Below are 57,671 nucleotides of genomic sequence, written 5' to 3'. Positions count from 1 at the left end.
TTTTTTCATGGCAACGGCAGCAATCGAATCTCGTCAAAATCAGTGAATGTAAATTCCCTCAAGCTCTTGTAGCGCGGTCGTAGCCCTGGGGGATGGAAAGTTCCATCGCGAGAAATGTATAGCGGAACGGAGTTAGAATTCGGCTCATCCGAGGGGATCGAATATCGAATGGTGGGATCGATGATAGACCCCGCGAATGATAACCACGCATGATATCCCAAACCTTCGGTGGCCGCGAGGTACGGCAGATCAGCAGCGAGATTCTCGATGGTGCGATCTTTCCAAAGCCAACCGTCGTCCTCCCCATCCTCCGCACCAACGCAGTCCTCTTTGCCCAGATTTCCGATGTGAATTATAATCCTTTGGTCGGCATAGTGGTCGAACGCAACATGGATAGCGAACTCGAGTTGCTCCGCCAATCCGACTGAGACGGCTAAACAGTTGAACGCAACTGTTCTCGGTGGATTTTGGCGCTTGAGCCGGAACCCCAAACGCTTGATGTCCTCTTTTATTTCTTCGTCTAGCTGGAGCAGTTCCTGGAGCTGCATGAAAAAGTCCTCGTTGAACACGAGGGAACTTAGTTTGCGAATGTAAAGGCAAACTGAATGGCCGTGCATCCTTTCGCTAATCGTGGATCGCACAGAAAATTTGCAGCGTATATTGATATCTCGCTCGGCGCGGCCATCAAGATAATCGAATGTGAGAAAGGACGTCCGCAGGAGCAGCGAATGTGACGACGAAGTTCGACCGTGCTGACGCCAGGCCGACGAACTGCCAATGTTTTCAAGGGCGCAAAAATCGGCGAATGTGACTAGCTACAACTGTTGTCGCGCTTCGACTTCAGTTAATCCGAAAACATCTTTTACGGCTAAGTGGATTGCCGCGACGGAAATCGCGGCCGATACGCTAAGCTATGTCTTACTTTTCTGCTCACTTCTCAATACGGCGAGGGACGCACAGAGGTGGTTCGGTTTGTTTGAACAGTTTGGGGCGTTTCGTTAAGTGGATTTCCGCCTCGATTATGCCGCCACCATCATTGGTGCCAGCGCGTTGAAGTAGGCTTGATCCGGCGTCCGCCGGTCAAGGGATGAATGTGGGCGTCGGCTATTATAAAAGGTCAGATATCGGCCTATGCCGACGCGGGCCTCGGACACAGGGAGGAGGTTTACGAGCAACTTGAGCATGAACAGGACGATCGCATTCATAAAAAGAATGTTGTTCCCGAGGGCGAGGTTGCGGAGTTCATCCCAAACCAACTTGGCGAAAGGAAAAAGCAACGTACTCGCCAATGAAAATACGACCAACGCGACAGGTGACCCGGTTTGAGCCTCAACGCTCAGCATGCTCATCATCAGGGCAAAAACGACGGCACCCATCAGATAGGATCGAATGAGGTAGGACGGCTGCACTCCGCCAAAAATGCGACGCAAGAAATTCATCTTCGGTAACTGCCTCTCCAATTGATAGAAAACGTTGCCTCCAGCACCTTTCTGGTAGCCGAAAGGATTCGGTCGGCGTCGCCCCCTGTTTTGCGACGCCGACATTTCGCGCTTTAGCAGAAATGAAATCTGTCGCCACACCCTGTGGTTATATTTTTGGTGATTTACTGAAACAACGTTAACGCATTCTGCGGCTGCGACGCGTCGAGCCTGGTGCACGCCTCATCCATGTCTGCGTCGATAAGACGTCCGATGCTTCTGTCGATTGAATCCGACAGTCGGGATACAAAACCTTTTCGCAAGTCGATGCGGGTTCGTACAGTTCTGGGTTATCCCGTGCGGGTTACAGGCGGAATGATCACTATCACCGATGGTGCGGAAATATCCGAAAAACGAAGAATAGTGATATTTTTCAACTTCCGGGCGTTAATTTTTGATTCACACCTTGGAAAAACGCTGATCTTTTGATACGGCAAAGGTGCATTCCATAGAGCATTGAAGAAGCGATCCGAATGACATTTGCGCAGCCTGTACATTTTTTTAGTCGGAATTTTTGCGCAGAGTCGGTGTTTAGCAACAGTCTGTTACGGGTCTATTCGTTAGCGTCGAAAAGGCGAAGTCTGGCTGCTTCGGCTACTGCCGTTTTGCTCTCGCTGTCGACTGTCCATGCCCAGGAACCCGCTGCGCAATCGGATACAGCAAAACGGCCGTCCACGGAGGTTCATACGGAACGCTTCGATGACTGGACATTGCGTTGTGTCGTTGCTGCTGGAGCTGACCACAAGGTGCCACAAAAAGCGTCTTGCGAAATCGCCCAGCCACTGATGGTCGATCAGGGCGGCAAGCCTGTAGAGGTGTTGAACCTCGCCATTTCCCGCGCCAACGACAAGGCAGGCAAGGCGAACTGGGCGCTCGTGGCGCTGACGCCGCTTGATGTTCATCTCGCATCCGATTTCGGCTTTGGCGCAGGCAGCGCAAAGCCCTCACTGGTGCGTTATCGTAACTGCAATCATGCTGGCTGCTTCGTCATCATTCCGCTCGACAACAGCCTCATCAGCCAGATGAAACAGGCGTCGAACGGAGCGACCTTCTTCCGGTTACTGGGCGGTCAGGCTGTAAAGGTCTCGTTCTCGCTCAAGGGCTTCACCAAGGCGTTCGACGCACTGTCGGCAGGAACCGTACCTGCGGCGGGACAGGCCAGCGGAGAGACGCCGGCTGTTTCCGGTGCCGAGGGCGCTGGCAATTGAAGGCATCCGTTTTACGACATAAGACGTGTAGCACCCTCAGCGCTGTTTTCGCAGGCGTCCTGTTCTCCGTTGCACTTGCTGACGCCGCTCTGGCACAAAACATCCGTGATGATGCTGCACGCCAGGCAGGCCAGATCGACCGCTTGCAGGCTGAGCAGGAGCGTCTTCGCGAAGCGCAGACACTCCGCAAGACGACGCGAGCGCCAGGCGGGCAAGCAGTCAGGCCGCCGGAGGTAACAACCTCTGGTCCCGGCGAAACCTGCGTGGCGATCAATAGCATTTCGGTGATCGGTGCAACGCTCGTTCCAGCGGATGTAGTACGGCGCACGGCAGCACGTTTTGAAGGAAAATGCCTCGGCCTCGCCGAACTCAACAATGTGCTCGAAGCGGTGACATATCTTTATGTCGAACGTGGCTATGTCGCATCACGTGCCTATCTGCCTGCACAGGACCTCTCCGATGGGACGCTTGATATTCCCGTCATCGAAGGGCGTCTCGAAGGGATTACGCTGGACGGCAATGCGTCTGCCAGTGGCAGGATCGCGACGGCGTTTCCGGGCATGACCGGACAGCCGGTCAACCTGCGCGATATCGAACAGGGCCTCGACCAGATCAACCGTCTGCGCTCGAGCAAGGCGACCATAGCGCTCCAGTCCGGCAAGGAACAGGGCGGTTCAGTGCTGGACGTCAAGGTCGAGCAGGGTCGCCCGTGGCATGCAAGCCTGTCCTCGGACAATCTTGGCGGCATCGCCACAGGCATCTATCAGTCGCGCGCCGATTTTGGTCTCGACAATCTGTTCGGCATCAATGACGAGTGGCAATTCGGCTACCAGCGCTCGATGGATCATCATCCATTGTTCTTCAGCAATGAGCGCCCCAACAGCAACACGCTGACCGGCTCGCTATCCATTCCCTACGGCTACTGGACTGTTGGTGTAAACGGCTCCTGGAACGATTACCATTCGTCCTTGGCAGGACCGCTTTCCGCCATCGATACGTCTGGTGGGTCAAAATCGCTCTCGCCATACATCTCGCGAATTCTTTACAGGGATCAGACCTCGAAGACATGGGCGACGGGCCGCCTGACATGGAAGGAAACGGAAAACTTCCTGCTCGGCAGCCGCATCGACGTTTCCAGCCGTGTGCTGTCAATCGCCAGCTTCGAGCTCGGCCAGTCCCGCCAGTTGTTTGGCGGACAGGCGAGCGCCAGCATCGGCTATCATCGTGGTCTCGACATTCTCGGAGCCTTTGACGATACGACCGCGCCGGATGGCTCGCCCCAAGGCCAGTTCGACAAGGTGACGGCCTCGCTCGGTTATTTCCGGACGCAGGATGTCGGCTCATCCACCATGATCCTCAGCACCAATGTTTCCGGGCAATGGTCCCCTGACCCTCTGTTCGGTTCCGAGCAAATGTCGCTCGGTGGTTATTCGACCGTTCGCGGCGTGCGCGAGGCGGTTCTCTATGCCGACAAGGTTGTCCTCATGCGCAACGAGTTGTCATTTCTGCTGCCGCAAATGAATGATGCCGCAGCCGTCGAGGCAATCGGAAGGCTTGAACCCTATGTCGCGCTTGATCTTGGACACAGCGTTTCGGACAGGCGCGGCAACAGCCTCGGCGGCAATATCGTCGGCGCTGCCATTGGTATTCGCAATAGAGGCGGCCGGATCAATTTCGATCTGTCCTATGCCGATATTCTCTCCATGCCCGACCTGCCCGGCGACGTCAAACCGTCCTCGGGTCTCGTTCAGGCGCGGGTGTCGGTTTCATTCTAAGAATGCGGGGAACACCCGTCAGTCGTGGTCTGCAGTGTACAGGTGATGACATGGCAAGAAACAGAAAACGCGTGAAGCAGAATGGCGATCTGCGGCCGTCCCGGCACGGCTCTCGTCTTGTCCTGTTTGCGCGAAAATCTCTCGCCTTCATCCTCAGCATCCTTGTTGCAACGCAGCCGCTCATGGTGCAGGCGCAGGAAATCCGGGCCGATCAGGCAGCCAATGCCGCCAATCAACCGGGTGTCGGCGCAAGCGGTAATGGCGTACCGCTCATAAATATCGTCACGCCGAACGCGGCGGGCCTCTCCCACAACAAATACAGCGACTTCAATGTCGGCCCAAACGGCGCGATCCTGAACAATTCCAATCAGGACCTGCTGCGATCACAGCTTGGCGGCCTCGTTCAGGGCAATGGCAATCTGCGCGATTCCGGTCCGGCCAGCGTTATCCTCAATGAAGTGAGCGGCTCCGGCCGTTCGCTCCTGCAAGGGGCCGTTGAGGTTCACGGCGGAGCTGCCAACGTCGTGATCGCCAATCCGAATGGGCTCACCTGTGATGGCTGCGGGTTTATCAATACACCACGCGTGACGTTGTCGACCGGCACGCCGGAGTTGGGACCTGACGGCTCTCTCTCCGGATTGCGAGTGAATGGCGGTGACGTCCGCATCGGTGCTGATGGTGCCGACCTCGGCTCGGTCAATATCTTCGACATCGTTTCACGTAAGATTGCCATCGACGGTCCGGTCAGAGCCGGCGGTGAACTCAATCTGGTCGCCGGTCGTAACTCCTACGCCTATCAGTCGGGTCTCGTCACGCCGCTTGCCTCGGATGGCGACGAACCGGCAATCGCTATCGATTCCTCTCTGCTCGGCGGCATGTATGCGGGCAGTATCAAGATCATCTCCACCGATAAAGGCGCGGGCGTCCGGATGGCAGGCCAGATGGCCGCCAATGCCGGGGCAATGACACTCACTGCCGATGGCAGGCTGGTGCTCGGCAAGGCGCAGGCGAAACAGGCGATCACGGCACGTTCGCAGAAAGACACCGTGCGGATCGAAAGCACGCTGTTCTCCGATGAGGCGATTACGCTGGAAGGCCTGAGCGCCGTCGAGCTTGCGGACCATGCTCTTGTCATTGCCAGGGGCGACGTAGCACTGAAAGGTGGAGCGATCTCGCTTGGAACCGATGCGCTTGCCGCATCGGGAACCGACAGCACCGGACAGCAGGCAACCACTGGCACGCTCAGCGTGGAGGCTTCGACGCTGGAGGCCGGAAAGGGGCAGCTTGCTGCCGGCGGGCTGCTCACGATCAGGGCCGGCGCGCTCGATCTGACGCGGGCGGACGATATGGGGCGGGATACGCTCCGGTCCCGTTCGGATATCGTGATCGAGGCGTCCAGCATCGATGCGCGCAACGGGCAGATCACGGCCGGGAACGACCTGACCGTGAAATCCACCCAAAACCTCAGCCTGAATGATGGACACTATGTCTCGGGCGGTATGTTGCTCGCACAGGCGGCACAGCTCACCTCCAGCGCCAGCCTTGCCGCAAGGTCGGTGGCGAAACTGGAGACGCTGGACGGAAACCTGAACCATTCCGGGGAGATCGCGGGCAATGGCGGCACGGTCCTGTCATCGGCACAGGACATTGCAAACTCGGGTCGCGTCGTTTCGACGGACAAGGTGACGCTTACCGCTGCTGGCACCTTGCGCAACAGTTCGGCTGGCCTCGTCGCAGCCGACGGTGGTGTCAGCGCCTCGGCAGGCACGATTGTCAATGACGGCTCGATTGCCGCACAGGGCGGCACGCTCGATGTTACCACGGAGAACGGTCTTTCCAACGCCGGTACGTTGCTAAGCATGAAGGATGCGAGCGTTACCGCTGGCGGCGTTATCGGCAATTCCGGCGATATGCTGGTCGAGGATGCGCTTTCTTTGCGTACGACCAGCGGCACCATCTCCAACAGCGGCACGATCAATGCCGGAACCATCGGCCTCGAAGCCACGACCCTCGTCAACCAGGGACACCTGACGGCGCATGACCAGTCCGTGAGCGTTGCGCTCTCCGGCAACCTGCAGAACGCGGGAGACATCTCGGCCCGCGATGCCATCGGCCTTGCAGTCGATGGCGACACCACATTGTCCGGCAAGCTCAGATCGAACGGCGCACTCAGTCTTACGGGTCGCAACAACGGCAGCGCCGGAAGTGTGTCGGTTCTGGCGGGCGGTGTCGTCAATGGCGGCAGTCAGCTTTCCCTGCGCGCAGCCTCACTCGACAATGCGGGCAGCATCGGTTCTGCGGGCGGCTTCCTGCTTGCTGAACTTGCAGGCAGTCTTACCAATACTGGGCTTCTCTATTCAGGCACGTCCTCGACCTACCGGCTTGACGGCAGCTTCACCAATGTCAATGCCGATGTGCTCGCTGAAACAGACCTGACGATCAAGGGATTGAGCAGTGGTCGCGCTGGTGCGCTCGACAACAGGTCCGGTACGATTGAAGCCGTGGCCGGCGATATGGTGCTCAACGTCGCCTCGCTGACCAACCGTCGCGATGGTCTGACCGCGACCGTCGATACCTCGACCGAAACCACCCAATCCGGCGACACGACCACCACCGTCGTGACCAAACGCGAGACGGCGACCGCCAATGGTCCAGCCTCACAGCTACTGGCCGGTGGTGATATCACCATCGACACGGGAGCGCTGACCAACAGTTACAGCCAGATTGCCGCCAATGGCGATATCTCAATTACAGCCGCTTCGATCATGAACGAAGGTCGTGATCTTATCGAAACCATTGAGACCACGGCCGTTACGCAGCATTCCCAGCGCTATTGTGCACGACGAATTCTTGGTGTCTGCGTTGATCGCAAAACGCGGTATTGGACGACAACAGAGTCTGACACATCCTCGCGCACTTACGACGCCGTTTTTGGAACCATCGAGGCAGGCGGCACTCTCAGCGCCAACGTGAGCGGCTATCTCAATAACAATGCCGTGCGTGGCCAGGCAAACCAGATCGGGCTTTCATCGGGCAACCGAGCGCTGTCGTCCGCCGACATCGCGTCCACATCGGAAGCACGCAATCTTGCAAGCATTTCGGCTCTGGATGTAAGCGTCAACTCCCTACTCGGGCGACAGGCGACGTTCCAGACCGCTGCTGCCCCCAACATGCCCTTCCTAATAGAAACCCGTTCCGAATTCATCGATCCGTCCAAATTCCTCGGTTCGGACTACTTCCTCAAGACAATCGGCAGCTACGATCCCAACCAGCCCCTGAAACGGCTGGGCGATGCCTATGTCGAATATCGCCTCATCCGTGACCAGATATTCAATCTGACCGGAAGTCGCGCGCTTGGCTCCGGCCTCGATCCCTACAAGCTAATGCAGGCGCTCTATGACAATGCCGCCGATGCCCGGCAGGAACTGGGCTTGACTTTCGGTGTTTCACTGACCCCATCGCAGCGGGCAGCCCTGACGAAAGATATCGTCTGGATGGAAAAGCAGGTCGTTGACGGACAGGAGGTCCTGGTTCCGCGCCTGTATCTCTCCGCCTCGACTGCCGCCAATACAAGTCTCGCCAGCGCACAGATCAGGGCGGGAGAGGCCAGCATCGAAACGGCAGCGCTGACCAATTCCGGAGCAATCTCCACGGTCGGCAATCTCGCGATCGATACTACGGCCACCCTCTTCAACAATGGTGGCAGCCTGTTTGCGGGTGCCGATATCGTTATCGACGCAGGCAGTATCTTCTCCAACCGCTCCGGCACGGTCTCCGGTCGCAACGTCACGGTTGAGGCAGACACTATCGTCAACGACACGGTGAAGGTCCGTGACGTTTACGCCAATGGTTTTGCCGACCGTGCTCAGCAGGCAGCGCGTATTGAAGCGCGCGAGGACCTTCTCCTGAAGGCGTCCGGCTCCATTGTCTCAGAAGGCGGGCAGTTCGTCGCGGGCGATGACATGACGCTGGATGCGGGCGGCGCTATCGATATATCTGCGCTCGAACTGGAACGGTCCCGCGACGACAAGATCAAGGGCGGATATGATCGCGCCTACAGCCTGACCAATACGCTGGCGGAACTGCAGGCGGGCGGCAATCTGCTCATCGATGCCGGTGACGATCTGGCCCTTCGTGGTGCCAGGGCTTCGGCGGGCGAGAATGTCACCTTGCAAGCCGATGGCGACGTCAGCATCACCTCGGTTCAGAACCGTGAAAACCGCGACCTGAAGCTTGACATCAAAACCAGCGGCTTCCTCGGAACGGAAACCAATATCCGCCGCCAGTCCTCTTCCGTGGAGACGGAAGCCACGACGATCACCGCTGGTAAGGATGTGTCCGTCATCTCCGAAAGCGGCGATGTGACACTCCAGGCTCCGCATGTCAAAAGCGGCGGCGAAACGCGTCTTGAAGCGGAAGAAGGCAAGGTCGCGCTTCTCACCAACACCGACCAGAGTTTCAAGCAGGACTTCAAGCGCGAGGAAGACCTGTTCTGGTGGAACGAGCGTGATCAGGGGAAGGCGGAAGAAACGATCCGCCATGTCGAGATCGAGGCCGGCGGCGGTCTCAAGATCGATGCTGGCAACGGTATCGTCATCGAATACCACAAGACCGGCAATCTCGAAGCCTCGCTCGATCAGCTTGCGCAGTCCCCCGGACTGGCATGGGTTGGAGAAATCCGCAATGATCCCGCCCTCGCCGGACAGGTCGACTGGAAGGCTGTCGATGCTCAGTTCCAGCAATGGGATTACAAGTCGCAGGGACTGACGGAAGCTGGAGCCGCGCTGGTGACGTTGGTCACGGCTGCTCTCACCGGACCGATGACAGGCTTCACGGCAAGTCTTACCAGTTCTGTCGCAGGCTCACTTGGTCTGGCAGGCAATGCGGTTGCGGAAGCGGCAATTCAGGCAGGGCTTCAATCGCTCATCAACAAGAGTGCGGTGGCGCTTGTCAACAATCAGGGCGACATCGGTGCGGCCCTCAAGGAGCTTGGCTCTTCAGCAAATATTCGGTCGTTGCTGACCTCCATGGTAGCCGCCGGACTGACGGTCCAGTTGGCCGATGTAGCTGGTGTTGGGTACGAGTTGCCAGCAGATGCTCCTCTGGCCGACCGGATCGTCCAGGATATTCAGCAGGGACTCATCCGCGCCACCGTGAAGGCAGGTGTTTCGACCGCGATCGAAGGCGGGAAACTTGACGATAACCTCCTCGGTGCATTGAGGCTTGAGGCTGCGGCGGTTCTCAGTGAAAACGTCGCTCAGGAGATTGGCAAGGCTTATCATACAGGGGAAATCGATAAGGTTTCCCAGATGATCGCACACGCGGCGCTAGGCTGCGCCGCTGGTGCGATCGCTGCTGGCGACTGCAAGTCTGGGGCGATTGGCGGCGTTGTCGGTGAAGTTACCGCAGAACTGTTTGAAAAGAGCATCCACGATACACTGACAGAAGGCGATCTGACGCGTGACGAAGCAATAGTGCTCGTCAACAACTGGCGTGCAAGCGGCGTAGATGTCGCACGCGTCGCTGCTGGTCTCGCCGCCGCGCTTGCGGGAGGTGATGTTGACACCGGAGCCGACGCGGGCGGAAATGCCGCTGAAAACAACGCGTTCTGGATTCCGGTCATCATCGTCATCGGGGTGATCCTCGAAGCGACCGACAAGGTTCTGCTTGCCTCCGATGCCGTTGATATCACCGTCGCGACCTATGAATGCAACGCTGGTAGCCAGTCCGCATGCGATCAAGCCGTCTCCATGGCACAGCAGGCGGCCAAGGATGCCATGATCGAGCTAACAATCGGCAGCGTTGTTCCCGGCTCCAAAGCCGGGGCCGATTTGCTCCGATGGGTGCGAAAGAACGCTGACGCAGATACCGTCCAAGCGATCGAGAAAGCTGTCTCAGCCGGCGGTGCTGCAAACGTCAACAGTGGGTTAAAACTAAAAAATCAGCTTGCTGCGCAAGAAATTGCTGGTGGTCACGGGTTCCAGAAACATGTCCTCGAACAAGGCGAATTCGCCGGAATAGGTATACGGACTCGGCAGCAGTATGCTGAACACATCGAGAATGTTTTGAATAATCCAAGTAGCATCCGCTATACGTCAGATGGACGAAGCTTCTATCTTCAAGAATCAACGGGAACAGTTGTCGTTCGAAACAGCAAGGCTGTCGATGGTGGAACTGCATTTCAACCCACAAACTGGGGCGAGTACATTTCCCAACTGCCAACAAGAACGGAGCCATATCCATGAGCGGTGGCGAAAAATCTCAATCGACGTCGACCCTTCGGAGCATAATAAGAAATGCATTAGAAGAGCTGGAGCGCGACGGCGAAATCGTTATTTGTTCCAGTAGCCCCAACCACATCACAGACTTTTTGAACGATCGCCTTCAGGTCTTAACTCCAACCGATACGATAACATCTGTTGAGTTGGCGGGCCTCCGTTCCTTGGTATATCACGCAATAAATGACAAACGGTTTTTCGACTGGGAGATGCCAACGCTAACCGGACTGACAGCCGAAGAATTTGCCAATCTCGCGGCCAAATTGCCAACGGGATAAAGGCTAGGAGGTTTTCTCACGCTGGTTGCACTACGGGTATCCGTGCCATTCTCCAGAAGATGCGTGGCGAAGGAATGTCGCACTCGAAAACCAAGAACCAGACCAAATATGAACAAGCACTTGTTCGGGGTAAGGAACTTCTCGACGACGCTGACTACCAGTGGACAAAACAACGATGTTGCAGCGAAAGACGGTAAAAATTGGCGATGTATTCCAGATTTTGACATCGGAGGGTGTTTGCTATGGACAAGTTACGCACACCCACCCGAAATGGAAGTTCGTTATCGCCATCTTCAGAGATTTTTTCTCCAAAGAACCTGGGGATTTTTCATCCGTTGTTTCTCAAGAGCCGCAGATTATAACGACGTTTCTTATCCAGCACGCGGTTCGACAAGGATTGTTTACCTTGATGGCGAATGTTCCCGTATCTGAACATTTACGGAAATTTCCAATTTTTCGCGGAACTAATAACCTCAAAGGCGAAGACACGCTGTGGTTTTTCTGGGATGGTGAAAAAGAATGGAGGATCAAACGTCCTCTTACGGGCGAAGAAAAGAAATATCCACAAGGCCCATCCCTCCCAAGCGCCCCTCTACTTATCGGGATGATTGAGAAAAACTATCGAGTTGAAACGGACTATATTTGACCGTGGCCCGCAGTGTGTCTTCATCGCACTCCAGGCGCGAGATTTAAGCTGAGTCGTTCAAATATGGCTACGCGACAAGCATTAACAATTGCGATTCACAATGACCCAACCCTGTTTTGCCGCGTCTGCGGACTGGAGCAACCTTGCCCTCAATACGGTGATGATGGGGTTTCTCCTACCTATGAGATATGTGCTTGCTGTGGTGTTGAATTTGGCTATGAGGATTCGACCGTCCAAAGTGCTAAAAAATTCCGTGCAATTGGATTGGGAGCGGTTTGAAGTGGTTTTCGCCGTCAGAAAAGCCCGCAAATTGGTCTTGGGAGGAGCAAAAAGCGTACATCCCGGAATCTCTCAGATGAATTCGCGAAATGGTAGCGATAGGGACAATTAAAGCGTCAAGACATCAAACTGCCGATGATCAAGATTATCCTAATGGCCCACCCTTGAAATCAGGACGTTTCCGGGAGCAGGTCAATGAGGACGAAAGAGGTTACACAGGTACTAAAGAGTCAGGGATGGACGGTCTTTCCCCGTCCCGTTCTGCAGAAGGAGACGACTATGGACAGGAACCCTGTCGCTGAACTGGTGGACAAACTGATCGAGGTCGGTTGTGACATTCGTGCAATCGGCGCTGTCGGCTAGTTGGTCCGCTGGATGACGAAGAAGTGGCGGCCCGTGTCCATGCCATTCTGGAGGATTTCGGACCCCGTGATCATCTCTTCGGCGATATCATTGCATACCTGAATGCGCTCGGACGCGTCGTTCCTCTGGAAACTCATGACGCCATTCCATTGCCACCCTCTTCGTTACATTAGCCTGCAACGTCCCGGGTACGGAATTGTAGGCTTCCCAAGTTGAGCGACCTACGAAGCCGAGTCTAGGTCTGTCGCGCTGCATCTGCTTGCGAGCGAGTTTTCGCTGGCGGCTGCACTCCTTGTCCGAATACACGGGGTAGCGCGGCAATTGGATTTCTGAATCACAATTACTTACGGTTGACCAAACGACCTCTGCAATCAAGACTTCCCAAATCATTCCACATTGTCCCGACGGAGACCCGGGCATGTTTCTTTTAGACACGAGTGTTCTGAGCCAAGCTCAATATAAAAAAGCGCATCCTTCTGTCGCTGAATGGCTAGCCGACCAAGAAGATTTGGCGATACCGTTTCCAGTGCTTTTAGAAATTCAACAGGGAATCGTTGAAATTGGCGAGAGACAGCCGGCACTCGCTGCGGAGATTATGGCCTGGTTCGATGAGCTACTCGAATGGGATTTTTTGTACCCAGAAATCAACCACCAAGTGGCCAAAACGCTCGCTAAACTACATTGTTGCGAGCCACTAAGACATCTTTGGTATACAAATCCAGAAAACGCGAGGAGGCGAAAACCCGGACAGGACCTGTTTATCGCAGCCGTCTCCATCGCACACAATCTGCCGATAGCAACGCTCAACGGAAAAGATTTTGCGCTGATAGCCCACTACTTCCCACTGCCTGGCGTATACAATCCGGCGTTCTCAATGTGGGTCGTCGAGGAATCCGACAGACCAGATATCGCCACCCAAGCGACAGCTAAATATGCTTAGCGATCTTTCGGTCCACCACGAGAAAGCAGAGGGCCAACTGGACCCTTCATCCGTGGCTTGAATATAATTTCAAAGAGCCCGTTCTCGTCACGCACGCTTTGAGGGCTATCGTTACGGGCAGCCTCGAAGACTTCGGATATCCGACGTTCGGCGTCTTTCCGCTCCCAAATAGCTATCGGTTCTCGCACGTGATCCTCACTTCACTGACGTCTAACAATAACCGATTCCTTCCAGACTGTGAACGTGAACGGACCCACACCAAGAAGCGTGTCCTTGAAATACCAATTCGGCTGGTTAGTTTTCATTAGCAAATTCAGGTTAGCAAAAGAGCCTTTGCCGGAACTACGCTCATGCTCGAGGATGGCCTGAATGGAACCCACTCGCCGAGGTCTGCAAACAGAAAAGCCCCGGAGCATTAGTTCCAGGGTCTGAATTTAGTGACGATAGAACGCTACGAGAAAAGCGTTCTTCCGTTCGCTATCTCCACCCTTCGGACGGAGACGCAATCAGCGGGCCACCGCCTGGGCGCTCAACGACGCCTACTCACTTACAACCTGAACAGATGTTTGATCCTCATCGGGGGCGAGTTCGCGTGCGGCCCGTACCTGTGCCCATCGTTGCGCCCGAAGGACGATTGACGGTCCCAAAGGTGCGAGCTTTTGTAGACTTCGCCGTTCCGCTTCTCAGGAAAGAGTTTGGGGAGCGCTCTCACATTTGTGCTGCTCGGTAAACCTGTGTGAGTGCGGGTGCCTGCTTGGGATTGGGGTAATTCACTACTGAGAAAAATATTCCAAGACGCACAAAAATTTTGCATTTCTTTATCGTGCGAACGCATGGACCCCATCCTATATGCTTGGGCAATCGAAATCCGCTAAAGGAACCCGGACATGGGCTGGATCAAAATCATCGCGACTGCGGCCGCACTTCAGGCAATAGCGTTCTCTCCATCAATGGCGGGCGAGAACCTCGATCAAATCAAGTCGTCTGGCGTCATTAAGATCGGGACTGAAGGCACCTACGCTCCGTTTACGTTCCATGACTCCGCGAACAAGCTTGTTGGGTTCGACGTTGAAATCGGCGAAGCCGTAGCGAAGAAGCTCGGAGTGAAGGCCGAATTTGTCGAGGGCAAATGGGACGGTCTGATCGCCGGACTTGATGCGAAGAGGTACGACGCCGTAATCAACCAGGTTGGCATCACGGAAGCGCGGAAGCAAAAGTATGCGTTCTCTGAACCGTATATTGCTTCGAAAGCCGTGCTGATTGTTCGAGAAGGAAACACGGACATCAAAGGGTTTGAGGACCTGAAGGGCAAGAAGTCCGCGCAGTCTCTCACGAGCAACTTCGGCAAGCTAGCCGAGGCAGCAGGAGCCGAGCTGGTCGGGACCGATGGTTTTGACCAGTCCATCCAACTGGTTTTGACGCGCCGCGCGGATGCAACCGTCAATGACAGCCTGTCTTTCCTCGACTTCAAGAAGCATCAGCCTGATGCCCCCGTGAAGATCGTCGCTGAAAAATCGGATGCAGACTTCTCTGGTATTATCGTCCGCAAGGGAGATGACGATCTGGTCGCGTCCATCAATAAAGCCCTCGCCGACATCAAGGCAGACGGAACCTACAAGACCATTTCCGACAAATACTTCGGACAGGACGTCTCCAAGTAAACCTGTCATTCTACAGCAAGCTACGCAGTAACGTTCAATCGGTCGTCCGGCGTTTCCGTCGGGCGGCTTTGTTTTAGAGGTGAGCTTTGCCCCACTGGCTCCAATTGATGTTGGATTCGTTTCCCACCCTGTTATGGGCAGGCATCCGCTTTACCATTCCACTTACGCTGCTCTCGTTTGCGCTAGGACTCGCACTTGGTTTGGTGACGGCTGTTGCTCGACTTTTCGGACCCGGACCTATCTCGGCGCTTGCTCGTTTTTACGTGTGGATCATTCGTGGCACGCCTTTGCTCGTGCAGCTCTTTGTCATCTTTTACGGGCTACCGAGCATCGGCGTTCTTCTTGACGCGTTTCCTGCCGCACTGATCGGATTCACGCTGAACGTTGGGGCTTACACATCTGAGATCATCCGCGCGGCGATCGGTTCCGTTCCCAAGGGACAATGGGAAGCGGCTTATTCAACCGGTATGAACTGGCAGCAGGCGATGCGCAGAACGATCCTGCCGCAGGCCGCAAGGGTGTCTGTGCCGCCGCTTTCGAACTCATTCATTGCACTGGTCAAGGATACGTCTCTCGCGGCAGCAATCACGGTTCCGGAGCTGTTTCAAGCGGCACAACGCATCGTTGCCACGACCTATGAGCCACTCATTCTCTATATCCAGACTGCGCTGATCTATCTTGTATTGAGCTCTGTCCTCTCCGCGTTACAGTCGCGCTTAGAGATAAGGTTTTCCCGTTACGGCGGACTGTTGGAGGCGAACCGATGATCGAACTCAACAGGATCGAAAAACGCTTCGGGGAAGCGGTTATCCTCAAGGACGTCTCGCTGCAGTTTCCAGAGGGAAGCGTGACGGCGCTCGTTGGGCCTTCCGGCGGCGGCAAGAGCACGCTGTTACGCTGTATAAACCTATTGGAACAACCTACCTCGGGATCAGTCACGGTCGGGTCTGAGGTCGTGGAGTTTCATCCGGGACGCAAGGCTCGTTGGCAGGACATCCAAAAAATCCGAAAGCAAACGGGGATGGTCTTCCAGAACTTCCAGCTGTTTCCTCACCGAACCGCTATAGAGAATGTGATGGAAGGCCTCCTCGTCGTCCAAAAATGGACAAGAGAAAAAGCTCAGGCCAGAGCCATGGAGTTGCTTACGAAGGTTGGAATGGCACACAAGGCAGACGCTTGGCCCGCGAATCTTTCCGGTGGTCAACAGCAGCGTATCGCGATCGCAAGGGCCTTGGCCCCGTCACCTCAGGTCCTTCTTTGCGATGAGCCAACGTCTGCTCTTGACCCAGAGCTGGCTGCTGAAGTGGTAGACGTTCTCGGCAAGCTAGCGAGCGAGGGCACGACGATGGTCATGGCGACACATGATCTGCGGCTGGCATCTCAAGTGTCGAACCAGGTCGTATTTCTTGAGGCAGGCGTTGTCGTGGAAGCAGGCACTCCAGATGAACTTTTCCGTTCTCCCCGACATCAACGCACCCGTCAGTTTGTTTCTTCGATAAGTGCGGCGCAAGCTCTGTGACCGAAAACAAGAGCTGAAAACCGTGCCGCCCCTCAAACTTTTTGAATCGGCGAACATGTACTGCCCCCAATTTCGACCGGACGCTCAGCATAAGCCGGAAGGCTCAAGCACTGGCTTGAGGCTAAGCTTATGTCTAACGAGTTTCGACGGGTTGACCTGATGATCGGTGACGTCCGGCGGCGACGCTGGACGACCGAACGCAAACTGCAGATTATCGAGGAAAGCTATGCTGCTGGGGAGACCGTTTCCTCTGCGGGTCGGCGGCGGCATGGAGTTGCGCCAAATCTTCTATATCGCTGGCGTCGGCTCACGGGGGAGGTGCGGTGGCTGCGGATTCGGATGAACGGGTAATCGGCAATTCCGAGGTGAAGAAGCTGGAAGATCGCGTCCACGAGCCTGAGCGCATTCTCGGGCGCGAGACGTCGGAGAACGAGATTTTCCGCGAAGCACTTTCCAAAGCCCAGTCAAAAAAACCGAGAGCGCGGCCGATCTTGTTGCCGAAGGACGGTTGACGATGAAGACGGTGGCTGACGTCCTGGCGTATCGCGTTCCAATCTCGCCGAGCGTCTCAAAGGCAAGCTCAAGCCGCGTGGTTCACACCTCAAAGCGGACGATGCCGAGCCCTGTGTCACATTTCGCGTTCGAGGTCCGGCGACCATCCGCGGGTCAATCCCTTGCTGATGCAGGCCTTAGCCAGGACCAGTTGTTGCCTGAGATATCCACAGTCAGCCAAGAGCGTCGATATCGTCGCCCGGACATCGCCGTTGTGATATGCCAACGCCTGATCAATTGGATCGAGCAGAGTTTGATTTGGCTTTTGCGCAAGCATCGTTGATCCTCTCTTAGAGGGTTATTGAGGTGTCAGTCTAACAGGGTCAGTTGAACACGTGCCGCGCAACGATTGGTCATGGCACGCCCAAGGTGTCGATAACATGGAGTGCCCCCGTTTCGCCGGACATGTCGGCTAGATTGATTTAGCCCTGATGAACTGCCGAGGGGAAGCCATCTTGAGAGCGGAATGGGGATGGATTTCGTTGTAGTCCTCGATCCATCCGTCGATGAGACGGAGCGCCGTTTCGGCGTCCGGTAGTGCCGAGATGCGGACGTAATCTCGCTTCAGGGTTTTGACGAAAGCTTCTGACATTCCGTTCGACTGCGGACTGGCCACCGGCGTGAAGCAGGGCGTCAGGTTGAGCGCCTGGGCGAACAGCTTCGTATCCCTCGCGGTGTAAGCCGACCCATTGTCCGACAGATGTTCGATTGGATGTGGGGCTCTGGTTCCGTTGAAGCGTTTCTCGACCGCCTCCAGCATCATATCGCGCACGTCCGAGCCGGAGATGCCCGCATTGGCAACTGCCGTCCAGGCAATGATCTCGCGGTCGAAGGCGTCGATAATGAAGGCGAGACGAATGACCTCACCATTCCAGCAAGTGAACTCCAGACCGTCGGAGCACCAGCGCAGGTTTGAGCGCATGACCATGACCTTGCCGTCATGGATGCGGCCCTTGCGAACGGCCGTATGCTTCTCCAGCAACATGGCGTGGTTGCCCATGATGCGGTGAACCCGTTTGGCGTTGACGACAGGCTTATCGGCGGCTCGCCTTTCGCGATTGAGGAGCGCGGCGATCCGCCGATAGCCGTACGTCGGCCTTTGATCCACCAGCCTGCGAATGGCGGGCAGAAGCTCTGCATCCTCGACCTTGTGGTATGGCCCACGCGGCTTTGTTTTGCCTTTCAGCCGCTCGATGAGGTTGGAACGGGAGACGCCCAGCGTGTCTGCGACGGCCTTCATCGCGAACCGTCCTTCGGCAACAAGATCGGCCGCGATATCCGTTTTTTTGAGTCCGCTTTGGAAAGGGCTTCGCGGAGGATTTCGACCTCCATCGTCTTGCGACCGAGCATGCGCTCCAGCTCCCGGACGCGATCCTCCAGTTTCTTCACTTCCGAATTCCCGACAACCGGCTCGTCAGAATCCACGGCTGCAGCACCTCCCTCGCTCAAGAGCCTGCGCCACCGATAAAGCAAATTGGGCGCGACGCCATGACGGCGAGCGGTCGAAGATACCGTCTCGCCGGGTTCGAAACTCTGCTCAATGATTGTCAGCTTTTGCTCGGTTGTCCACCGCCTGCGGCGAACATCACCCGTCAGCAATTCAACGTGTCGATACTCGTTAGACATAAGCCTGTCCTCAAGCCTGTGCTTGAGCCTTTCTGCTTATGCCGACTGTCCGGTCGAAATGGGGGGCAGTTCACAAGGTGTCGATAACACGAGTATGATCGGATGATTCTTGAACGAGCGCCAGCCCCAATCGACTTGATATGGCCGCAAGTTCGGTCTGGAACACTCCAAACCTCGGAGTGAAGAGCGTATTCTTTTATTGAAGCTGAGAACGTAAAAGGCGGCTCTCGCCGCCTTTGTTCACCCTCAGATGATGCGTCAATCGAGCATCCATGCCGCGCTATTCAGTAACTTTTTCGAGCAGTCGGATTGCGACGACATCCCGTACTGCGACAAAACTGAGACTGCTCTGATCTCCAAAAAACTAGAGGCTTCGTAAGCTTCACTTAGTCTGGAAAACGTTCGTGACCTTCAGCGACCACCCGGGTTCGCCTTGTCGCGTATGCCATATAACCAGACAGAACTTCGGTTGGCGGAAAGAGCTATGACAGCAAGGCTCCCCGAAACCTTGCTAGCAAAAGGGCATCGAACCTGCACCCCATCCAGCCGGAATGTCTTTATCAAACGCATGGAGTAGCGCCACATCGCAACCCATCACGACATTCGTGTGCGCACATCTTCTTCTCAGCACTACGCATCGGTGCAGTAATGCCGTTTTCACAGAGCCGAGGCGTATGCAACCTATTTGGGTTTTACTTCTATGATAAAATTACCGGCTTCATCAGAAATTGCTTTGTCAACAACAGCACCAAACTTCAAGTTCGGATAAGAATCGCTCCGCCACTCAATACGTGATCCACGTTTGTATTGCCGCTCCTCGAGTGAAAAAGCTTTCTCAACAAGCACGAGCGCTTCGGATACAGAGGAAAACGACGCGTGAAGATCGCACCAGTCAAAAGTGTCCTTACTCGGCGGTTGCTCTGCCGACAGCGTGTAATGACGTTTGCCGACGGGTGAGTCAAACAGGCTGGTTCCGTAGTAGAAAATTCGGTCAGGTCTCACCTGTCTTTCGATAAACTCCTCCCTGGTTGGTCCGAACGCTTTAATACGATCTGCGCCGCCCGGCATTGCCAACATTGAATCATATTCAGCATCAAGCTCGGCGCGATTGTCAGCGATAAAGCGCCCGTTGAACGCACTCGTTGCTCCAGCGCCATCCCACGCTTGCCGCGCGGTTTTGGCCGAGAGACCACTGTCAATACAAAAGCGTTTCAGATGTATAACAAAATGATCGACTTCATTTTGCACCTCCGTCGCGTAAGCGGGGAGAGGTAGAAAAAGCAATGTTAGTAATAACACGAGTCGTATATGCACCACGAAGCCTCTAATCGAAAGTCACGCTGAAAATCCCAATATGCTTTGAATACTCACTAATCCAGCAAAAGGTTGTGGCCCCATGCCGACAACGACCATACGATGAATAATTATTTAACATGTTGGATGGATTTAAGAGGTTCGAGAGAAAGCATCTGTTCAGAGCATTATTCGCAATGCCGTCGGGTGGTGTCTACCTAATTGCGCACTTTTCACATCCCCAAACTTGCCTCACAGTATGGAATTTGAACGCGACTGCCACAGAGAGATGTCCATCCCCGTGCCGAATACCGTCGTGGCGAGATGTGCCACAGCGGTGATCGACGTGCCACGGGTGGTGTATGCTCAACGAACGGGAGGGGTGAATGCTGATTATTTTTGGTGGGCTGCCCGGCTCGGGCAAGAGCACTGTTGCCCAGGCTTTGGCCCTTCGAACCGGCGCGTGTTACCTGCGGGTTGATACCATTGAACAAGCCATCAGCTCGTCAGCACCACTCGCAGACCGACAAGATGTCGGACCTGCGGGATATGTTACGCTTTATCGGGTGGCCGAGGACAACTTGCGTCTGGGCCGGACCGTCATCGCCGACTCCGTCAATCCTATCGATCTTACCCGGGCCACATTCAGAAAAGTCGCGACCGACACCGGCAGTGGCTTCATTGAGGTTGAAGTTATTTGTTCGGATGTCACAACACATCGCCCTCGTGCCGAAACGCGATCACCTGCCATTGAAGGTCGATCAAACCCAACGTGGGCCCAGATACAGGAACTAAACTTCGAGCCGTGATCCCCTGATCTGCGTGTGGATACGTTCCACATGTCCGTCGAGAAATGCGTTTCGGAGATCATAAACAGCTCTGACTTGGTTGCCGCGCTCAAGACCGGTTCGCTCACTATCCAATCATTCCAACAACATCGGCAACACGCTGAACAGTTTTGTGCATGACCTCCATCCGGGCAGGAAGGCCATGCCGACATACGACAACGCGATCACTGGAGAGACGGAAGTTATGATGAATTCGCCGCCGATCAGAATTCTAACTCCGCGTCTCGTGCTGCGGGCTGCACGTGCCGAAGATGCCAGGATACTGTTCGACGAGTACACGGGGAACGTCCAAGCCTCAGAATTTTTGCCACGGGGTCCTCATACGTCGCAATTGACAACCGAAAAACTCATCAGTGCATCGGGCGAAACCACCTGGGGTAAGACCAGCCGTTTTTTCTGGACCATTATCGACCAGCGTGCCAACAGACCGATCGGCATCTTCCTCATGTTCATACTGGACGACGAGACGGCAGAGATACATTACGGATTGGGACCTGCCTTCTGGGGACATGGCTTCGCAGCCGAGGCTGGCTCGGCGGTCATGCAATGGGTCCGCGAGCAATCAACATTATCCGAAGTCCGCACAGTGTGCGCAGCAGACCACAACGCAAGCTGCCGCGTTTTGGAAAAGATTGGCCTTGTCCGAGGTCAATTGATTGAACAGGCCCTATCGATGAAAGCAAGCGGCCGAAAAATCGATGGGTGGTCATATATCTGGAAGCGCAGCGACAGCAAAGGACCGGCAGACGTCGTTGCGTAAAACCACCGGTAGCGTCCGTTGTCGATTTCGTTTTCTCTGATAGCTTGTCATTGCGTCGGAGGAGAACATCATGATCTGTAAGTCATTCGCGGCCCTGCTCGCCATCGTTACCGTCTTTACGACAACGATCGCCCTTCCATCTGCTGTCGGCGAGGTCCGATTAGCCAGTGACGCCGGTAAACCCGCCGCATTCCGTGAGAAGCTTGCGAGACAAAAGGATGAAACCCTGCCGCCGTACCAAGGCGTCCCTTCAGTAGTGTTCCCTGACAAACAACTGGTATCTTTCAGCGAGCTACGTTTCCTATCCAAATCTCGGATCGAGGACCTGCTGCTCTGGGGCGGCCTGGGGCCCAAAGCGGTCTATGGGGCTGGGACGAGCAACCCTTCGGTGCAGCGAGTTCCGACGACATAGTCTTCCTGGTCGAGGCGGTGTAGAAATCTGCCTGCCCATGACTATCTTCGAAAACGTCGCGTGCACAATAACTGGAGAGCGGCAACATGGTGACGCTTCGGATTGATCCGTTCCCGCGCCAGGACGAGCTGAATATGCTTTGGTTAGAAGCCTGGGGCAGCGAAGGGCCAAAAGACTTCTCCGGCATCTTGTCACGCAGCCTTGCCCATATTGCGGCTTATCAAGATGATCGCCTTGTCGGCTTCGTGAATGTGGCGTGGGACGGAGGTGTCCACGCCTTCATCCTGGACACCTGCGTTGTCCCCCGGATGCGACGAAAAGGTATCGCTGCCCGCATGGTGGTAGAAGCCACAAATGTAGCGCGAGAGCGCGGCGCGAATTGGTTGCATGTCGACTTCGAACCGCATCTGAGTTCATTCTATCAGAGTTGTGGATTTCGGCCGACCAAGGCAGGGCTCATCAAGCTCAAGTGATTTAATGCGGTCACTTTGGATGTCGGGTTGTCAGCAATGCGCCATCAGCGGTCATTGTGCCTTGTCGGAAATCTCCTTCGTAAAGCGGATAATCACGAATCTGGGCGTGCTGGATGTTGTTGAAGGTGGCCTACGGTGGTCGAACTTGCAGATGGGGTCTCCAAGGAAGAGCTTCATGCCGCGACCGACGCCACCAGCATCGGTAGATAGTCACGAGGTCGGGTGGACCAGTTATGGTCTTCCCGTCCCGGTCCGTCGAGTATTTCTGTCAAAACTTTCGGATAGCTACTTTTGAGAGTAGTAAAGCGAGACGTTAGCTGTCTATTTTCGCTGGGAAGTGGTAACTCAAGACTCCGTCATTTGGATTCGCTCCTCTCCGGCTGCAGCATGAACCACGATTCGAAGTTCAAAATAGCCATCCCGCTAGACAAGAGCCGCTCCGACTTCCGGGAAGTCAAAGGCCGTCTTCTTGAATCGCTTGTCGGGCGTTTCCTCACCTATCAGAGCTACGTTGTCAAAGAGCGTGTTCGTGATGCGGGTAGCGAAATAGACCTCAAATGCCTTAACCGGCTTTCTGGCGACAGCGCGATTGTCGAATGCAAGGCGCGCACGGAAACTGTCCAAACCGACGCGGTTAACAAGCTCCACAGTGATGTCAGTCTTGAAGAGGCCGACCATGGCTGGATTTTTTCGATATCCGACATCGGGAAGGAAGCTCAGGCGAGACTGGACAGATTCAACACAAAAGCGGGGAAAAACGTTTTCAAATTCTTCCCGCCGCATGAACTGGTGACACTTCTAGTCGATGCCAAGGGTTTCCAACTTCCCGCGTTGCCGGGTAGCAACGGAGCTACCGAGGTTTTCCTTTGCTTGTTGGAGGGACGAGAGATTTGGGCCGTCCCGATGTGGACACCTAACAGGGAACTCAAGGGTCTTCTGGCTTGGGGCGCTAGTGACGGGTCTCCGATGAAACCAAGAGACTTGCCGGAACTGGCCAACACGGATTTTCCGTATCCCGAGGCGAGCTGGCTAGACCACAAGCACGTGGAAGGCCCTCCAAGCAAAGACGTACAGCCCGTCGTCGAAGTTATCCCCGGCGAAGAATGGAGCGATTATCGCCCATCGCGACCTGTAGACTTCGTGGGTCGGGAGGGACTGATTTACGAGATACGGGATTTCTTTGATCGCATCCGGGAAGGTAAGACCTTGTCGAGGCTTTTCGGCATCAAGGGGCAGTCTGGTTGGGGAAAGAGCAGCCTCGCGCTGAAGCTTGCGGACGAACTACGGAAGGATAAGATTTTTATTCTCCCCGTCGATTGCCGAGCTGCGAAGACTTCGTACTACGCCGATCTGGCAATGCTGCGGGCTTTGCAGGCCGCCGAGCAGTATATATCGCCCGGACCGCTGTTCCGCGGCACTCCGAAGATCGAGACGAACCCGTTCAACGATCCGGCAGTGCATGAACTTCTGGCGCAGGCCCAGTCGCAGAACGCGGTAGTCTGCCTGATTTTCGATCAGTTCGAGGAAATCATCCATCGCTCCGAGCTCAGCGCGGCATTCAGTCGTATGCGAGACTTGGCGCTAGCGGTGGATGAAGCGCGAGCGCCTTTCGCTATCGGCTTTTCCTGGAAAACGGATGGTACCGTCGGCTCCGATTATCCCGGATATCACCTGTGGCACTCGCTTTCGGATCGTCGAAAGGATTTCGTGGTCGACAGGTTCGCACGCGAGGATGCGGATGGCTTTATCGTACTTGCACAACGCGAGTCGAAGCAGACCCTGAAATACAACATTTCGAAGTTCATCGTCGAAAACTACGCGGGCTACCCGTGGCTCCTAAAAAAGTTGGTGCGCCATTATATCGAAGATGCCAAGGCCGGCCGTGATCCGGGACCGTTAGGATCGCTCCCGAGCCTTGAGACGCTCTTCAACAACGACCTCCAGGAACTGTCGCAGGCCCAGACCCGGGCTATCCGGTTCATTGCCCAGAACTCTCCCGTCGAATACGGAGCTACGGCGGACAAGTACGGTGCTGACAGCGTCGCGTCGCTTGTGAACCAGCGGCTCGTCATCAATACAGGTGGCAAGCTAAACCTCTACTGGGACATTTTCCGGGACTACATCCTCTATAACGAGGTGCCTCAGCTTCCGAATACATACATCCCGACGATCTCGGTCCGTCGAATTAGGGGCATTCTCAAAACTGTGCTCGGAGCGGACCGGCTCGACTACGAGCCCTTCGCTGCGAGCTTGAATCTCAGTCTCACGACGACCGACAACGCCGTCCGCGATCTGGTCAACATGGGTATCGTCAGGTCGAACCGTTTGGAGCAATATTTCGAAAGAGCTTTCGAGAACTCGGCGGCGGCGACGGCCAAGATCATCGAATTCCTGCAGAGCAACTGCATCTTCATAAAGGCCCGAGAGCTCATTGCCGCGCAGGGCGGGGCGACCTTCGCGGAAATCTGCACGGCGTCCGCACCGGAGTACGCCTTTCTTTCCATCGATGAGCAGACGTTGCAGCAGTACAATCGCCGTATCCTAGCGTATTGCTGGCACTTCGGTCTCCTGTCGAAAAACGGGATGCATTTCGTCCTCGGCGACCCCGTTTTCGACATCATGGAATCCGCCGAGCGAGTGGCGAACATCAGCGAAGTCGATATTTTCCGGGCGGCCGCACCGCCGGAGCGCGTGATCGAACTCGTTGATCAGGTCAGGGGCGGTGTCTGCAAAACCAAGAAGGAAGCGGAGAGCCGAGGTCTTCGCAACGCGGTCTTCGCTGCGAGCACCCTTGGAGTGATCGTTCAGCAGAATGGCGAGATAAGCATCGCAGACCATGTGAAGGACGACATGCCGACGTCAATGCTTGTGCGGCAGGCCCTCGTGCAAATCGAGCCCTTTAAGAGTAGTCTGGCCGAAATAGAATATCCCGGCCTTCCAGCCAGCGAGCTCGGTGCCATCATTGCCGATCTCTACGGCCTGAACTGGTCTACTGGGTCGTGCGAGCGTCACGGCTCGGCAATCAAGCGCTGGACGTCCTGGATGGCTCAGTAAGGGATTAGTCGCAAATTAGTAGTACACGTGCGGAGCGCGTGACGCCCTACCGCCCGCACGGGTACTCTCCCAGCCCCTGCTTACGCCCCGGCCAGTTTCTCGAACTCCGGCAGCACGTCGAAGAGATCGGCCACGAGGGCGTAGTCGGCAACCTGGAAGATCGGTGCCTCCTCGTCCTTGTTGATGGCGGCGATGACCTTCGAATCTTTCATTCCGGGGCCACGACATTCATAAACCTTTGCCTCGCGGGTTTGAAGACTTTTGCATTCGACGAGAGCATGCGGTTTAATGACAGTCGATATTAGCGGGGCCCCGTCTATGTACGATGAAGTTATCGCTTGGCGTCGTGATCTGCATGCCAATCCGGAACTGGGTTACGAGCTTCCGCGCACCGCATCCTTCGTAGCCGAGAAGCTGCGCGCCTTTGGCTGCGACCAGATTACAGAGGGGGTTGGGAGGAGCGGCGTTGTTGGCGTTATCCACGGCCGGAATCACTCTTCCGGCAGGGTGGTAGGTCTACGCGCCGACATGGATGCGCTCCCCATTCATGAAACGACGGGACTTTCGTACGCCTCTACTACCGAGGGCCGCATGCATGCTTGCGGGCATGACGGCCACACCGCGATGCTGCTCGGTGCTGCAAAGGCGCTCGCAGAAACACGCAACTTCGATGGCACCGCAGTACTGATCTTCCAGCCAGCGGAGGAAGGACAGGCCGGCGCGAAGGCAATGTGCGACGACGGCTTGATGACGCGCTGGGGGATCGAGAGCGTTTTCGCCCTTCACAACGAACCGGGCCTAGACGTTGGTCGTTTTGCCACCCGCACCGGCCCGTTTGGGGCTGCCGTGGCGAGCTTCAAGATAACGGTCGATGGCAAGAGCGCCCATTCTGCCAGCCCTCAGGCTGGAGTTGATGCGCTGCTTCCCGCTGCCAACATCCTAATTGCGCTGCAAACCGTCATTGCGCGCAACGTCCACCCACTCAAAAGCGGCGTCATCTCCTTCGGATCGTTTCAAGGCGGGAAGCCCGGAGGAACGTTTGTCGGGTCGAGCGAACTGCGAGGCTTGGCCCGCTGGTTTGAGCCTGAAGTGAGAGACGCCATGCATCGACGAATTATCGATATTTCGGAGGGAATTGCAGCGTCCTACGGGGCAACTGCGACAGTAACATTCAGAAACTTGTATCCGGCGGTCGTCAACCATCCAGCAGAAACAACGTTGGCTGTGGAGGTTGCTCGTACCGTCATGGGAGAAGATTCAGTCGATCCCGACCACTCGCAGCTCATGGGCTCGGAAGACTTCGCTTTCATGCTCGAGCAGAGGCCCGGAAATATAGCGCTACTTGGTAACGGCGCTACGGCCGGACTGCACGACTCTGCCTACGACTTCAACGATGCGGCAATCCCTCTTGGCGTCGCTTATTGGAAGACATTGATCGAAGCATCAATGCCGGTGCAGAATCCCTGAACTGTCCTGTTCCGGCTGACGCCCGGTCAGGGACTTGGCCGTGCTGCGCCAATAGCAGTCATGGTCATGCGGCTGGACGCAATCTTCGAAACAACAGGCGGCTTCTCTCGGGAAGGTGACGCGCAAACGCAAAACCAGCTTTCTCCAAAACCCTTTTCGAACCCACGTTATCCGGATGGACCATTGCCCAAACCTCCGGAAGCTTGAGCTGTTTATCTGCGAAACCCAAGGCCGCGCTGACGAGCTCGGAGGCATACCCCATCCCCCATACTTCCGGGCGAAAATAATATCCGACCTCAAAATCCCAACCGGGATCGAATGGGTCTTCGTACAAACCGCCCCAGCCAACAATGCGACCATTGTCACGACGGACCACCACCCATGGAGCGCAGCCATCCCGGCGTCTTCGCCACTCATGAACCATCACCCGCCTCTGACATTCCCTTAGCGTTTTATCGCAATGGGTATGCCGCATCGCTACCGGGTCTCCAAGGAACTCGAAGAGCTCCGGAATGTCCGCACGGCGGGGTAAGCGCAGGATCAAACGTTCAGTTTCCAGCATGACCTCTAAATCGAAATGGGCTCGTACGATGGGCAAACAAGCATCCGCAGTTTGTGGCATCGGTCAACTGATTTCTCGTTTGCTGTTTGGCCGCTTTGGGCCGATAGCCGAAGATCGACCGCTTCCGGAAAATGCGCCGGCACGGGTCGTCGCAAGATCGACTGCGGCAACCCCGTCTGCGGCCGTAACGGTAGTCGAGCACGTTGGGCCACCCGTCGAAGCAGACCCCACCGTTGTGCAGGAATCAGGCTTTGGTGATAATTCCGAAATCGACAAAATTGGGTAGGCGAATGCCTCGGATATTCGGCGACGCAGTTCTGTCCTACAGCGACTAGATGTCAGTTGCTCCAACCAATCTGAAACCAGTCAAATCGGACTTCACTAATGGGATGTCCCGACGGGTCGAGTCTAATCGAGCGAAGCACGAGGTTCAGCTTGGGAGAATAATATTGTTCAAAGATTATCGGAGACAGTCCTTGCAGCTCCACGCGGCTCTTCACCACCCAAACCGGATATGAGCAGAATCCAATTGTTTCCTCGGCCCATTTTTCGAAGGTGATGGTGGTTGTGCCCCCAACCGTTCTCTGACTATTTACGAACAGAGTTGTACCGGATCGCCAATTTCCTTTTACTGGCAAATCGTCGAGCCTCGTCGCATCCGAATAGGTCAGCTCTTGCACGCCCTTCGCGCTGATCCGTTTGGTGACGAGCAAGGGGTGCAGATATTCCGCCGATATTGGCTCCAGCGAACCGCGCCGTACCATTAGGCGCTGCTCGGTTAACCCTGATTGAGTGGGTTTGTAGAAGACGGAGAAGAATGGTTGCTCTCTGGTGAGGAGTACGCCCTGCTTGGTTTGATTTGGGGTCAAGCAATGTCCAAACGCTGGAACAGCTGAAACCATACCAGCCAACAGAAATAAACTTCTCAGCACAGCCGACCTTCCAAACCTGCATCGCGTGCTGCTACCGTATCGCGTAAAAATAGTCATGCGAGCGAAATTCTGTGATCCCTTCATTGGAACCGCCCGAATAACGCTCCGTTGCTACATTCTCGATACCATTGCAGACATCAAGGGATGTGGAGAGAGCGCCTCACCAATATGCGCATTTTACGTTGACGTCCTGTGGCCATCCCCGCAACAGCGAGGGGATGGCCAATTCCAGACCACGTACCATCATCGACTCTCCTCATTTACTCAAGGCAGTTATCAAACCCGGTGTGGCGGCTTTCCATATTGCGCGTGGGATTTGACGCGATAGCATGCATCTGAAAGCGAACGGGGGCAGAGGTCGTGTTTCAGCGTATTCTATTGGTAGCGGTTACGGCATCCATCGCTTGTGCCGGGGTCTCACATGCGGACATCACCCTTGAGCGTGTTCCAATTGACGGCTCCTCACCCGTTCTCCTGCTGAAAGGTGAGTTCACGACATCGGACAATCCTGACCAACTTGCGCGTGAAGTCGCCGCAAGCGGTGCCAAGCTGATCACCTTCAACAGCAACGGCGGCAACGTCGCTACAGCGATGGCATATGGGAGGATGATCAGATCGCTCGGGCTGTCGACGCTGCAGCTTCGGTCCGCTGAATGCGCTTCGGCCTGTGCACTCGCTTTCGTCGGAGGAGTGAACCGGCAGGCAGAGCCCGGCGCGATCGGTGTGCACCAATCCTCTTTCTCACCGGAAACGATTGTCGAGGGGCACACTGCAGTCGCTGCGGTTCAAGCACTGACCGCCCAGATAATGACGTACCTTGTCGAGATGGATGTCGACCCGAAACTGCTCCAACTCAGCCTGTCCGTTCCCAGCAACGACATGCGTTATCTCACCGCCAGCGAGATGCAGAGCTACAAAGTGACATGGGGAAGTCTGGCCGACTTGTCGGAATCCGCTGCTGCATCCAAGGTCGCACCGACGGTGGTGCCTGCAACTCCACAAACCACTGAAGCCCATTTGCCGACAACAGAGGAAAAAGCATTAGCCTTCGTAGCGTCATACCATGACGCTTGGTCGCGCGGGAACGTAGAGGCGCTGACGTTCTTGGAAAAGGCGTATGGCGACACTGTCGACTTTTACGGCAAACCCACACCTAAATCCGTGGTAGTAGCCGAGAAGCGGAAATTTGCGACCAGATGGCCAGTCCGCGCCTACAGCGTTCAGGCAGGCTCTACGAAGGTCCATTGCGCGGAAACCTGCAAGGTGGATGGTATTGTTGACTGGTACACGAAACGCGACGTCGGGAACCGTATTTCATCCGGCTCCGCCGAGTTTTCTCTGGTTTGGGACCAGAGGGCGGGCGTTATCCTCTTCGAAACGAGCAAGGTTATCCAAACTGACAAGGACGTCTCTCAACCCGTACGTCTGATATCCCAATGGACGCAACAGAATGATGCCTGCCGCGGCGGCAGCGGCGGCCTGCCGAAAACAAGTGCGGCCTGTGAACGACGCGAAGTCATCAGCAACAAGCTGGAGGCTGCAGGATGGTGTTATGGTCGTGAGGGAGAATACGGCTATCAAATGCGATGGCATGCCTGTGGCTCGACATCCTATAAACAGGAAAGCGCGGGAGGGATTGCTTCCAGCGCGACGTTCAAGAAGCCAGACCTTTCCAGCTACCCTGCTCGAGGTCGTCTTTCTGGAAATACCGTCATGCCCGACTTCAAGGGACGCGACCGCGAATTCAACAGTTTCAGAACTCGTATTCGAGACGGTATGCGTCAAGGGCCAAACTTCGCTGGCCGATATACCCTTATCCAGATCGGGTGTGGCACAGGGTGCTCATTCGTTATCGTCGCCAACAATCAAACGGGCCGCCCGGGTTCATTCCCCCGTGGCGGGGAAGACCACATGTATCTGAGCTTGGACTTTCGCCGCGACAGCCGACTGGTGGCCGCTCAGTGGCTGAACTACGACACCAATACATGTGTGGTCGAGTTCTTCGATTTTGACCGAGATATTTGGAAACCAATCGCCAAAACTGACGTCGGTAAAGACGACGCGTGCTATCGGACGATCGCCGAAAATCTCCGTTGAGTTCAGTTTAGCGAAGAACTTCCTCCGAGCTTAAAAAACCACCTGGCCGCGCCCGGGCCGCTTACGCACGCGCCCGCCGAAGGCCAAGAGCGACCACCCGCCGGCTACAGGCCGCTGAAATTAACCATTAAGTTGAGAGTGGCAATCATTGCTACTTGCAGAGCATTTTAGCCCTCGGCAATATACCGCGGGGGCTCTTATGAAAAAACGCTACTGGCTACTTTGCGGACTTATCCTATTCGGGATTTCGAAACTGGGGGAAACGCCTCCGAAGTCCGGCGTGACAACACCCTCGCCAAGTTTTTCAGAGAGTAAGCACGTTCCGAGACCTCCGCTGTCAACGATGAGGGACCAACAACCTTCCCCTTCTGGGAGCACCGCCGCCCCGCTAGATGAGACGTTCAGATCGGAGACTAACGTAGAGGTTCGGTCCAAGTTCGTCACCGGAAACGGCGTCGCGCTCCGGGGTGCGCCAAGCCCTAAGTCTCGGATTGTCGATAGGCTAGATCGAGGACGAAAAGTCGACCTCCTTCAGTCGAAAGCAGAGTGGTCCCGGATCAAAGATATTCTGACCCAGAAAGAAGGATGGGTTGCAACCAGGTTCTTGCAGGATGACAACCCCAAGCGAGAGGAAATCTCAAAACCGTCGGAACCAAAGAGCAAGCCTCCGCCAACACTATCACCCACAATAGTCATCCAGCGGATCATTGCCGAATCCTTAGCCAACTATCCCGGCACGTGCGCCTGTCCCTACAGCACAGATCGCAGAGGCCGAAGATGCGGCAATCGAAGTGCATATTCAAAGCCTGGCGGTTATGCGCCAGTCTGTTTTTCACAGGACGTTACGAAATCAATGATCGAAGCCTATCGCTGACTTATTGGGAAGCGCAGCCAAAGATGCCCGCGCCAGCACGCAGCGACGAGCCTTTGGAGACTGCTACTTTCGTTGCCGACCAGGTCTGCCAGCGTTCCCGGTCTAAGAGATAACTCTGCTCTCCCTATGCGCTTTTACGGCCGCCTTAACGACGTCGGCGGATAGAGTTCCTTCGCGTACCAGATCAGCGTGCAGATCAAGAAGAACGCTCCTGTGTTCTTCAAGTAACGATTTCGCGCGCGAAAATTCTTCTTTTAATGTCGCTTCCACAGACTTGGCGATACCCCTACGCCGATGACGATATCCTGCCAGAGCACGCGGGCTGCTATCAGGCTCGACGGTTAGCGTTTTCCCGAGACCCCAGGTGACCTCCAACATGGTAGCGATATCCGTCGCGCGATTTAGGTCTGCCGACAGATCACCGCCGCCACTGTTTTCGAAATCCTTGAACAGCATTTCCTCCGCAGCGATACCACCCAACAGAACAGCAATCTTGTCTCGAAAGTGAGTGGCGGTTCGTCGATTGAAATGCTGTTCCTCAAACACGGTAGTTCCCATCGTCTGGGTCGACTTGTCGACACGAAGGGTTTTTTCGATGGAGACCGCGACCAATGGCTCTGTCTCTAACAGAACACCGAGAATTGCATGGCCTAGTTCATGAGCGGCTACGCAGCGCTGTACAGCTAAAGGGACTGGGATTACGGGCGGCATGGCAGCTACGAGGTCGGCAATCAGCATCGAACGCTTTGCTTTCCGCGCATGGCGACGAGCGTCGCGCACACATCGTTCAATGTCTGCGCCCGACCAGCCTTCACTCGCCAAAACGACAGTCTCCAGTGGCTCATGAGCGAGTTCTTCGCCGAGATAGAACCGGAAGATGTCTTCACGTCCGCGCTCGTCCGGAAGCGGAATGGTAAAATGGCGTTCAAGCCGCCCCGCGCGCAGCAGCGCCGGATCAATGATGTTTGGATAGTTTGTCGCGCCGACGATGATCACGCCTTCATGAGACTGCGCCCCGTCCAACAATTCCAATAGCCCGTTGACGACTTGCCGATGGTAGTTGGCGCTGCTGCCCGTTCGATCATCGCGACTTGTGAAACTGTCGAACTCGTCGATGAGAAGCACTGACGGCGCTTGGGCCGCGGCTTCCGTGAATGCTTTTCGCATTGCCTTCAAAAGGTCGCCGAGATGGCCCCTCGCCTGCCACCGTGCTGCCGATGCGAGGATGAGCTTGGCGTTACAAGTCCGTGCCAGTGCAGCTGCGTATGACGTCTTTCCAGACCCGGGAGGACCGGACAACAGGATACCGCATTCCATAGCGCTCCAAGGCAGCATACCAGCTTTCCACGCCGCCAGGTCCTCGGCAAGCTCGATGCCCCAGGCTTTCGCGTCGCCATAGCCCGCGAGATCATGGAGTGTGGGTCCGGCGGGGATCGGGTCGGGCGAAGGTCTTGGTTGCTCGATCCGGGAATATTGTCGCAGACGGCCAAGACTGGCCTGCAGCGATCGGTTTCGCCTCAGCCCAAGCTCGACACGGTTGGGCGAGAGGCTCGCAAGGAAATCTGCATCAGTTTTCGAGAGTTTTCCCAAGCCCATTCGCCGGGCTACAATTTGATAGTCAGTTGAACATGGAGAAGACAAGGAAGCCACGATGTCTGCGGCAACGCGGATTTCACTGGTCAGTAGGTCGTTGTCTTCGAGCAGAATGATCGCGCGCTTTAGGTCTGGTAGTTTTCTAAAGCCCGAAAACTCGTTCGCGAGGTCGGTTTCCTTATCCACGACCAGAACGAAGTAGTTACCCTGTTCCCCGTTCACGGGCGCGCTGCCTTCAAGTAGATATTTGGCGGCCATCTTGATCGAATGCACCTCAGCGTTGGGCGGCAAAATGAAAGCCGCCACGAACGATGAACGCCGTTTTAGAAAATGCCGGATCGATCTCGCCATCGAGACCATCGCTAGATGCGTTGGTAGATCAATATTGCGGTTCGAGCTGTGATATGGCTCGAAGCTCGCCATCAAATTGGCTGTGTAAGATTGCATGCGATTCCTCGGATAACGGAGTGAACGGGTTACACTGACGCCTCAGTCAGGACCGTATTCGCCGGACCAACGTTTCCGGGCCCAGCAACTCTGTATCGAGGTCTACCTCTACGAAGCCGCGCAAAATCAACTGGGCGAGCGCGGCAATTGGCTTGGTTTCAGCAAAGGCCGTCATGCAATCGGCAACGGTAAGCGTGCCGTGTTCGCTTAATGCTGCGAGCAATCTCACGCGGTCGCCGAGTGCCAAGGTATGGTTGCCGTAGCGAAGCAGGTCCCTTGCATTCTGCAATCGATACCCGTCATAGACTTCTTGACGAACGAGACGCCGATACCTGAATCCCTGACTGTGGGCGCAGGTCTCAATATCCATCATATCGATAGGCATTACCCTGTCGGGTGCATCGAGTAAAAACCGACTACCGTCATCGTCAACGATACCAAAATCTGGAACGTGGGCACCTCCCCCGCAATCCAGTGGCATTGGCATACAATGCCAAGAGCTGATCGAGGGGTTCACGTCAAAAAGGCAGGCGGTATCTCTCGCCACCTGAGAACGGAACATCGTCGGACCATCACACTTGACGGTCGCCGAAGGTTCGAAAGTACGGATTGATGCGGAACTGCGGTTTGCACGAATTGACTTCGCGGCCTCTGCGATACCCATTATCGAATTCCCCAACGCAATACTGTTGATCGTCGCCGCGAGACTCGCAGCGGGCGGGGATCAACCTATTCGTATGAGGTGGGTAAAATGTTCCATAACCGAACAAATACAGAACAAAAAGGGAAACGTCAATAAGCGCTCTCTAATTTTTGAAAAAAGTGGGCCGGCAACTGCCTGTCGTCCGGCCCGTCACGCAGATCGCGTTTCAAACGTCAACGTCAACGAAAGCCCGGACTGCAAGGTGCAGCGCCACGCTCGGCCCGCCAATCGCCTCGTCCTGGTACATGTTCAAAGTTTTTCCGGCTTCATTTGCCTCCGCCAGTCGCACCGTCAATACCTTGATCGCCAACTCGACGTCGCCGTCCTCAACCATCAAGGCTGCCAACAGATGACGAACCCGGGTACCTCGCGGCATCGGAATGTTCGTCGAATTTCTTGCAGTGGCTTTTCCGTTGGGTACAAGGGCAACACCCTTATCGCTGACCACAAGCAGAATACCATCAAGGGATCGGTGCGGGTGGTCAGCCTGCAGCCTCAGCACCAGTTCGGATACCGCTGAGGTGGCCTCGAGAATCCGACGGGCGCGCACTGCCTCAGAAGCGCGGGAGATATTGTGGGATTTCAAAGACATTGTAGCTCCTTCTGTCCGTTATCGGCACTCTAGGGGGTATCCCTAAAGATCGGACCTCGGCGGAGCGGTGGTGAAAGCGGTAGCTGCAGACCTCAGAAACAGCTGAGAGAAGCTCGGGGCAGATGCTCATGGTCATTTGCTAGCCCTCCCTTTCTGAAATCGCGCAATCGCAACAGTCTTCTTGATGGAAAGGTAGAGCACACCGGTATCACTTACAATGGCTTTCAAACGAAAGTTCGAGGAGAAGGGCATCATTTTTGCAATTGAATGCCGCCGCCATCAACCGTCCGGTACCAGCGTTGTATGCTGTCCCGCTGTTAAACTCCGGAAAAATAACCAGCTTTCCCAGAGTTGTTAAAATTTTAGAATTAATAAACGATAACAATAACTTAGATTATTTCTTTTTTCGATCGATTTGAGTTGACGGGCCCAAAAAGATCGTTAAATGCACAACTGTAAATCCGATGCGGCGACCTAAGAGTTGCATGGTCCGCCGAGTATCACGGGATTTGCCAAAGAGAGCGCGCGGCCCAAGGACTACAACTGTCCCCGCGGTGAGGTACGATTGTAGGCGTACCAGCATGCTCCCCGGGGTGGGTTAACCCGGGTGAGAGTTTTGCCCCTTCCCCGAGTCGCTCACGGAGATGCGCCATGCACGGTAACGCCAAATAATTCCTTTCAAGGACGCACGAGCTTCGCCCGTTCTACCTATCGCTATTGTCGCTTTCCTGCCCGAAAGCGCATCAGAGCGCAGAAAGGATTGCCATGCCGACCCCACCCAACGAAAACCGATATATGACCGAACACCTTTTCGTGGTTGTCGACTTCGGTTGCCGCTCCCTCACCGGAACATAGAGCGGTTTCCACGTTAACTAGCCAGTAACCATCGCGTGGGAACATGTCGCCAAGTTTAAACACCCGCCGCATACCGCCGGGTGTCAACCTGGGAGACGACCCATGCGAATATTGAACAAGGTATGTTTCGCGTCTCCGTGAGCAAGGCCCAAAGATGCCTTGGCCTGCGGGACGACCGCAATGAGGCCAAAAGGTAACCGGGATGTTCAATTTTACTGCCTCGAAAAATCCGACCACTCTCAACGTGATCTCACATTCCAATCACGAGAATGACGGGTCTCGTGATTTCATGACGTTCGCTTGCCGCGCCGGCGTCACCACCTCCCCACACCTCATACGTCTGTAGCCGCATCAGCAGCCAGACCTGTCATTTCGTCCGCAACGCGGGCTGGTGGCGTGTTCAATTCTGCAGCCGAGAGGCTAGCGGAGCGGTCCCGCATGGGGAGAGGTAGAGCATGGAAGTCGAGATTCCGCTTGCTATTCAGATTCTTCACGAGCGCCGTAAAGGACGCGATTTACTCGCCGTCCCGTATGTGCGCACGACAAATTTCGCGTCATTTGGCAGCAACGGCGGGGTAGGCGGCAGTCGCCGTCAGGGTCGCTCATATCCGGTCATCGTTGAAGGCGACCGTGACATCTCCCTGAAAAACAAGCCTGACAGCACCCCCGTAGAAGAACGAATGAGTATTGTCAGCAACCGCATCACGATGCCGTTCGGGGATAGCGGGGCCAGTCATCGTCTTGAAAGCCAGTTGGAAGCTGGCCTGTTGACGTTGCTCGCTTGCAACCCGCGCGTTGTGAGCGTGCGCACGCAATTCGGACCTCTGCCATTCGTACATCAAGGAAAATTGTGCCATCACTATGCCGACATCTGTGCTGACTTCGACAACAATTGTCGGTCGCTGTACCTCGTGCGAGCGGAAGACAACCTCCGCGATCTGACTATCATCCATGAACTGTTGATGAAGCAATGCCTCGGTAGGTTCGCGCATCGCATTCACCTCTACACCGACCTCCAAATCAACAAGCCTGCCGTCTTGTGCGCCGAGGAGCGCCTTCGATCGCGCAAGCTTCAGAATGAAGCGACGAACCAACGGCTGATCGAAAAGCTCCGAATGATGGGGGGTACGGCGATGCTCTTCGACCTGTTTGCCGAGCTCTATCCGGCGATCACCTTCGCCGATAGCTGGACCGCCGTATGGGCCCTTATCGACAACAACGAGCTTCAGCACGACCATCCGCATGCTGAAGAAATGATCATGACGCGCCTCTCCCGCGTATCTCTCGCAAAGGGTATCTAAATGACGAAGAAAAAGCATGATCCCCAAAAGGTGACCTACACGGAAATCGGTACTGATGATCGTATCGAGTTCTTTGGACGTCCATGTCGTTTCGACGAGCGCCTGGAAGAAGGGGTGGTCATCAAGTCTGATGACGATCGGCCTCAAAATACCATCGTGCTGGCTTGGTCGGAAATCCGCGAATATATCCACCGAGATCAATTGGTCATCGAAAGACATTACTTCTCGAAAGAGAGCGCAATCAAGCGTGCCGCCAAACGATCTCTCGACAAGTTGCGCGAGGATGTTGCTCTCAAAACGGTCGCGGTGCGCCAATTCCTGGAGGAGCTTGAAGAAGGAACGCTTACGAAGTCTGACGACGACATCAAGCAGTTTCTCCGCAAGTTTCGCTTAGAGAACGCGTCACTGATCGAAAAAGCCGATGACGCCCGGAAGGAGCGCGGCAACAAAAAGCGTGGGATCGTATCCCTCCGTCAGTTCCGTCGCTGGGTAAAGGATTTTCAGAACGGTAATCGTTTGGATGGCAGCCTCGTATGGAAACATCGTGGGCGCGTAGCTTTTGGCAGCAGTTTCTCCGCAGAAGAACTGAAGTATTTCGGCACCTACATCCACGAATATTTGAGCGAAAACGTCCCGAATATGTGGGCAGCATACTCAAAGCTGGCACGCGATCATGCGCGGCGTGAATTGGTCGATGACAAGCCGGGCCGGCTTTGCTCGTATGGCACCTTCCGTCGCATGGTGAAGGCGATGGACGAGTTCGTCGTAAAACTCGCTCGTGACAAGGACCATCAACTCACCACACGTCAGCACGCCATTAGCCGCAAAGGCCTTCAGCCGCGCTATCCCCTCCATATCGTGGAGATGGATGAACAGAACATTAACCTCATGGTCATTTGCGAAATGTTCGGGTTCTGGGAGTTGCTCGACCTGAACATCCAGGACCGGATCAAAAAAATCGAGCGCGTTTGGATTTGTGTCGCTCTCGACGCATACTCTCGTTCGATCCTCGGGATGCGTGTTCTTGCTGGCGCACCTTGTGCGGCAGAATCCATTGCCACCTTGGCCATGGCCGTCCGTGACAAGGAATACACGACCGCGCTTTCACAGGAGGCGATCGAATGGCCTCAGTGTGGCGTTCCCGACCGCGTACACACTGATGCTGGAGCAGGCTTCGCAAACGAGGAGTTCCCTCTCGTCGTGCAGGCTCTCACTGGCAAACATGCGATTCCTCCAAGCAAGCATCCCCATCTGCGGGGCCGCGTCGAAAGGTTTTTTCAGTCGTTGTCTACCCGATACATGCACTTCTTTTCGGGGCAGACTTTTGGGAACATTCTGCTGAAGGGACAATACAAGCCAGAGAAGCACGCTCACATCACTCGCGAGATGCTGTGCGAGCTTCTCGTACAGCTCATCGTCGTTTGCTATCACAACACGCCACACCGATCCCTGAGCGGCGAGACGCCGCTGGAGCGCTGGTACCGTGGCTCTCAACAGGAGCGCGCTGTTCCGCCTCCTCCCACTGTGGAGCAGTATCGAGACATCTTTGGCATCCGTCTCTTTCGAACGATCGGCCGTCGCGGGATCACTATCCTTGGAAACACTTACGCATCAAGGGAGCTCGATGACCTCGTGATGCACAAGCTCAATTGTGAAGTGGAAGTACGGATGAACGATCGAGACATGTGGGCAATCTCCTTCAAAGACCCCCGCGACGACAATTGGTACGACGCATACGCCACATTCGAAGGCTTCAAAGGAGTATCGGTCCCGGAGTGGATGGAGACGGTCATCTATCTCCGCAAGAAGTTCGGAGAGCGCGCACCTGGTAAGGAGCGCGCGCGTCAGATCGTCGCCGACGCGTTGGCCGCCATCGAAAAGACCGCTGAACAAACGCGGCTGGCACACGACATCGGTGGTCCGCTGATTACCGACAAAACCATCAAAAACTTCGAACGCAAGAACATGATGAACGGGGAGTGGTCCAAGCACCTCTACATCGACTTCGCTGATCCGTCCCAGCGCCCGGTCTCAGACGGCACCACCGACCTTCTCGCTAGCGTCTCGGGGGACGACCCTATGAACCCAACCGGAACCTTTGACCCGGATGTCCTGGAAGAGCCGAACGATAAGCGCACAGCACGTGACGTTCGTCAGAAGATCAAACCCAAGACAACAAAGAACTCCCCCTCGTCCACTCCAGCCGTGGATGATGACGACGAACTGGACATCGACGCAGTCAATCTGCGTGTCGAAACGAAGGAGTGATCTCATGAACCCCCACCCTGCCAACTCGATGCTTGAGTTCCTTCGTTCCACCATGGACCCGGCGCAACTCATGCGCTCCGAGCTTCTTGCCAAGCTCGAGAATTTCTATGTTGCGACCAAGATGGACGACAAATTCAGTCTCGAGTTCAGCATCATGATCTCCGAGATCGCGGCGGGCAATATGCCAGAGGGATATGCGATTGCCGTGCCGGGCAAATCCGGCAGCGGGAAGAGCACAATGATCCGCCATCGGCTCAAAACCCACCCCGGTCTCCAGCCTTACGTCGATCAGTACGGCAACAAAAAGCAGGCCTGCTTGTGGGTAAAAACACCTGCCGGATGTTCGATGAAGTCACTCGGTGAGCATGCCCTCAAGGCAGCGGGCTACCCAGGCGGCGCGCTCAAAAACGAAACCGCAATTTGGGACAAGCTGCGGGACGCTTTGATGGTCAAAGAGTACAAGATCGTCTTCTTTGATGAATTTCAGCACGTTCTCCACGCCCCAACGAGCAAGTCCAAAGAGCACCCGGCCAACCAGATCAAAGCCATCATGCAGTCTGACACTTGGCCAGTTTGGCTAATCCTGAGCGGCGTGGATGACATGATGGGCGTCATCGAGGCTGACCCTCATCAGCAAACATCGCGGAGAACCCGTGTCGTCGAGATGGAATTGCTTACGGAGCACGAAATCCCCTTCGTAGCATCGGTTTTGAATGAGCTGTGTTCCACCGTCGGTTTCGCACCCTCGTTCAAACCTACCAGGAAATTCATCACGCGGCTCATGCACGGCGGTCTACAGCGGTTCGGCATGGTCGTGCAATTGATGAAGCTCTCAATTCAAAGCGCCATCTTCGATGACAAGACCTTCCACCACAAAGTCATCAACCACGATCACTTCGCTGACGGGTATCGACGGCTTAGCAACTGCGATGACAACACCAATGTTTTCATCGCCGAAGACTGGTTCAACATCGTTCGAGAGGTCGATGAAAACGGAAGACTGACAACGACGCGATGAATGGACCGAACTCAAGCCGCCAGACCTCACACAGAATTAAATTGGGAGATGAGTAAACGATGTTGCAAGTTCCACTCTTCGCAGACGAGGTCCTTCCAAGTTACCTTTCCCGTCTCGCGAAAACCAACCGCATGGGTCCGCTTAAGCTACTTCTGTAAGGCTTATGGATTGTCGTTCCACGGCCTGAATCACGGAAAGCCCGACGCCATGTTAATGCTTTCGTCTTTGGTAGGCTTACCAAGCGAGCAGCTGACACGCCATGCGACCGCAGTTACGTCTTATCGGTCCACAACGCTGTTCGGGCAGACATTTGAACAGGCCCTGCTGCTCAGGAATACGCTTCGTTTCTGCCCGAAATGCTTTGAGGCCGATGAGCTGTGCGGCGATCGTATTCCTGGAACGCGTCGCTATCGGCGGGCACTTTGGCTCTTGAAGCCGTATCGCACCTGTCATGTGCACCACTGCGAACTCGTCGAACTTCCCGGACGAAAGACCAGCCCCTCGTTCGACTTCTGCGTGGAACTCGAAGTCGAATGCGAGAAAATTCAGAGGCTTTCTTCTGGACTTTCCGACCGGCCAGCTGGCCCTGTCGATTTGTTTATCGGTGACAGATTTTATAGCAACGTTTCTCATGGGCCGCTGATCGACCAGCTCGAGACCGCGGTAGTTCTCAACATCAGCCGCGTCCTGGGAGTGGCATTAGTTCACGGCAGAGACCAAACCCTTGAACTGCTGACGCAGAAAGCTCTCGGCGAAGCGACTCATGTTGGCTACGAAGCGCTGGCCGGAGGGGTAGACCGGTTTTACGAAGCTCTCGACCGCATTTCAGAAGGTGCGGCCGCAGGCACGTTTCTTCGTTACGGTCGCTTCTATACCCATATCCGGCAAAGCCAGCACAAAGACAGCTATCAACAAATCTGTGAACTGTTCCGTGCGCATGTGGTCGACCGATATCCGCTCCCGGCCTCTGTAAAAAACTTTGCGCGTACACAGGACGAAAAATGGACGACGGTGGCTCACATTTCGTCTGTGACGGGATTGTCATCACCCGTCGTCAGGCGCCGGCTCGTCGATGCAAACATCGATACGAAGGCCATCCCCATCGGCGCGCTGGCACTGTTTGAGCGGATGTCGGGTGGCACGATCCAATCTCGCAAGGCCGCTAATATCCTGAGATGCACTCCCGGTTTCGTGGCGAACCTCGTTGCGGCTGGCGTATTGCGTCGTCTGGACTTCGATCAAATCGGTCATCGTGGCCAACGTAACACCCGTTTGATTTCCGAGGTCGAGGTGAAAGAACTTCACGAAGCGATCCAGAAGGTCGCAACCAGCGCGCTCGAGCCAGGGATGCAATCGGTCAAAGAAGTTTCCGAGCGAATTGGAATCAACCGAGTCGATCTGCTCACGAAAATCGTCAGAAACGAATTGAAACGTGTCGCACTTAGTGGGCGGCCGTTGCTCCTCGACGACCTTATGGTCGATCCGTCAGAATTAAAGAATTCGAAGTTTTCCGGCACACACGTCGATAACACTGAGGCCTTGAGGATTCTGGAAATTTCCCAAAGAAGTCTTTGGGCCTTACAGAAAAGCCGCTCAATTAACTTCGAAGAGGTGAGCTCGGATAGTGGAGCTGTCGTCTATCGCGTAACGTCGCGAGCGGACTTGCGGGATTTCCGCAAACGCTACGTCAGCGTGAACCAGCTCACTCATCAAGGAGAGTGGCCTAACCCAGCGGCAGGTCCGCTATATGATTAGAGCGAATGCAGTCCCTCCGGCCATCCCGACTGCGGAGGGTGGGTGCGCTTTCTATGAACGCCGGTTCATTGAACCGCTGATTGACGGGCGGATTTGTTTTTCCTGAAGATGCCAACCGCTTCTGCATGGGCAGCAGCGCGGTTCGCGACATCCTAAAATATCAATTTAGCTTCCCAAACAAGAGCATTACTGGGTTCGGCAGCCAATTATAAGAACTCGACTGCAAAGTTGTACAGGAATAGCGCACTAACCGAAGCTGCGTATTCTTGATAGTCGTCAGCCTTGTGTTCATCAGCGTAGTCGCTAACACCCTTAATAACAACAAAATCGGGTCTTGGCTTACCGCTGCTCTGAGCAGCAGCAGCCACAGAGTAAGCCTCCATATCAACACCCACAATTCCCCGATGCTGCGCAAGCAAACCATCGACTGTTGGCCCGTGCGATACGACCGCCGCACCGGACACCATTGGTGCTACGTGAGCCGAGAGCTTAGTTGCAGGTTTAGTCCCACTCGCGTTCGTAGAGATGTCACTCAGAACCTTGCTATCCCTTGCCATCTCGCGCAACAATCCCGCTATATCCGGGTCAAGATCGAGCTGGTGTGGGGACGGTAGAAACTTCGCTTTTCCACCCTCCGCTACTATCTTTCCGCTGCCCCAGTCCCAAGTAGGATCAGCGATAACGATGTCGCCGATTTTCACTTTATCGACACGGCCTGCACAGATGCCGACCATCGCTAATAGCCTTGGACGAAATTGGTGGATCATTTTCGCAGCCAGCACTGCCGAAGCCGCCAGCCCCATGCGAGGCGCGGCAGCTGCGATTACGCTTTTTGTTACTGAGCCCTTCAGAAACGTTCCTGAAATATATCTCGTTTCATCGTGCGGGAGTTTAAGCGGCTGCCAGCTCATCGGTAATTGTTTTACTGCGGAGAACTCCACAGTATCGAGCGCTGTTATGATTGCGAGGTCGCAACCGTGAGTCTCACCGTCACTGAAATTTCGAGACCGTTTAACGGCTTCTATATAGGCCACCTTAACGAGCAGTTGAGATACCCAACGGTCCGATGATTCGCTATATTGAACGAGGGACCAGAGCTGATCTTGGAACGCTGGGCCAAATTCTTCTACAACATCCTCAAATGCTGTCAGTCCAACGATATAGTTTGGCCGCTTCAGTTCACTTTCTCTAGCAAGCTCTCGCAACAATTCTATCCCACCGCCACGCACAGGGATTTCACCTAGTCGACGCGGGATATTGACGTCCAAAAGCATCAGGTCAAACTGATCTTGACACAAGTAGTCATAGGCCTGCGTAAGTGCTATTGCGTGAACAATGTCAGTCTTCAAAATTCCGGACTGCGTAAGAACGGTGTGTACACGACCAAATTTTTCGGCCTGATCTTCAACAATTAGAATTCTCAACCTTGCCTCTCCTTGGGGAAGCGATGTCCTATGAACGTCTCCAGCTGAGACTTCCAGTTGTCTGCGTTAGATCGGTAGTGGACTGTACCGAGGTAATCCGGGAACCGTGACTGTAATTCTGTTTCTAACTCTGACAACGTCACAGCTTCGGCTTCTTCACCAAAGCGTCCAAATTGCGTCACCACTATAACCGGGATATGCACGTCCTCTCTCGCAAGCTGGCGCAGTATTTCGCGGCCAGCAAAATGATGCGGCCGTCCGCCATCGTCCTGCAGTGATCTGTCATAGTTTGTCATGGTCATGTCGAGCAAAAGTAAATCGAACGTTTCACTCAGAGCCGCCCTCAAACCGCTTTGAAACGACCGGCATACCTTAGTACTTGAAGGTCGATATGTGTCGAACATAAATTGTTCGAGCCGACTTGCTTTCTCTTCGTCATCTTCAACTATTAGAAGCCTCACGTACAATACCTCCAGTCGGCAATAAAATTTCTACGCTAAACTCGCTCTCATTAGCTGCCACATAAAGCACGTGATCTCTGACCATCAAATCTGTTTTCAGCAGCTTCCAAATTTTAGGATACCCAGACCCTCCCTCCTCCGACAGCAATTCCATAGCCCGGGCCTGCCCGTAGTCTCTATTTATTTCAACGATCTTACGTTTGAGCTCACCACGATCATGGTCCGGTGATAAGTCATTGGTCGCCCGAATAAATAGATGGCCTTCTTTGATCTCGACAGTCATCGCTATATTTAGGCGATCGCGATTTCGCGCGCCGTGTGTAGCAGCATTGTCGAGGATCAAGAAAAACAACCGCGCAAACATAGGGAGGCACCATCCGTTCATTAGGATTTGGCCATTAGACTGGTATCTGTCGTTGATTGTCAGGTTCCGGAAATAGGTCTTGACGGTGTTCATCCCGGCTTGGAAGGCGATCGTCAAATCGAAGTCTTGATATTCGTTATTGCTCGAAAGAGTAAACCAGCTAGCGACCCGCTCAATTGCAGCACGCATCTCAGGCTGCACCATAGTTAGGGCGTGTTCTAGGCCAGGTAACTCCCTATCAAGTCCCTCCGAAGCGATGTCCTGTGCGAACTCGCGCAAACTCTCGATCAACCCAGATATAACTTCGGTCTCCAAGGTGGATCGAACTTGAGCGAGGTTCCTTTGCGTTCCTTCCCAAAAAGTTGAAAAAACAGTCTCTATGAATTCGTCGAAGGTCTCCTTAGACGCCCATTTGCCGTCCACCGCCGCAAGAGCGGCATCAGAAAGAGCATACTTAAATAGGCCGTCGGGCGTTTCCTCTGATTGAATACGTAGGAGCTGCCGGTTCAACCGATCGATTTGATCGTCAATCTTTGCGGAAAACTTAGAAAATAGCGCGGAGAGCTTCTCACGAGAGCTGATATCCAACTCAACGGGGCGCTCGAGCCAGAACTTGTTCTCAAGATAGGAGCCACGATCGGTATCTTTATTTGTTATAAGATTCCGTCCCAACAACGGTCCGCGTATTTCCTTTTCGACGTAACCATGTCGAATATTCGTGCTCAAGTTTGAATTGAGCCCATACTCTTTGTTTAGCGTGAACTCATCTCGTAACGTCGAGACCATACGCTTGAGAAGAGTAAATCGTTCGCTAAGCGGATTTGCGAAGATAATCCGCATTGGCTCTGTTCCAGCTTCACTACGAACTGCACCAAGCAGATCAAGTAGCTTCTGCTCTAAGCCATCATTCATCAATCTGTAGCGGTTCCAATCATCTCTCATTGATACGTCAATAGATCGGCGGATTCCCTCTACATTGACGTAAATCTTACTTTCATCTAATCGAAGTGTGGTTTCTCGAACAATTTGCTTCGTTCGAATTTCTCGTAGTTCTTCTTTGATAGCGGCAGGAACTCGACCAGCTGTTAATTCGCTGATGAGAAGGAGAATTGATACCCGTTCGTCCTCGACCGCTCTTGAAGTCTCAAGCGCTAGTGATTGATCAAGTACGTTCGGGACGCAGATGTATCGAAGGAAATAGATCAGCTCCGATATTGAAAAACGGTGCGCGATCGTTCCTAGTTCAGAGGCTTTTCTCACGCCGTTAGCGCGGAGCACATCCTTAAACGCGTCGGCACGCTCTGCTTCGAATTCCGCCGAGACGTATCGCGAGTGCGCGTCGAACACAATCGCCGCACTCAAACGCCCTCGAGTAGGCGAGCTTGCGAGGGGCTTATCATGCCATTTGAGCAGTTCCGAAACCAGCTCACGGATCGGCAAGATGGAACCAAAATATTTTGACTTCACAAAAAGGCTAGCGGATAAATCTGTTGTTTCCGCAAGTTGGCCGTCCCGCCAGTAAGTGTTGGAGAGCAATCTCGAAGCTTCTAGTGCTACTGCAGGCGAGGAGGTGCTAGCGGCAATATCACTAAGTCTCTCTGCTGCTCTCTCAAATTTCATCTGCCGTTGTGCAAGTAAAGCCTCTGCCATCTCGGATAAGCTCGGCGATGAGGAGTTCTCATAACCGCAGAGCCTCGCGACGAACCCAACCGACGGGCTACGTGGATTCTGTTTCACCGCCTCCCGTAAGGCACGCTCTCGTATTTGGCCCGCCGGTAACGTCAAAACGAGATCGATTGTCTCAGCCGCACTTCTGAGACCTAAGACAGTCTGTAGGAATGTTGGCTCCAGTACCCTTTCATCATGGCATTGTCTCTCAAGGAGAAGCCGTAACGAGGATGCCCATGACGTGTTGCAGTAAGCGAGAATTATCTTCTGAAGGCGCAGTCGCGCTTCGATGCCGTCCTCACCGTAACTCAACGCTGTTGATAGGTCTGATCGGATATCACCAAAGAACGAGCGCTCCTCGGGAGCCGGCACCAGGTACATCTGGCTGGACGCTGCTTCGGATTGCAGCACTACCGCTAATAATTCAATGTTCATTCCGAACAGGCGAGCCCCAGTCACTGCCGCCGCGATCTTATCGTGCCGATTCGCGGCGAGGTCATCCTGCATTTCGAGGATGGCTTGGTCCAAGGGGACATTTACGTCATTCCCAAACGCCCTCGATAATCGGCCTAACTGCAAATCTGGTACGCCTACGCAGAGGTCTCCCAGTATACTTCGCGTGAATTCTGCAACGGTATCTTCGAGTGGCCCGCTCGAAAACAGGCCCTGAAGGGCTGAGATGAGAATATGATATCGGTCAATTAGCGGGAAATAATCACTATAGTTCAGCATCTCCCCGGCCGCCTCTGGCCCGACTTTGATATGTCGCCCATTAAGCGCACATATAATATGGAAGATGCCGTTTGTGGGAACACCAAGTTCATCGAGATGTCGTTCGAACTCTGCCGCTGAAACTGCCGCACCGGACCGATAACTGTACCAGCTCAGCAGGTAGTTAAACACCGCATTATTGTCCCGATTAAGGATCGCTTGAACGTAACGATTTTTCCCCGAAGAATTTCCGGTACGATCGTGCAGGTTGATCCTGTGTTCGATCAGCCAGGCACTGATACCGAACCGCTCTTCGGCTCTAATTAGCAAAGCCTCAATTTGGGCGTCATCGGAAACGAGAAGAGCACTGTCGACTTCGTCTCGCAATGCAACAAACTCGCTGATTTCCGTAGCGTATGCTTTTATGAGGCTGGCGTTCCAAGCTAGCTCGGCGAAGTACCCTGTCAGTACCGGGAAGCCGCTTCTTGGCAGCTCCTCAAATCGCTTTGGAAAAGGATTAGCGAGTAGAAGGCCGCGGTAAGCCGGGTGTCTAGCAAATTTGCCAGCCAGACGGTACTGGCGTTTCGGATGCTCATGCAGCCTAAACGATCGTATCCCGGCAGACAAATTGCCTTTAGCACGAAGTTTAGATCGATACTCGTCAAACTCACGTGAGTATGCCGTGCCTATTTTTTCTTTACTAAGCGCTCGGGCCAAAGGTCCCCCAATCGAGATTTCCGATTTCGAAATGCCGCGCAACGGGAAACACTCGGCACTTCTCTTCGCGATTCTTAACAAGAAAACTCTCGATAAAATTGCGAAGAAAGCAATATTAGAAAACGCTTAGACTTGGATGTTCCACGAGTTATGGCCCTAAGTTAGGCGCAAACCAACCGCACCGCAACGATACACGAAGCGAATACCGCCGCAATAGTCAGCAGATCGCCAACTTCACCGTCACACTGTATGTTTCTCAACAATGCATACCCCCCGCCCGTCTTGTACGGGGACGCGTGTAGATCGCAGGACAATCCAACTAAATCCTGCTGCGGTAAGCAATTGACTTAATGCTATCTAACCTCGACACGAGATAATCTTTGAGGCTCAAAAGATTCATAACAAAAAGGGCAGCTACGCCGCCCTTTTTAGCATTACTATTATGGCTTTCACCAAATGGAGTCAGACGACTCCTTCAATTCCAACTTTCTTCGCCATCCTGCTCTCCATCTCTAGGGGGGATAATATGGGAATAATGGGCATTGCACAAGGTGGTTCCGGTTAGATCAAACAACGAAGTTCGCCCGCGCTCGCTGCCCAGGCTTTAGATTTCTGAAGCGACCACCGATTGCATCGTGTCTGTAATCATCCAAGACAGCACTAATTCTTACTATTTCTGACTGCTTCAATATCCCAAAGCTCAACTCGCTGCAACTGGAATCCGCGTTGACTTTCAAGCCTCTACGGTAGGTTTTAGGAATGAGCATGATCAGATTCACTTCCTCGATTACCTCGTCAGTAAGATTAGACATCGCGAGGAACTCGGCATACGGGGCGGCCTTCAGCCCAGGTATACCACCGATATATTCAATATAATGTTCTAAGACGTAGTCTCGATGCTTTTCCTTGCCAGACGACAACGGCTTTTCAAAGAAAATACAGCACGAAATTGACTCTACCCCATTTTCGTTTCTCTGCTTCATCGGGATTATTCGCGACGGAATTATTTTTTTTGTATCTTTGTCGTAGACCTGCCATTTCATCGGATGAAGGTATTGTGATCGCTGATCGCGCGGAAAATTAATAGAGATCGAAAACACGGGCTTTTGCCCTACCCGGAAGACCGACTGTTGAAAGCTGATATCGGAGTCGTTTTCGTTTTGCTCCGCCCAATTAAGACTATTGCAGAACAGTGCCATGGTAGTGGAGATTAGATTTTTCGTCGCACCATTCGATACAACACTATGGAATTGAAAAATCCCGTCCATAATAGATTGAGGGTCATATCTACCCGAATTGAAACTGCCGTTGGGTTGATCAGTGATAGTTTTGATTTTGGCATATGAAGCTAGGCGATTAAGTGCCTTTGCGTAGATTAGGTCCTTAGACTGCGTGTCACGGCAAAATGCCATCGCTCCGCTAAAGTCAAACGTCGTCACCTTACTTTCAATGGCTACGTTAAGATAGTCTCCAACCATCTTAATACTGCGCTTTACGTTATGGTTCACGCTAGCAGAAAAAACCGCCATCATAAACTCGAACACGGTACTGAAGTTCGAATCTTGCGGTTCTGATGTAGTGATTGCGAACAGGTCACCATACTGTGCGATATCTTCAAAAAGCGAAGACGTGGGCAGATTTTCACAAAGGCCACCATCAACAAAGCGGCCTTCCCCAATGTTTCGGATATTCCTGAAAAACAGGGGAATCGAGCAAGAGTCTACCAATGCAGATATGAAAGGAGTTTTGGGCTCCGCCTCCGATCCTTCCAAGGTGGTCAGGGACGAGAGACCGATTCTTAGCTTGCAATTGAATCTTTTTTCAATGTCGGCAATTGTAACTTTGGATACGTCCCCATTTATGTGACGAAGATCGGGGCAGCTGTAGGAAAACATCTCGATCAAGAATCGTCTTAGTAGTCTCGGACTAACGACTGAATAACCACTGACGACTTTCAAAATCCACCATCCCTTGCGCATGAAACTGAAGGGCATAAATCGGGAGATTCCTCGCATTTTTCCTACGTAACGATCTCCGTTGTTATCCAGGAATTCGAAAACTCTTTCGAAGTTCGCATTCGTGGCTATAAGCGCGGCTACTATCGAACCCGCGCTGGCACCGGAGACGCGAGTAATATAAATATCGCCTGCGGTGCGCTTGTCACAGAAGGCCTGTGCGGCGGGGAGCATAGTTATGAACTTTGCGCCGCCGCCTTGGATAGTGAGCTGAATTCGGAGTGGATGTCTATTTTTCATTGCTAGTCCCTCAACTTGGAGGGCACATTCAGATGGAGGTTGTTTCACAACCATTAAAAACAACTAAACAATGTGTCATTAAGTGAATCTGGTTACTAATGAGGTAACTACATAATGGTAAGATAACTAAGTTTGCTTTCAAATAGCGGCCGGCCGTGCACTTCATCTTTGCCCTTAACAGCCTGTCCATTAAAGGCCCGCCGCTGGATAAAAAGTGCTGTATTTGACTGTTAGTGAATCATGAAGATCGTCCCGAAGAAGTCGCCTCACAAGTGGCGGACGCTCGTGCTCCGGATCAAGTAAGCTGATAACCTAGCCTGGCTGGTCGAAGCGTAAGGTGGAGCGTGTCAGGAAACTGCCGACTGGATATTCACGAGTGCGGCGGCTTTACCAAAAGACTAGGGATGCTAACGAGACAGCGGCGAGCTTCAATCTCCTAATGCCTCTGACGACAAAACATCCGATCTTCGTAGATAGCCCTTTCGTGTCGCAGAATGGGGACCAACTACTAATGTCCAGCCGGTAACGGCAGTCTATCGATCACTTCCACGTCCCGTGCAGTGAACTTCAGCTTCCTGAGCCAATAGCCCGACCCTCATTCACGAAATCTTCAAAGCGCAAAAGCAACTCGTTGAACTTCGTCGCTTGTTCCCAGTGAACTGCATGACCAGCGCCCTTTATACGAATGGGCTCCCCTCCCCAGATGCTTGCGAAATGCAGACTATCGATATAGTCGAGATTAATGACCGGATCATTCTCCCCATTGACCACGACCAGTGGAACCGGCGATGTCTCGGCGGTTCGGCGCTGATTGCTACCCTCGCCTCTCAATGCGCTCTCGATCATCAACTGACGGGCACTGCCGTCGGTCCTACGCACGGCGTTGAGGAAGAATTCTTCCGTAGCGCCGTCAGGCCCTAGCGCAAGTTCGGCAACCATCGAGACCTGATCATCATTCAATATCGGACTACCCGTGTAGGCCATTTCGGGGCTCGGTTTGAAACCCGCTTGCAACCCCTCCGGAGAGTTCACAACTGGCGGCGTCCCGAAGATCAGCGCGCCGTCGATTGCAGCGTTCTTTGCTATCATTTCAAGCACGACGTGTCCGCCAAGTGAATGTCCGAGTGCCAAGAAGCGATTCACCTTCATACGCTCAAGCGCCTCAAGCAGTGCATCGGCGTAGCCAGACATGTTGTATGTCCGTCTCGGGTCATTGGCATTTGCCGAAAAGCCGTGCCCTGGCAAGTCGAATGCGATGACACGACGCACACCAGAGAGGGCTTTGATCTGAGGCGTGAACTCTTCTTTGCAAAGGGAGTTAGCATGCACCATCACCAAGGGCACGCCGGCTCCCCTAGAGTCGATATATGCAATTGCCCCGTGTGAAGTGTCGACCGCTGATTTGAACACCCTGCCACCCTCTGGTTGATATCCTGTTTAATCACACTCATCAGGCAGAAGTAACAGCGTCAAGTGACGAGTATTACACGGCTGGCCATTCGGGAACGTAGGTGGGTGGAAAGCAGTTCACTCGCACGCTCGTAGCATCAGCATCGGCCTAATCTCGACGTGTCGTCGTGGTATGAATCGTTTGTCTAAATTTACTTTCAGGAAGCGAGACGTCGCATGGAGGACATGGCTTTCCCAGATCAACATTTGGCATTAACCTGGTTTCTTTCGCTTGAACCCGTCTTTCCGACCGAGATGACGGGCTTGTGGAAAGGAAAGGGAGTTGCTTCTGGTCACCCACTCGACGGTGTGCTCGAAAACCTCAATTGGTTCGGCAAGCGCTTCCACGCTGATCAGAGGGCAGACGCTCTGCTTTTCCAATGGCGAGAACCACGTCTGGTAGCCCTCGAACCCGCGCTCATGCCAATCCGGTGGGTAATCCGTCTAGCGCCACTGGGGCATAGTTCACTTGCTCGGAAACTATTTTCCGTACTCCCACAAGGCTCTGCAAGCACGCGGGCCGACCGCATCCCTTACACTTCGCGCTTCGCAGTACGACGAGACCGCAGCCATGGTCTACGACAAGCAGCCAATTTCTGACTACTTCAGAAGGATCAGTGAGAATGAACTGGCGGGCATGATGGTCGTACGAGGCGATGAGCGCCGGTACTTCTTTTCCCTCAAAAGAATTCCTGTTTCACCTTCCGGAAAAAACGATCCCGCACTCCCTCTTTCATCTAATCAGTCCGGTGCACTCCCTCCCCGGATAACGAGGAAGCGGTTAAGCGCTGTAACTTGTTGACGCATGAGGCTTTGACTTCGCGCCCGCGCCCACCCTTGCGAGAGCCTGACCGAGAGCCATCTCGATGTCGAACAGATTTTTGGCTTTCAAAATCGTGGGGTCGCCAACCAAGCCGAAGTGCACCAATCCGTCATCTACAGATCGGTCAGCATCGACCCAGCCGCTCGCTATCAGTGAGGTCTCCTCTGACAGTTCGGGTACGCGACCCGTGCGACTGGCCACGATAGTAAGAAACACTCCATCCCTCCCCTCGTACATCTGCTCAACAACGAAGACTCGATCAACGAACATATCCTGCTTTTCATCGAGATAGAGACCGGCGTCTTCGCCGAAGCGAACTACAAACGCGTCATCTTCAATTCCAAGGTCTGCATACGAGACGTCGCGGAGATCGTGGCTTGTATCGGAAAGATCGTTCAGTTCGTAGGCAACTGCGCCAGCAACATCCCATTTCCGGATTACTTCAGCGAGTAATCGAGAGCGTGCCGCTTCGTCATGGAAATGATCAAGTGATGGTCTATTGGCGGTCGCTGCTTCGCTAGGTCGTGGATTGTTCATCGATTTTGGCTCCCATAGTTCGATTTAGAACCGATGAGGCTGAGTATCGCAAGGGACAAACTGAAAGGCTGCCGAAGTCACTCAAATTTATCTGCAGCGAAGAATAGAAGATGCACGCTCGATTTCGTGCTACGTTTAAAAGTCTGCAAACTTATGTGTTTTTTTCCAGACTTATGTAGCAGATTCCACCACGGTTCGCACTTCTCACCTCGCAATTCGCGGCTCTATCTCACAGTAGTGCGCGCTACCTCTAATACCATTTTTCTGCCACTCCTATTGGTAAATACGCCGCACCTCTATTGATAATTCCACGCCACTCGTACTGCTAATTCCACGCCATCTCTATTGCCAATTCCACGCCTTGAAGCGACTTCCCGCCTGGACCTCTGGCGAGACAGGAAGGGACATCAAGCATCCCAAGGTCCATCTCGTCGACACAGGTATTGCGTCTGCGCTGAGGAGCATGAACTCTCAGAGCTTCAATATCGATGCGAACCCGACGGCCTTGGGAGGGCTGTTTGAAAATTTCGTTCACAACGAACTGGTTAAATCTCTCCCGTTCCAAAGACAGGAATGGCGGCTTTACCATTGGCGGTACGATAAAGGACGTGAAATCGACATCATCGCGGAAGCATACCGAACTATCGTAGGGTTCGAAATGAAGACGTCTACAATGGTTGAAGAAGATGATTTCCGACATTTGCGGTGGTTCAGAGACAACGGGCCAGGCAAGACCTGGAACGTAATTGGGATTGTAGTTTACATGTGAGATCGACTCCTCTCCTTCGGTAAGAATATGTATGCGCTGCCGCTATCCGCCTTTTGGTCTTTTTCCGTATAGCAATCAGCCTTGAAATGAGCTGCGCTTTGTGGCGTTTGCTACATGAGTCCGTTTTTTCTTTAGATTCAATGAGGTACAGATATTAGCCATTTCAAGCTGACTCCCCGGTCAAAATGGCATGCAAAAAAAGCCCCGATTTAAGTATATCTCCGGTCAGAATGCGTGACTCCGTACATTATCGGTCGGGAAAGGTCGAGCGCATTGACCGTATGATAGAAACAATAAACCCCGGCTTTGGGCCACTGCTGTCCGGTTTAAATTTCCATTCCGAGAAGTGTCATCTGTCTTGGATCGGCGGTTTTAGCTGGTGGCGGCCTTGTGAGGCTGTCGGTTCTTCGGCGATGCATAAGATTGGCGCGCACCAGGCGTGCGAATGCCAGTGGGCTTTGGACGAGTTTCTGGTCTGCCTGCGCCATGCGCAACAATAGATAGGCGATGAGCGCCACGGCGATCTGGATGCGCACGGCGTTCTCGCTGTTGCCAAGGAAATGCCGGATCCTCAGCGTCTGCTTGACCCAGCGAAAGAACAGTTCGATCGCCCAGCGCCGTTTGTAGAGATCGGCGATCTCCTGTGCGGGCGCGTCGAGATCGTTGGTCAGCAGTCGCAGCACCTTGCCCGTCTGCGTCCTGACTGTGATCTCCCGCACGGGGTCGCCAAACCGATTGCGGCGGCTTGCCGCCATGCGGGCGGGCAGAAGCCCGATGCGATCGAAGAGGACGATGCCATCGCCGCTGACAGCTTGCTGGCTTGTTACGGTCAGCTTCGTATGGGACTTGAACCGCGTGACGATGCGGCAGCCGGCCTTGTCGAGCGCCGCCCACCAGCCGAAATCATAATAGCCAAGATCGAACACATAGGTCGCACCCGCCGCGATCGGCATGGCCTTGGCGGCTGTGATGTCGTTGACATTGGCGGGCGTGACCGCCGCATAGATCGGTCGCTCGGCATCGGCGTCGTAGACGACATGAACCTTGGCGCCGCAGGCCTGATGGGAAAACCGTGCCCAGTCGCACCCGGCCCCGCTCAGCCGAACGCCGGTCGCGTCGATGAGATAGGTGGCCTCCGACACCGACCGGCGCAACCCGCGGCCCGCGCGGGCGACCATCTCGCGAAACAGACCGGCAAAGACCTCGCTTGAGCGCCGTGCATTGGCATCGCACAGCGTCGAGCGCGACACCGGCCTTCCACCGACGTGATAAAGCCGCGCGGCATGGCTTTCGAGGCCGCCGACGATCTCGCGCAGACTGACGGCTCCGGACAACTGGCCGTAAAGCAGGGCGATGAACTGGCTCTTCGTTGACAGCCGGCGCACATGCTTGTCGGCGCCATGCTCATCCACAAGCCTGTCGAACCTGCTCCAAGCCACCCGCTTCAACAGATCGTGGAATACGCTATTGTAGTGCCGCACGGTGTTTTTCCTGTTCGTGTCCGAGATCGTCGCCAAACGTTCGAATACGAGTAGAATCAACACCGTGCGCCATGTCTACAAATTTAAACCGGACAGCAGTGGCTTTGGGCCGGGGTTTGATATCAGTATCAGGGTCGCCTCAGGCCGAGAGACGGCGGCCGTTTGCGACCAGAAGACCAGCGGCACCTTCCAGCCAGCCGGCTTTCAGCTCCAGCGCCAGGAAACGGTTGCGCTCGAACGGGCCGGGCATGATGAGGTGCTGCGCCTTGTCGGCGAAGAAGCCGAAACGCTCGTAATAGGGCGCGTCGCCGACCAGAAGGATGGCGCCATGGCCGCGCTTGGTGGCCTCGGAGATCGCCGCACGCATCAGCGCGGAGCCGATGCCCTTGCCCTCATGGGCGGCATCGACGGCCAGCGGGCCAAGCAGCAGCGCCTCGACGGGACGGCCTTCGCGTGAAATGCCGGCTTCGACATTCCACAGGCGCACGGTGGCGATGACATGACCGTCCTCATCACGGGCGACCAGCGCCAGGCCTTCGGCCGGAACGCGGCCGGCGCGCAGCTTTTCGGAAGACTTGCGACGACGGCCGGCGCCCATGGCGCGGTCCAAGAGGTTCTCACGGGCAACGACATCGCCCGGATTTTCCTGATCGACATGAAATGTCTGCGGTGTGAAAAATGCCCGTACCGAATTCAAAAGAGCGGCCATCCTTGGCCTCCCGTCACACAACCGCCCACACGCGGCCCTTGATGAAAAATGGTGAAACCGTTCCGGCCCGCCGACACGCTTTCCTCGGCTGGAAGAGGTGCAGCAAGCAGGGATTTGCGCAACAGCACAATCGGCAGGGCCGGAACGGAAGCTTGGTCGAGACGCCGCCCTGTTCAGCGGGCGGCGTTCGGACTTTTTGACCTGCGCATCGGGTTTTCCGAAAACCGCGTTACACTTTTCGGCCCGATGCTTAGATAACGTAGGCCTTCAGCGGCTCGAAGCCATTGAACGCGACCGCCGAATAGGTGGTCGTGTAAGCGCCCGTGCCTTCGATCAGAACTTCATCGCCAATGGTCAGCGAGACCGGCAGCGGGTACATGTTCTTTTCATACAGCACGTCAGCGCTGTCGCAGGTCGGGCCGGCCAGAACGCAGGGCTGCATCTCGTCCTGATCGCGCTCGGTGCGGATCGGGTAACGGATTGCCTCGTCCATCGTTTCGGCGAGACCGCCGAACTTGCCGATGTCGAGGAACACCCAGCGGTGGTTGTCGTTGTCGGACTTCTTCGACACAAGAACGACTTCCGCCTTGATGACGCCGGCATTGCCGACCATGCCGCGACCCGGCTCGATGATCGTCTTCGGGATCTGGTTGCCGAAGTGCTTGCGCAGCGCCGTGTCGATCGCTTGGCCGTATTCTTCGGCAGCCGGAACGTCGCGCAGATACTTGGTCGGGAAACCACCGCCCATATTGACCATCTGCAGGTGGATGCCCTGCTTGGCAAGCGAAGCGAAGACCCGCTTGGCATCGGCGAGCGCCGCATCCCATGCGTCGAGGTTCATCATCTGCGAGCCGACATGGAACGACACGCCGTAGGATTCGAGACCCATCTGATGCGCATAGACCAGAACATCGACGGCCATCTGCGGCACGCAACCGAACTTGCGCGACAGCGGCCATTCGGCGCCTTCGCCATCCGTCAGCACGCGGCAGAATACGCGCGCGCCGGGGGCAGCACGGGCAACCTTCTCGACTTCCTCATGGCTATCAACAGCGAAGAGATCGATGCCGAGCGCGTGAGCGCGGGCGACATCGCGTTCCTTCTTGATGGTGTTGCCGAAGGAAATCCGGTCGGAGGTCGCACCGGCGTCGAGCGCCATCTGGATTTCAGCCACGGAGGCGCAATCGAAGTTGGAGCCGAGCGAAGCGAGCAGCTTCAGGATTTCGGGAGCCGGGTTTGCCTTGACGGCATAATAGATCGCGCTGTTCGGCAGGGAATGCCGGAACGCGTTGAAATTGTCGCGCACGACGTCGAGATCAACCACAAGGCAAGGGCCTTCGGGACGTCGGGTCTTGATGAAGTCGAGAATGCGTGCAGTCGTCATCGATATATTCCCTATAAAACCGACTCCGGAAAAATCCGGAGGACAAAGGACGCTCGAGATATGCATTCGAATCAGCCGGTGGAGGCGCAGAATCGATAGCATACGCTCAAGGCGCGAATATGAACGATGCCCTGCCAGAGCATCATTCGGCTTTGTCTGCCATCGATTGGAGGGATTGACCCGACCGCACTTCAGGCAATGATGGTGTGCCTCTTCAGTACCCCGGCTGATGGAAAGCCGGCAGAGAACCAGAAAGGCCCGCACCGTCGTTGCTTCATATGTCCTCGCATTTCCCGGTTGGCCGGAATAGCGACTGGAGGGGTTAGTTCCAGGTACCTTACCTAAATCCTCACCACATCGAGGACTCGGCGGACACACATGGGCACGTGCGACTTTGGGCAGCACGGGAGATAAGAATATTCGCAGTCATAATCAAGAGAATTTTTTCATCAAAGCGCGGATTTTTTCGGCAGCGGATTTAGGGTTGAACAGTCGCGCGCCAGCGTTCAATTATATGGAACGAACCGGAGGATATTCATGGACACGCTCACCCGCATCCGCGCCTTTATCGATGTCGTCGAAGCGGAGGGGTTTTCCGCCGCCGCCCGCAAGACCGGGCGTTCCAAGGCGCTTCTGTCCAAATATGTCCGGGAACTGGAGGATGATCTCGGCGCGCTGCTCCTCAACCGCACGACAAGGCAGTTCTCACTGACCGAGGCCGGACATACCTATTACCGCACCGCCTCCGACATTTTGAAGGAGATCGACAACCTCGCAGATCTGGTGCGCGAGAAGAATGCCGATCTCAAGGGCAAGCTCAGGATTTCGGTTCCGCGCACCTTCATCGATGCCGATGTCGGCCAGAGCCTCATCGATTTCGCCAAGGAAAACCCGGAACTGGTGCTGGAGATCGTCGCCGATGACCGATTCGTCGATCTGATCGAAGAAGGCTTCGACCTTGCGATCCGTATTACACGGCTGGAGGATTCGGGCCTCATTGCCCGCAAGCTTT

General features: G+C 54.7%; 43 protein-coding genes and 5 pseudogenes (1 of these 48 running past the window's edge). 27 read left to right on the top strand and 21 right to left on the bottom strand.

Features of this window, described 5'->3' with window-relative positions; all coding sequences use genetic code 11:
* Positions 1–5 precede the first annotated feature (5 nt).
* Together CFBP5499_RS24205 and CFBP5499_RS24195 are read right to left on the bottom strand one after the other, a co-directional pair.
* Positions 6–548, bottom strand: coding sequence for a hypothetical protein (locus CFBP5499_RS24205; RefSeq protein WP_130932525.1), 543 nt, complete (start codon positions 546–548; stop codon positions 6–8).
* A 471-nt stretch (positions 549–1,019) separates the two neighbouring features.
* Positions 1,020–1,154 (bottom strand): annotated as a pseudogene (locus CFBP5499_RS24195) (integrase core domain-containing protein); the annotation flags it as partial.
* A gap of 797 nt (positions 1,155–1,951) precedes the next feature.
* On the opposite strand from CFBP5499_RS24195, the gene CFBP5499_RS24185 reads away from it, so the two are divergent.
* The 6 genes from CFBP5499_RS24185 to CFBP5499_RS30400 all read left to right on the top strand — a co-directional run bounded on the left by CFBP5499_RS24185 (position 1,952) and on the right by CFBP5499_RS30400 (position 12,305).
* Positions 1,952–2,686, top strand: a complete 735-nt coding sequence (locus CFBP5499_RS24185; protein ID WP_080827777.1) for an invasion associated locus B family protein — start codon at positions 1,952–1,954, stop codon at positions 2,684–2,686.
* Between the two features lie 263 nt (positions 2,687–2,949).
* Entirely contained in the window at positions 2,950–4,461 is a 1,512-nt protein-coding gene (locus tag CFBP5499_RS24180; RefSeq protein WP_158523285.1) for a ShlB/FhaC/HecB family hemolysin secretion/activation protein, read from the top strand.
* Positions 4,462–4,511: 50 nt separating this feature from the next.
* Complete coding sequence (locus CFBP5499_RS24175; protein WP_158523286.1) at positions 4,512–10,706, top strand: DUF637 domain-containing protein; 6,195 nt, start codon at positions 4,512–4,514, stop codon at positions 10,704–10,706.
* Positions 10,703–11,017 carry a hypothetical protein gene (locus CFBP5499_RS24170; RefSeq protein ID WP_080827779.1) on the top strand — a complete coding sequence of 105 codons (315 nt, stop codon included), beginning with the start codon at positions 10,703–10,705 and terminating at the stop codon, positions 11,015–11,017. The genes CFBP5499_RS24175 and CFBP5499_RS24170 overlap by 4 nt, the downstream gene beginning before the upstream one ends.
* A gap of 175 nt (positions 11,018–11,192) precedes the next feature.
* Positions 11,193–11,663, top strand: coding sequence for a hypothetical protein (locus CFBP5499_RS24165; protein ID WP_080827780.1), 471 nt, complete (start codon positions 11,193–11,195; stop codon positions 11,661–11,663).
* Between the two features lie 474 nt (positions 11,664–12,137).
* Entirely contained in the window at positions 12,138–12,305 is a 168-nt protein-coding gene (locus CFBP5499_RS30400; protein WP_158523287.1) for a hypothetical protein, read from the top strand.
* On the opposite strand, the gene CFBP5499_RS30165 is transcribed toward CFBP5499_RS30400, so the two are convergent.
* Complete coding sequence (locus tag CFBP5499_RS30165; RefSeq protein ID WP_158523288.1) at positions 12,302–12,442, bottom strand: hypothetical protein; 141 nt, start codon at positions 12,440–12,442, stop codon at positions 12,302–12,304. The genes CFBP5499_RS30400 and CFBP5499_RS30165 overlap by 4 nt on opposite strands.
* Before the next feature lie 281 nt (positions 12,443–12,723).
* Here CFBP5499_RS30165 and CFBP5499_RS24155 point away from each other — a divergent pair, with 281 nt between their 5' ends.
* The 6 genes and pseudogenes from CFBP5499_RS24155 to CFBP5499_RS24130 form a co-directional block, all read left to right on the top strand.
* On the top strand, positions 12,724–13,245 hold the full coding sequence (locus CFBP5499_RS24155) for a PIN domain-containing protein (RefSeq protein WP_080827781.1): 522 nt from the start codon (positions 12,724–12,726) through the stop codon (positions 13,243–13,245).
* Positions 13,246–13,864: 619 nt separating this feature from the next.
* A pseudogene (locus CFBP5499_RS30560) lies at positions 13,865–13,975 on the top strand (LysR family transcriptional regulator); the annotation flags it as partial.
* 157 nt (positions 13,976–14,132) lie between these two features.
* Positions 14,133–14,906: an amino acid ABC transporter substrate-binding protein gene (locus CFBP5499_RS24145; protein WP_080827782.1), complete on the top strand. Its 774-nt coding sequence runs from the start codon at positions 14,133–14,135 to the stop codon at positions 14,904–14,906.
* A gap of 86 nt (positions 14,907–14,992) precedes the next feature.
* Complete coding sequence (locus CFBP5499_RS24140; protein ID WP_080827783.1) at positions 14,993–15,673, top strand: amino acid ABC transporter permease; 681 nt, start codon at positions 14,993–14,995, stop codon at positions 15,671–15,673.
* The gene (locus CFBP5499_RS24135) at positions 15,670–16,425 is read left to right on the top strand and encodes an amino acid ABC transporter ATP-binding protein (RefSeq protein WP_080827784.1); all 756 of its coding nucleotides are present in this window, start codon (positions 15,670–15,672) and stop codon (positions 16,423–16,425) included. The genes CFBP5499_RS24140 and CFBP5499_RS24135 overlap by 4 nt, the downstream gene beginning before the upstream one ends.
* Before the next feature lie 129 nt (positions 16,426–16,554).
* Positions 16,555–17,046, top strand: a pseudogene (locus CFBP5499_RS24130) (transposase); the annotation flags it as partial.
* A gap of 7 nt (positions 17,047–17,053) precedes the next feature.
* On the opposite strand, the gene CFBP5499_RS24125 reads toward CFBP5499_RS24130, so the two are convergent.
* The 3 genes from CFBP5499_RS24125 to CFBP5499_RS24115 all read right to left on the bottom strand — a co-directional run bounded on the left by CFBP5499_RS24125 (position 17,054) and on the right by CFBP5499_RS24115 (position 19,851).
* Entirely contained in the window at positions 17,054–17,254 is a 201-nt protein-coding gene (locus tag CFBP5499_RS24125; protein WP_080827786.1) for a hypothetical protein, read from the bottom strand.
* A 135-nt stretch (positions 17,255–17,389) separates the two neighbouring features.
* Positions 17,390–18,603, bottom strand: a protein-coding gene (locus CFBP5499_RS24120) for an IS3 family transposase (protein ID WP_137066461.1) whose coding sequence is annotated in 2 segments (ribosomal slippage) — positions 17,390–18,267 and positions 18,267–18,603 — 1,215 coding nt in all. Because the reading frame shifts where the segments join, the coding sequence is not laid out codon by codon here.
* Positions 18,604–19,284: 681 nt separating this feature from the next.
* Entirely contained in the window at positions 19,285–19,851 is a 567-nt protein-coding gene (locus CFBP5499_RS24115; RefSeq protein WP_130932527.1) for a hypothetical protein, read from the bottom strand.
* 431 nt (positions 19,852–20,282) lie between these two features.
* Between CFBP5499_RS24115 and CFBP5499_RS24110 the strand changes: the two genes are divergently transcribed.
* The 5 genes from CFBP5499_RS24110 to CFBP5499_RS24090 all read left to right on the top strand — a co-directional run bounded on the left by CFBP5499_RS24110 (position 20,283) and on the right by CFBP5499_RS24090 (position 25,443).
* Entirely contained in the window at positions 20,283–20,705 is a 423-nt protein-coding gene (locus tag CFBP5499_RS24110) for an AAA family ATPase (protein ID WP_336470685.1), read from the top strand.
* 181 nt (positions 20,706–20,886) lie between these two features.
* Entirely contained in the window at positions 20,887–21,504 is a 618-nt protein-coding gene (locus CFBP5499_RS24105) for a GNAT family N-acetyltransferase (protein WP_175416880.1), read from the top strand.
* A 70-nt stretch (positions 21,505–21,574) separates the two neighbouring features.
* Complete coding sequence (locus CFBP5499_RS30160; RefSeq protein WP_175416879.1) at positions 21,575–21,916, top strand: hypothetical protein; 342 nt, start codon at positions 21,575–21,577, stop codon at positions 21,914–21,916.
* A gap of 86 nt (positions 21,917–22,002) precedes the next feature.
* On the top strand, positions 22,003–22,389 hold the full coding sequence (locus CFBP5499_RS24095) for a GNAT family N-acetyltransferase (RefSeq protein WP_080827788.1): 387 nt from the start codon (positions 22,003–22,005) through the stop codon (positions 22,387–22,389).
* A gap of 387 nt (positions 22,390–22,776) precedes the next feature.
* A complete protein-coding gene (locus tag CFBP5499_RS24090; RefSeq protein ID WP_130932528.1) occupies positions 22,777–25,443 on the top strand; it encodes an ATP-binding protein in 2,667 nt (888 codons plus the stop codon).
* A gap of 80 nt (positions 25,444–25,523) precedes the next feature.
* Here the strand turns inward: CFBP5499_RS24090 and CFBP5499_RS24085 are convergent.
* Positions 25,524–25,658 (bottom strand): annotated as a pseudogene (locus tag CFBP5499_RS24085) (electron transfer flavoprotein subunit alpha/FixB family protein); the annotation flags it as partial.
* Between the two features lie 103 nt (positions 25,659–25,761).
* Between CFBP5499_RS24085 and CFBP5499_RS24080 the strand changes: the two are divergent.
* Positions 25,762–26,910: an amidohydrolase gene (locus CFBP5499_RS24080; protein WP_080827791.1), complete on the top strand. Its 1,149-nt coding sequence runs from the start codon at positions 25,762–25,764 to the stop codon at positions 26,908–26,910.
* 64 nt (positions 26,911–26,974) lie between these two features.
* Here the strand turns inward: CFBP5499_RS24080 and CFBP5499_RS24075 are convergent, their stop codons facing one another.
* Positions 26,975–27,472 carry a GNAT family N-acetyltransferase gene (locus CFBP5499_RS24075; RefSeq protein WP_080830101.1) on the bottom strand — a complete coding sequence of 166 codons (498 nt, stop codon included), beginning with the start codon at positions 27,470–27,472 and terminating at the stop codon, positions 26,975–26,977.
* Between the two features lie 338 nt (positions 27,473–27,810).
* Complete coding sequence (locus tag CFBP5499_RS24070; protein ID WP_080830102.1) at positions 27,811–28,461, bottom strand: hypothetical protein; 651 nt, start codon at positions 28,459–28,461, stop codon at positions 27,811–27,813.
* A 303-nt stretch (positions 28,462–28,764) separates the two neighbouring features.
* On the opposite strand from CFBP5499_RS24070, the gene CFBP5499_RS24065 reads away from it, so the two are divergent.
* Positions 28,765–30,501 carry a hypothetical protein gene (locus CFBP5499_RS24065; protein ID WP_080827792.1) on the top strand — a complete coding sequence of 579 codons (1,737 nt, stop codon included), beginning with the start codon at positions 28,765–28,767 and terminating at the stop codon, positions 30,499–30,501.
* A 199-nt stretch (positions 30,502–30,700) separates the two neighbouring features.
* Positions 30,701–31,375: an SH3 domain-containing protein gene (locus CFBP5499_RS24060; protein WP_080827793.1), complete on the top strand. Its 675-nt coding sequence runs from the start codon at positions 30,701–30,703 to the stop codon at positions 31,373–31,375.
* A 102-nt stretch (positions 31,376–31,477) separates the two neighbouring features.
* Here CFBP5499_RS24060 and CFBP5499_RS24055 read toward each other — a convergent pair whose 3' ends face one another.
* The 3 genes from CFBP5499_RS24055 to CFBP5499_RS24045 all read right to left on the bottom strand — a co-directional run bounded on the left by CFBP5499_RS24055 (position 31,478) and on the right by CFBP5499_RS24045 (position 34,710).
* Entirely contained in the window at positions 31,478–33,415 is a 1,938-nt protein-coding gene (locus CFBP5499_RS24055) for an AAA family ATPase (RefSeq protein ID WP_080827794.1), read from the bottom strand.
* Positions 33,416–33,461: 46 nt separating this feature from the next.
* Positions 33,462–34,079, bottom strand: a complete 618-nt coding sequence (locus CFBP5499_RS24050) for a hypothetical protein (RefSeq protein ID WP_080827795.1) — start codon at positions 34,077–34,079, stop codon at positions 33,462–33,464.
* Between the two features lie 205 nt (positions 34,080–34,284).
* The gene (locus CFBP5499_RS24045) at positions 34,285–34,710 is read right to left on the bottom strand and encodes a hypothetical protein (protein ID WP_080827796.1); all 426 of its coding nucleotides are present in this window, start codon (positions 34,708–34,710) and stop codon (positions 34,285–34,287) included.
* 1,310 nt (positions 34,711–36,020) lie between these two features.
* On the opposite strand from CFBP5499_RS24045, the gene CFBP5499_RS24040 reads away from it, so the two are divergent.
* The 4 genes from CFBP5499_RS24040 (at position 36,021) to CFBP5499_RS24025 (ending at position 41,907) form a co-directional block, all read left to right on the top strand.
* A complete protein-coding gene (locus CFBP5499_RS24040; RefSeq protein ID WP_080827797.1) occupies positions 36,021–36,866 on the top strand; it encodes a hypothetical protein in 846 nt (281 codons plus the stop codon).
* Positions 36,867–39,134, top strand: coding sequence for a DDE-type integrase/transposase/recombinase (locus CFBP5499_RS24035; RefSeq protein WP_080827798.1), 2,268 nt, complete (start codon positions 36,867–36,869; stop codon positions 39,132–39,134).
* Positions 39,135–39,138: 4 nt separating this feature from the next.
* Positions 39,139–40,152, top strand: coding sequence for a TniB family NTP-binding protein (locus tag CFBP5499_RS24030; RefSeq protein WP_158523289.1), 1,014 nt, complete (start codon positions 39,139–39,141; stop codon positions 40,150–40,152).
* A gap of 207 nt (positions 40,153–40,359) precedes the next feature.
* Complete coding sequence (locus CFBP5499_RS24025) at positions 40,360–41,907, top strand: TniQ family protein (protein WP_233284235.1); 1,548 nt, start codon at positions 40,360–40,362, stop codon at positions 41,905–41,907.
* 206 nt (positions 41,908–42,113) lie between these two features.
* Here CFBP5499_RS24025 and CFBP5499_RS24020 read toward each other — a convergent pair whose 3' ends face one another.
* From CFBP5499_RS24020 to CFBP5499_RS24000, 5 genes are all read right to left on the bottom strand, one after another.
* A complete protein-coding gene (locus tag CFBP5499_RS24020) occupies positions 42,114–43,331 on the bottom strand; it encodes a response regulator (protein ID WP_080827801.1) in 1,218 nt (405 codons plus the stop codon).
* Positions 43,328–43,792 (bottom strand): response regulator, encoded by a 465-nt coding sequence (locus CFBP5499_RS24015; RefSeq protein ID WP_080827802.1) that lies wholly within the window; start codon positions 43,790–43,792, stop codon positions 43,328–43,330. Before CFBP5499_RS24015 ends, CFBP5499_RS24020 begins: the two co-directional genes overlap by 4 nt.
* A complete protein-coding gene (locus CFBP5499_RS24010) occupies positions 43,773–47,333 on the bottom strand; it encodes a hypothetical protein (protein WP_130932529.1) in 3,561 nt (1,186 codons plus the stop codon). The genes CFBP5499_RS24015 and CFBP5499_RS24010 overlap by 20 nt, the downstream gene beginning before the upstream one ends.
* A 485-nt stretch (positions 47,334–47,818) precedes the next feature.
* Positions 47,819–49,507, bottom strand: a complete 1,689-nt coding sequence (locus tag CFBP5499_RS24005) for a patatin-like phospholipase family protein (protein WP_158523291.1) — start codon at positions 49,505–49,507, stop codon at positions 47,819–47,821.
* A gap of 567 nt (positions 49,508–50,074) precedes the next feature.
* Positions 50,075–50,851 (bottom strand): alpha/beta fold hydrolase, encoded by a 777-nt coding sequence (locus CFBP5499_RS24000; protein WP_233284234.1) that lies wholly within the window; start codon positions 50,849–50,851, stop codon positions 50,075–50,077.
* Between the two features lie 282 nt (positions 50,852–51,133).
* Here CFBP5499_RS24000 and CFBP5499_RS23995 point away from each other — a divergent pair.
* Positions 51,134–51,647, top strand: a pseudogene (locus CFBP5499_RS23995) (GXWXG domain-containing protein); the annotation flags it as partial.
* 90 nt (positions 51,648–51,737) lie between these two features.
* Here CFBP5499_RS23995 and CFBP5499_RS23990 read toward each other — a convergent pair.
* Positions 51,738–52,316 carry a hypothetical protein gene (locus CFBP5499_RS23990; protein ID WP_080827806.1) on the bottom strand — a complete coding sequence of 193 codons (579 nt, stop codon included), beginning with the start codon at positions 52,314–52,316 and terminating at the stop codon, positions 51,738–51,740.
* A gap of 361 nt (positions 52,317–52,677) precedes the next feature.
* On the opposite strand from CFBP5499_RS23990, the gene CFBP5499_RS23985 reads away from it, so the two are divergent.
* On the top strand, positions 52,678–53,085 hold the full coding sequence (locus tag CFBP5499_RS23985) for a DUF4143 domain-containing protein (protein WP_233284233.1): 408 nt from the start codon (positions 52,678–52,680) through the stop codon (positions 53,083–53,085).
* A 326-nt stretch (positions 53,086–53,411) separates the two neighbouring features.
* On the opposite strand, the gene CFBP5499_RS23980 is transcribed toward CFBP5499_RS23985, so the two are convergent.
* The 3 genes from CFBP5499_RS23980 to odc2 all read right to left on the bottom strand — a co-directional run bounded on the left by CFBP5499_RS23980 (position 53,412) and on the right by odc2 (position 56,659).
* Positions 53,412–54,566, bottom strand: coding sequence for an IS4 family transposase (locus CFBP5499_RS23980; protein ID WP_137066283.1), 1,155 nt, complete (start codon positions 54,564–54,566; stop codon positions 53,412–53,414).
* 139 nt (positions 54,567–54,705) lie between these two features.
* Positions 54,706–55,275 carry a GNAT family N-acetyltransferase gene (locus CFBP5499_RS23975; RefSeq protein WP_080827807.1) on the bottom strand — a complete coding sequence of 190 codons (570 nt, stop codon included), beginning with the start codon at positions 55,273–55,275 and terminating at the stop codon, positions 54,706–54,708.
* Positions 55,276–55,525: 250 nt separating this feature from the next.
* On the bottom strand, positions 55,526–56,659 hold the full coding sequence (gene odc2 / locus CFBP5499_RS23970) for an ornithine/lysine decarboxylase (protein WP_006314764.1): 1,134 nt from the start codon (positions 56,657–56,659) through the stop codon (positions 55,526–55,528).
* Between the two features lie 537 nt (positions 56,660–57,196).
* Between odc2 and CFBP5499_RS23965 the strand changes: the two genes are divergently transcribed.
* Positions 57,197–57,671: the 5' portion of a LysR family transcriptional regulator gene (locus tag CFBP5499_RS23965; protein WP_080827809.1), read on the top strand. Its footprint extends 419 nt past the window's final position; 475 of the gene's 894 nt are visible here — the first part of the coding sequence; the start codon lies at positions 57,197–57,199; its stop codon lies beyond the right edge, outside the window.

The organism is Agrobacterium tumefaciens (genome assembly GCF_005221325.1).
GTDB lineage: Bacteria > Pseudomonadota > Alphaproteobacteria > Rhizobiales > Rhizobiaceae > Agrobacterium.
Note: the sequence above shows the minus strand (reverse complement) of the source record. Positions and strands in the feature narration are given on the sequence as shown.

What these genes read in the sequence shown, in the direction of transcription:
- CFBP5499_RS24135 (WP_080827784.1), top strand. Translation starts at nt 15,670, where the DNA reads ATGATCGAACTCAACAGGATCGAAAAACGCTTCGGGGAAGCGGTTATC.
- CFBP5499_RS24105 (WP_175416880.1), top strand. Translation starts at nt 20,887, where the DNA reads ATGCCGACATACGACAACGCGATCACTGGAGAGACGGAAGTTATGATG.
- CFBP5499_RS24035 (WP_080827798.1), top strand. Translation starts at nt 36,867, where the DNA reads ATGACGAAGAAAAAGCATGATCCCCAAAAGGTGACCTACACGGAAATC.
- CFBP5499_RS24060 (WP_080827793.1), top strand. Translation starts at nt 30,701, where the DNA reads ATGAAAAAACGCTACTGGCTACTTTGCGGACTTATCCTATTCGGGATT.
- CFBP5499_RS30400 (WP_158523287.1), top strand. Translation starts at nt 12,138, where the DNA reads ATGAGGACGAAAGAGGTTACACAGGTACTAAAGAGTCAGGGATGGACG.
- CFBP5499_RS30165 (WP_158523288.1), bottom strand. Translation starts at nt 12,442, where the DNA reads ATGAGTTTCCAGAGGAACGACGCGTCCGAGCGCATTCAGGTATGCAAT.
- CFBP5499_RS24080 (WP_080827791.1), top strand. Translation starts at nt 25,762, where the DNA reads ATGTACGATGAAGTTATCGCTTGGCGTCGTGATCTGCATGCCAATCCG.
- CFBP5499_RS30160 (WP_175416879.1), top strand. Translation starts at nt 21,575, where the DNA reads ATGATCTGTAAGTCATTCGCGGCCCTGCTCGCCATCGTTACCGTCTTT.
- CFBP5499_RS24050 (WP_080827795.1), bottom strand. Translation starts at nt 34,079, where the DNA reads ATGGGTATCGCAGAGGCCGCGAAGTCAATTCGTGCAAACCGCAGTTCC.
- CFBP5499_RS24175 (WP_158523286.1), top strand. Translation starts at nt 4,512, where the DNA reads ATGGCAAGAAACAGAAAACGCGTGAAGCAGAATGGCGATCTGCGGCCG.
- CFBP5499_RS24145 (WP_080827782.1), top strand. Translation starts at nt 14,133, where the DNA reads ATGGGCTGGATCAAAATCATCGCGACTGCGGCCGCACTTCAGGCAATA.
- CFBP5499_RS24025 (WP_233284235.1), top strand. Translation starts at nt 40,360, where the DNA reads ATGTTAATGCTTTCGTCTTTGGTAGGCTTACCAAGCGAGCAGCTGACA.
- CFBP5499_RS24110 (WP_336470685.1), top strand. Translation starts at nt 20,283, where the DNA reads ATGCTGATTATTTTTGGTGGGCTGCCCGGCTCGGGCAAGAGCACTGTT.
- CFBP5499_RS24075 (WP_080830101.1), bottom strand. Translation starts at nt 27,472, where the DNA reads ATGCTGGAAACTGAACGTTTGATCCTGCGCTTACCCCGCCGTGCGGAC.
- CFBP5499_RS24170 (WP_080827779.1), top strand. Translation starts at nt 10,703, where the DNA reads ATGAGCGGTGGCGAAAAATCTCAATCGACGTCGACCCTTCGGAGCATA.
- CFBP5499_RS24125 (WP_080827786.1), bottom strand. Translation starts at nt 17,254, where the DNA reads ATGCTTGCGCAAAAGCCAAATCAAACTCTGCTCGATCCAATTGATCAG.
- CFBP5499_RS24185 (WP_080827777.1), top strand. Translation starts at nt 1,952, where the DNA reads ATGACATTTGCGCAGCCTGTACATTTTTTTAGTCGGAATTTTTGCGCA.
- CFBP5499_RS24165 (WP_080827780.1), top strand. Translation starts at nt 11,193, where the DNA reads ATGTTGCAGCGAAAGACGGTAAAAATTGGCGATGTATTCCAGATTTTG.
- CFBP5499_RS24040 (WP_080827797.1), top strand. Translation starts at nt 36,021, where the DNA reads ATGGAAGTCGAGATTCCGCTTGCTATTCAGATTCTTCACGAGCGCCGT.
- CFBP5499_RS23975 (WP_080827807.1), bottom strand. Translation starts at nt 55,275, where the DNA reads ATGGCCGCTCTTTTGAATTCGGTACGGGCATTTTTCACACCGCAGACA.
- odc2 (WP_006314764.1), bottom strand. Translation starts at nt 56,659, where the DNA reads ATGACGACTGCACGCATTCTCGACTTCATCAAGACCCGACGTCCCGAA.
- CFBP5499_RS24045 (WP_080827796.1), bottom strand. Translation starts at nt 34,710, where the DNA reads ATGTCTTTGAAATCCCACAATATCTCCCGCGCTTCTGAGGCAGTGCGC.
- CFBP5499_RS24090 (WP_130932528.1), top strand. Translation starts at nt 22,777, where the DNA reads ATGAACCACGATTCGAAGTTCAAAATAGCCATCCCGCTAGACAAGAGC.
- CFBP5499_RS24095 (WP_080827788.1), top strand. Translation starts at nt 22,003, where the DNA reads ATGGTGACGCTTCGGATTGATCCGTTCCCGCGCCAGGACGAGCTGAAT.
- CFBP5499_RS23990 (WP_080827806.1), bottom strand. Translation starts at nt 52,316, where the DNA reads ATGAACAATCCACGACCTAGCGAAGCAGCGACCGCCAATAGACCATCA.
- CFBP5499_RS24055 (WP_080827794.1), bottom strand. Translation starts at nt 33,415, where the DNA reads ATGCAATCTTACACAGCCAATTTGATGGCGAGCTTCGAGCCATATCAC.
- CFBP5499_RS24155 (WP_080827781.1), top strand. Translation starts at nt 12,724, where the DNA reads ATGTTTCTTTTAGACACGAGTGTTCTGAGCCAAGCTCAATATAAAAAA.
- CFBP5499_RS24030 (WP_158523289.1), top strand. Translation starts at nt 39,139, where the DNA reads ATGAACCCCCACCCTGCCAACTCGATGCTTGAGTTCCTTCGTTCCACC.
- CFBP5499_RS24070 (WP_080830102.1), bottom strand. Translation starts at nt 28,461, where the DNA reads ATGACTATTTTTACGCGATACGGTAGCAGCACGCGATGCAGGTTTGGA.
- CFBP5499_RS24205 (WP_130932525.1), bottom strand. Translation starts at nt 548, where the DNA reads ATGCAGCTCCAGGAACTGCTCCAGCTAGACGAAGAAATAAAAGAGGAC.
- CFBP5499_RS24005 (WP_158523291.1), bottom strand. Translation starts at nt 49,507, where the DNA reads ATGAAAAATAGACATCCACTCCGAATTCAGCTCACTATCCAAGGCGGC.